We start from the raw sequence: 57,671 nt of genomic DNA, 5'->3' as shown, positions 1-57,671 counted from the left end.
AAATTCATAGTTTTCTAATTCGAAAATTGCTTGTTCAGATTCAGTAAGTTGCTGATTCAATTTTTTTAAAGTTTGAATTTTTATTTTTTCTTCAAAGCTCAAGCTTTCATCATACTTAAAAAAATCAGTTAGTGTTGATTCAATATGTTCTTTTGATTCGGGATTAAATGAAGTAATTAAATTAGTGGTTTTTTTATCAATTCCCGAGATTGTTTTTTTTAAATAACTAGTCAAAGCTTTATAGACTTTTACCTCTTCATTTAATATCTTTTTCTGTTTTTCTAAGCTTTTTGTTTCATTAAACTCTTTATGTGCTTTAAGAAACAATTTGTCAAAGTTTTCAACTCTGATAAAATTTAAATAAAACCCACTTGTTATTCCGTCTGGTAAGTCCAAAGTAAATTTGCTGTAGTCAAGATTTCTGATTATTTCTTCTAATTTCACTTTGGAAGGTAAATTATGGCTAACTCCCGGATAACAGGAATTTTTAATCGTTAGTATATAATAAATAGGGGGAAGTGCCTCAAAAATAAAAGAAGTTATAGTACAAACTACATTTGCTTGTAAGAAATTATTAACAGTTATGTAAATAACGGTTTTGTGTAAAAAAAGGTAGTTGCTACTATGCTTTAAACATATGTGTTATTATTTAGATAATATGTTTCCTGCTATTGGGGGTTTAAAAAGTACCTTGTAGAGGTAAAAATGTGAGGAATGGCTACTATATACAACATAGAAAAATACAAACTAAAAGCTTTAATATACGCTACAATTTATTTGGTTTTAATTGCAGTAGTAGGCTTGGTATAATTTTGTTGTATTCTACAATTTAACGCTTTCCTATTTCAATTACTTCTAAATCTTTTATTTGGTCCCCGGTAATTACAAACCTAAGCATGGTTCGCATTTGGTGAAAACCGTGTTTGCCACAAGCGCCAGGGTTCATGTGTAGTACTCCAAGATTTTTATCCATCATAACTTTTAAAATATGAGAGTGTCCAGAAATAAATAGTTTGGGTGGGTTTTGCTTAATAATATCGCGTGTTCTTATATTATATTTAGGAGGGTAGCCACCAATATGGGTCATGTAAACATCTACCCCTTCGCACATAAAACGGTTGTTTTCTGGAAATTCTTTTTGTAGTACGTGGTCATCTATATTACCATGAACAGCCCGTAAAGGCTTTATTTTCTGTAAAGCATCGGTAACTTCTAAAGAGCCAATATCTCCGGCATGCCAAATTTCATCGGCCTGTTTTGCGTATTTTAAAATGGTGTCATCTATATGAGAATGTGTATCGGAAAGAAGAAGGATTTTTGTCAAACTATATGCTAATTTTTAAATACTGCAAAAATGGGTTATAAAAAGTATCTTTGTAGCTTCACAAAATTAGCCTATTCTTTTGAGATTTTTTATTCAATTTTCATACTTCGGGAAACAATATCATGGATGGCAACGCCAACCCAATGCTATTACGGTACAAGAGGTGTTAGAAAAAGCAATGTCTACGATACTAAACCAAACCATAGTTTTAACAGGCGCTGGTAGAACAGATGCTGGGGTACATGCAAAGCAAATGTATGCGCATTTTGATATAGAATCTTTAGAGATTAAAAATTTAGAGTACAAATTAAATTCTTATTTACCAGACGATATTGCGGTGCAAAAAATAGTAGCCGTAAAAGAAGATGCACATGCTAGGTTTAATGCTACTGCGCGTACCTATGAATATTGGATTAGACAACAGAAAGACCCTTTTGCTACTGATGCGGCGCATTATGTAAAACAACCTCTAGATATTGCAGCAATGAATACTGCGGCTAAAATTTTACTTACCGAGGAAGATTTTGAGTGTTTTTCTAAAAGTAATACCGATGTGTATACCTATTTGTGCGCTATAACAAAGGCAGAATGGACACAGAATAACGAGAATTTAGTATTTACCATTACAGCAAATAGGTTTTTAAGAAACATGGTTAGAGCTATTGTAGGGACACTTTTAGAGGTAGGAAAAGGGAAACTAACGGTCAAAGATGTTAATACTATTATAAAAAGTAAGGATAGGGCTAATGCTGGTGTTTCTGTACCCGCAAAAGGGTTATATTTGACCCAAGTTTTATACCCAAAAGCAATTGTAGAGTAGTATGGATAAAGATTCCGGAAAAGCATTTGACAAAAGCCTTTTTAATCGATTAATGCAACATACCAAGCCATATAGGGCTACGTTTTATGGTGTTGCACTTGCCGCAATATTAGTATCTATTTTTGCGGTAATGACTCCTATGTTAGTAGGGCGTGTTATTAATGACGGAATAAAAGCAAAAGATGCAGATGTATTAGGAATTTACATACTTGCATTGGTAGGGGTGCTTATAGCGCAAGTTACTTGCCAATTATTGTTTAATTACTATGCTAACTGGCTGGGAGAATCTGTAATAAAAGATATTAGAGTAAACCTTTTTAAAAAAATGCTAGGCTTTAAAATGAAGTATTTTGATACTTCTTCTTTAGGGGTTTTAGTAACCCGTGCTGTGGCAGATATGCAGCGTATTGGAGAAATTTTTAGCCAAGGGTTTTTTGTTATTGTGGCCGATTTATTAAAGATGCTAGCAGCTGCAGTAGTTATGCTATATCTAAACTGGAAATTGGCACTTATTGTTTTTGCTTTAATGCCTATAATACTATATGCAACACGTGTTTTTCAGAAAGCAATGAAAGTGGCTTTTAATGAAGTAAGAACACAGGTTTCTAATTTGAATTCTTTTGTGCAAGAGCGAATTACAGGAATGAAAATTGTACAGCTTTTTACTCGCGAAAAAATAGAGAGCGCTAAGTTTAGAGACATTAATGAAAAGCATAAAAATGCATGGTTAAAAACGGTTTGGTATAACTCTATCTTTTTTCCTATTGCAGAAATTGTTTCTTCTATAGCAATTGGTCTTGTGGTTTGGTTTGGAATTTTACAAAATGTAGTAAACATAGGAGCAAATGAGGTTGGAGATGTTTTTGCTTTTTTCTTTCTGATTGATTTATTATTTAGACCATTACGCCAAATTGCCGATAAATTTAACACCCTACAAATGGGAATGGTTGCTGCAAATAGAGTATTTAAAATATTAGATACAGATAGTGCTATTACTAATACCGGTACTATTGAAAAGGAAGATGTAAAGGGCAATATTTCTTTTAAAAATGTGCATTTTAGTTATGTAGAAGACGAAGAGGTGTTACACGGTATTTCTTTTGATGTAAAAGCAGGAGAAACGGTTGCTATTGTAGGTGCTACAGGTGCAGGAAAATCTACCATAATTAATTTACTAAATAGATTTTATGAAATTAATTCTGGAGCAATTTTGATTGATGACATAAATATAAAGGACTTTAACTTACCTTCTTTAAGAGAAAAAATAGCAGTAGTATTACAAGACGTTTTCCTTTTTGCAGATACTATAGAGAATAATATTTCTTTAAAAGAAAAATTGGTTACCATAGACAAAATAGAAGCAGCTGCCAAAGAAATAGGAGTGCATGATTTTGTTACTAGTTTACCTGGTGGGTATAGTTATGATGTTAAGGAACGTGGCGCAATGCTATCTAGCGGACAAAGGCAATTAATTGCTTTTTTAAGGGCTTATGTGAGTAACCCTAGCATTTTAATTTTAGATGAAGCAACCTCTTCTGTAGATACTTATTCCGAGCAATTAATACAAAGTGCTACAGAGAAAATTACCCAAGGCAGAACCTCTATTATTATAGCACACCGTTTAGCAACTATAAAACAAGCCGATAAAATTATTGTTATGGAAGCTGGTAAAATTGTAGAAACTGGTACACATAAAGAGTTGCTAAATGCAAACGGCTATTATAGTAATTTGTACGAAGCGCAATTTTTATCGGAAGAAGTAGCGTAGCTATTACACTAAGTCTTCCTTAATCATTTCTATAAGTTCTTGGGTGTCTTTGTAAAGAATAAACTCTCCGTTTTTAATATAAGAAATAAGTCCGGTTTCTTCGCTAACAACAATAGCAAGAGCATCTGTCTTTTCGGTAATACCAACAGCAGCTCTGTGTCGTAATCCAAAACGCAAAGGAATACTACGTTCATTAGAAACAGGTAAAATTACACGAGTAGCAACAATATAATTGCCAGAAACAACAGCAGCACCATCGTGTAATGTGCTATTTTTATAAAATATACTTTCTACAATTGGCTGATTAATTTCTATATGCATGGTATCTCCAGACGATTTAATAAAATCTAAAGAGTTGTTGCGCTCTAAAACTATGATTGCTCCTGTTTTAGTGGTCGCCATTTTGTCGCAAGCACTTATAAGTTCGTCTACATTTACGCTTGTAGAAAGACTCTCTTGTTTTAGGAATTTAAAATGTTTTATAAAATTTCGTTTGTTAGAAAAATTGGTTGAACCAATCATTAAAAGAAATTTTCGTATTTCTTGCTGAAAAACTATAATAAGCGCAATTAAACCAACTTGCATAAAAGCACCAACCATGCTACTTATCATTTCCATGCCAAGAAGCTCGGTAAGTTTCCAGAAGCCCCAAACTATTACAATACCAATAAAAATATTTATGGCTACAGAACCGCGAATTAATTTATAAATATAATAGAGCAGAATAGCCACTAAGATAATATCTATAATGTCTGTTATTCTTAAGTCTAAAAAATTTAGAAAATCCAATGGTTAATCGTTTTTGTAAAATTAGGTAAAATAAAATCTATTAGTAGTGTAACGCTATTTTTTCTAAAATGCTATATTAAAAACTAAATTTCTGATAAAATAAGAAATGTGTTAGTATCCCCAAAGACCATTAGTTGGTCTAAAAGTTTTTGTAACGCAATTTGGTTCTTTAATACTACTTTTAAATGTATGTTCTGGCTACCAGTAATTCTATGTGCTTCTTTTACTTCAGGAAAATCCTTAATTATTTCTAAAATATGTTTTAGTTGGCCCGGAAAAATTTTAAGTAAAATAAAGGCTTCTAAGTCGTATCCTAGTTTTTTATTGTCTATTGTAATACCGTATTTCTGAATAATGCCTAAATCTTCCATTTTCTGAACACGATCTCGTACTGCGGAAGGAGATAGGTTTATCTTTCTTCCTAAATCTGCAAAAGACAATCTAGAATTATCTTTTAAAAAACGTATTAATTCTATATCAATAGCATCAACCATGGAATCTATCTTATTTTTTATAAAAATAAACTTTTTTCGGTTAAATATTATGTTCTAGCCAATGAATCTATTTTTGTAAATTCAAATTTCAATATACTTTTGGTGTAAATACAAATAGCATGAGTATACTCTTAATTTTTGAAAATAAGAACCCTGATCCTTGGCACAAACAATTAATAGAAAAATTGCCAGAAGAAACAATAGAAGTTTATCCAGAGGTAAAAGATGCCTCTTTGGTAGATTTTATACTATGTTGGAAACCTAAAAAAGACGTATTTAATACATTCCCTAACGTAAAGGTGGTACAGTCTGTAGGAGCATCTATAGACCATATAACTAATTCGCAAACGTTACCACCAAATACGGTAGTTACCAGAATTGTGGATACTAAGCTAACACAAGATATGTGGGAGTTTTTAGCAGCAGTAGTTTTAGGAGAACTTAAGAATACAAGTCTTTATTTGTCCCAACAAAAAGAAAAAAAATGGGAGCAACATGGGTATGCTTCTTTTAAAAATGTTACTGTAACAATACTTGGTTTGGGGAGTATAGGAGGGTACGTTGCTCAGAATTTTTCTAGCCTTGGTTTTAAAGTAAAAGGGTGGGGTAATTCTAAAAAACAACTTTCTGGGGTTACCAGTTTTCATGGAAAAGATGAATTTAAGAATTGCTTACAGGATACTAATTTTTTAATTAACCTTTTGCCGTTAACGAAAGAGACAAGAGATATTTTAAATGCAAATACATTAGAAAGCATAGCAACTAATGCATTTTTAATTAATGTAGGCAGGGGAGAACATCTGGTAGAGGAAGATTTATTACAACTAGTAAACTCTTCTAAACTATCTGGAGCTTTATTAGATGTTTTTAGAGAAGAGCCATTACCAGAAAAACATCCATTTTGGGAGCATAAAAAAATTAAAATAACGCCACACATAGCTAGTCTTACTTCTATTGAAAGTGCTGCAGAACAAGTTATAGAGAACTATCAGAATTTTCTAAACAAAAAGGCCTTAGTAAATGTAGTTTCATTAAAAAAAGGATATTAAGTATGCATACAGTTTTTCATTTTGCATTTAAAGTAAAAGATATAGAGAGTACTATTTTGTTTTATCAAGATATTTTGGGCTGTTCTTTAGGAAGACAAACAGATAGCTGGGTCGATTTTAATTTTTTTGGACACCAACTTTCGGCTCATGTTTCTAATGCTATTGCAGACTTAGATTATTGTGGTAAAGTAGAAAATCTTAAAGTTCCTATTCCTCATTTTGGTTGTGTTTTAGAAGAAGACGAGTTTAAAAAAATACAAGAAAAGTTAGAAAATAATGGCATTACTTTTTTAGTAAAACCACAAACTAGGTATAAAGGCAAAAAAGGAGAACAACAGACGATGTTTGTGCTAGATTATAGTAATAATGCACTAGAGTTTAAAAGCTTTAAAAGTAATGCTGCTATTTTTGAATAAGATGTTTATTAGTTTTTCTTTAAAGCATTAAATAATTGGACACATTCCATAGCTTCCTTAACATCATGAACTCGTAAAATAGCTGCTCCATGGTTTAAACATACCATGTTTAGTGCAGTAGTTCCATTTAGGGCATTATTAGCATCAGTCTTTAGTGTTTTATAAATCATAGACTTTCTACTTAGTCCCGCTAAAATTGGAGCATCTAGGTTTTGTAGTAAATCTAACTTATTTAAAAGTTCATAATTCTGCTCTAAGGTTTTTGCAAAACCAAAACCAGGATCAATAATAATATCATTAATACCAGCTTCTTTGGCTTTATAGACTTGTTCCGAAAAATAAAATATAATATCTTTTATTAGATTCTTATACGTTGTGTTTTGCTGCATATTTTGTGGAGTACCACGCATATGCATTAAAATATAAGGCACTTTTAATGCTGCAACGGTTGTAAACATTTTTGGATCTAAGTTTCCGCCAGAAATATCATTTATTATAGCAGCGCCAGCATCTACACATGCTTTAGCAACGGAACTTCTAAAAGTGTCTATAGATAAAATACAATTAGGAAAAGAGCTTTGTATTTGAGTCACAATAGGCAATATACGAGCTAACTCTTCTTCCTCAGAAACAGCATTTGCACCAGGTTTAGAACTATAAGCACCAACATCTATAAAAGTGGCGCCATCTTGGAGCATTTTATCTGTTTGTAAAAGGGCGTCATCTATATTTTTAAACTTACCACCATCAAAAAAAGAGTCGGGAGTAACATTTAAAATACCCATTATTTTGGGAGTAGATAAATCTATAAGGTTTTCGTTACAATTAATAGTCATTTTACTAAATAATAGCGTTGTAATTACTTGACAAAGAAAGATTAAATCGAGAACTTTGACGTTTACAATATTTTAAGCGAAATTTACGGAAATTAGATTTACATGCAACATACTTCGGAGCAATATAATGAGGTTATAAAAATTTGTAGAGATTTATTTCAGAAAAAGATGAAAGATTACGGCAGCGCATGGCGTATTCTTAGGCTTCCATCTTTAACAGACCAAATTTTTATAAAGGCACAAAGAATACGAAGTTTACAACAAAACTCGGTGCGTAAAGTAGATGAAGGGGAAACTTCAGAATTTATTGGCATTATTAATTATAGTATTATGGCATTAATTCAGTTAGAACTTGGTGTTGTAGAACAACCCGATTTGCAGTTAGAAAAAGCGGTTGCTCTTTATGATAAACATACTTCAGAGACGAAAACGTTGATGGAAAATAAAAATCATGATTATGGAGAAGCTTGGAGAGATATGCGTGTGAGCTCTTTAACCGATTTAATTTTGCAAAAACTTTTACGTGTAAAGCAAATAGAAGATAATAAAGGAAAAACTATAGTTAGTGAGGGTATAGATGCTAATTACCAAGACATGGTTAATTATGCAGTATTTGCTATGATTCATATTAACGAAAATAAGACTAAATAATATGAAGTATTTAGTTGGTTTTTGTAGGCTATTTGTTGGGGTTCTTTTTATAATTAGCGGATTTATAAAGTTAAATGACCCCGTGGGGTTTTCTTTTAAATTGCAAGAATACTTTAGCGAAGCAGTTTTAAACTTAACTTTTTTAGAGCCTTATGCTCTTTGGATTTCTATAGGTGTAGTTATTTTTGAAGTTCTTTTGGGTGTAATGCTCTTAGTTGGTTTTCGAGTAAAGTTTACCATGTGGAACCTTCTTTTAATGATTGTTTTCTTTACTTTTTTAACTTTCTATTCTGCTTATTTTAATAAAGTTACGGATTGTGGTTGTTTTGGAGATGCTATAAAACTAACCCCTTGGGAGTCTTTTTCTAAAGATATTGTCTTATTAATTTTAATAGTATTCCTTTTTATAAAGAAAAAGTTGATAACACCATTATTTAGACCTTACCCTAATAGAATTGCAGTTGCAATAGCTTTAATACTATGTGTTGGTTATGGATACTATGTTTTAAATCATTTACCTGTGATAGATTTTAGGCCTTATAAAATTGAAGCAAATATTAAAGATGGTATGACGGTTCCTAAAGATGCTCCAGAAGCTGTTTTTGATTATGCTTGGAAATTTAATGTAAATGGGAAAGAGGAAATACATCATACCAAAGGAGATTACCCAACTGTTGCTGGAGATTTTATAGATGTAGAAACTACAGAAATTCAAAAAGGGTATGAGCCGCCTATACACGATTTTACAATAGAACAAAATGGGGAGGATTTTGCAGATTCATTATTACAAGAACCTAAATTGGTAATGGTAGTTGCTTATGATTTAAGAAAAACAAATACAGATTTTTATGCAGAAATTCAAGAAATGTCTGTTGCTGCAGAGAAAAAAGGGTATAAAGTAATTGGAATGTCTGCCTCTGGGCCAGAGCAGACAGATGAAATTAGTAAAGCATACAATTTAGAATTTCCATTTTATTTTACAGATGAAACTGCTTTAAAAACAATTGTGCGTTCTAATCCAGGAGTTTTAGTTTTAGAAAAAGGAACCATAAAACAAAAAGTGCATTATAACGATTTGGAAGAATTACAATTTAATTAATAAGAATTTTAATAGATATAGAATAACTAAACAACTTTCAAAATAAAGAGATGAGAAGTAAAATAGTAGCCGGAAATTGGAAAATGAATAAAAATTTAGCAGAAACAGAGGCTTTGTTGACAGAGCTTGCAGCTAAATTACCAGATACTAATGCAGAAGTTATGGTGGCACCTACTTTTGTAAATTTAGCAGCAGCAGTACAAAGTTTAGAGTCTTCAACAATAAATGCTATTGCACAAAACATGCATTTTGCAGAAAGTGGTGCCTACACAGGAGAAATTTCTGGAGATATGTTGGTGAATATTGGTGTAGATACAGTTATTTTAGGACACTCAGAAAGAAGAGCTTATTTTGGGGAGACAGATGAAATTTTAGAGAAAAAAGTAAAAGCAGCCTTAGCTAAGAATTTACGTGTAATGTTTTGTTTTGGTGAAGAGTTAGCAGATAGAAAATCTGGAAACCATTTTAAAGTTGTAGAAAGTCAAATTAAAAATGCTCTTTTCTCTTTAGATGCAAATGTGTGGAGTTCTATTATATTAGCTTATGAGCCAGTATGGGCTATTGGTACAGGAGAAACAGCTTCTGCGGATCAAGCACAAGAAATGCATGCTTTTATACGTAAAACAATAACAGAAGCCTATAATGCTGAAATAGCAAATAACGTTTCTATTTTATATGGTGGAAGTGTAAAACCAGCTAACGCAGAAGAGATATTTTCTAAGCCAGATGTAGATGGCGGTTTAATTGGAGGTGCTGCTTTAGTTGCCGATAATTTTGTAGATATAATTAAAGCTATTTAGTTTTAGAATAAATATGTAAAAGCTGTTTAGGAGCTATCTTCTAAGCAGCTTTTTTTAATACACTTAAGTAAATAAGTATGGCAAATATCATATATATAGAATACGCTTTTACCGTTTTTCCTGTACAACCAACATCCGATATTTTAATTGCGGAACTTGGTGAAATAGGCTTTGAAAGTTTTGTGGAAAACGAAAATGGCGTTTTAGCATATATTCAAAAAACAGATTGGCAAGAATCTATAGTAGATGGTATTGCAATATTAGAGAACGAGAATTTTAAGATAGAATATAAAGTAAAAGAGATAGAGCAAGAAAATTGGAATGCTACATGGGAAGAGAATTTTAAGCCTATACAGGTTGGTGATGCCTGTGTGGTTAGAGCTCCTTTTCATGACGCTCCTAAAGTAGATTATGATATTGTAATAGAACCCAAGATGAGTTTTGGTACAGGGCATCATGAAACTACATTTATGATGTTAAAGCATATTTTAGAAAATGATTTTACAGGAAAATCTGTTTTAGATATGGGTAGTGGAACAGGCGTATTAGCCATTTTAGCAGCTATGAAAGGAGCTGCACCTGTAGAAGCGATAGATATTGATAATTGGTGCTATTTAAATGCCAAAGAGAATGTAGAAAGAAACGGTTTCCCTAATATTAAGGTTTTAGAAGGCGATGCAAGTCTTTTAAGAGGGAAAAAGTTTGATGTGATAATTGCCAACATAAACAGGAATATATTAGTAGCAGATATTCCTATTTATGCAAAATGTTTAAACGCTGGGGCTTCCCTTTTTCTAAGTGGTTTTTATCTAGAAGATTTAGATATGATTACTAGTAAGTGCGGAGAGTATTCGTTAAAATTTGAAAAAAACTTAGAAAAAAATAATTGGGTTGCCGCAAAATATGTATTTTAGTTTATATAAAACCCTTATAATATGAGCATCAGGGAAGAGATATCGGAAGAGTTATTATTAGAAGAAGAAACTGCAAACCAGAATGAGATTGTGCTATTTAATGATGAAGTTAATACTTTTGATCATGTAATAGATACGCTAGTAGCTGTTTGTGATCATACATCAGAGCAAGCTGAACAATGCTCTTTAATTGTTCACTATAATGGTAAATGTACTGTTAAAACTGGTGAGTTTAAAGATTTGAAACCACGTTGTACTAGGTTATTACAAGCGGGTTTAAATGCAGAAATTGTATAGGTATTTTCTCTTTTTATTCAGTTAAAAATTATATTTTTAAGAAAATATTCTTTTTTTGAAAAATAAGATTTTTATACTTCTTTGTTTTTTAGCTTGTAACTGTTTCTCTCAGGAGTTACCACCTATTCAGAATTTTTCCGCAGTTACTTATGGAGGGGCAAATCAAAATTGGTCCATAACACAATCCAAAGAAAAATATATTTATGTAGCCAATAATAGTGGTTTGTTGGCTTTTGATGGGGCTAATTGGAAACTCTATGCATCTCCAAATGGATCTGTAATACGTTCTGTAAAGGCCATTAATAATCGTATTTACACTGGTTGTTATATGGAGTTTGGGTTTTGGGAGAAAGAGGATACAGGAATACTAAAATATAATTCTATATCTTCTAATTCTGATCTTACTTTAGTAGAAGATGAGCAGTTTTGGAATATTACAGAATATAAAGACTGGATTTTATTTCAGTCCCTTCAGCAAATTTACATATACAATACCAAGGATTTTTCTTTAAATATAATTGAGTCCCCTTCTAAGCGAGCCCAAATATTTAGAATAGGAGAATCTATTTATTTTCAAAAAAGTGGGCTAGGTATTTTTAAAATTGAAAACGGTACCTCTGTATTGGTTACAGATAGTCCTATAATCAAAGAAAATTTAATCATAGGCATCTTCCTAAGGGATAATAAATTGATGTTTCTTTCGGAAAATGGAATATTTTATTCCTTAGAAGAAGACAATTTGAAGGTATGGCCTACAGCTTTGGATAGACTTTCAACAAAAGTAAATGTTTATAGTAGTTTACAATTACAGGATGAGAGTATAGTTGTTGGTACTATATCAAACGGTATATATCATATAGATAGAGAGGGGAACCTTGTGAATGCAATAAACCAACAAAAAGGATTAAACAATAATACTGTTCTTTCTATTTTTGAGGATGAGGAGAAAAATTTATGGCTAGCATTAGATAATGGACTTTCTGTAGTAAATCTTAGTTCGCCGTTTAAAGAATATATTGATAATATAGGTAGTCTAGGTCAGGTGTATTCAGCCATTGTAAAAGATGATTATTTGTACTTAGGAACAAATCAGGGAGTGTTTTATAAACATAAAAATTCGGATAATGATTTTGAATTTATGTCAAGTACTAAAGGACAAGTTTGGGCTTTACGTATGGTTAATGGAGATTTGTTTTGCGGCCACAACAATGGAACATATCAAATTAAGAATAAAAAGGCAAAATTAATTTCGAGTATACCTGGAACATGGGATATAAAGCCTTTTAAGGATAATCCAGATTTATTATTACAAGGGAATTATCAAGGAATTAGCGTTTTAAAAAGAAATGGTAATGCATGGGAATTAAGAAATAAAATTGAAGGTTTTGATATTGCTTCACGTTTTTTTGAATGGATAAGTGACACAAAATTGGTAGTGAACCATGAAAACAAAGGAGTATTTGTGCTAGAATTAGATGATGACATTACGAAGGTCGTTAAAATTACCAATCAAGAACCTTATGGTAGTGGAGCAAGTTTAGCGAGTTTTAATGGGCAAATTATTTATACCACCAGTGACGGTATGTTTTCTTTTAATAAAACAAAAGACAAATTTGAACTGGATAAAGCACTCAATGATAATTTTTTTGAGAGGGATGCTCCTCCATTTGGAGTTTTAGTTTCAGATTCTAAAAATAATCGATTATGGGGTTTCTCTAACAATAGTATTCTTAGTTTAACTCCTGCACAACTCAATGATAAGCATGAAGTAATTGAAATTCCAGTGCCCGGTTATTTCCGAAAAAATATGGGGGTTTATGGGTTTGAGTCCATAACACCTTTATCTAAGAATAACTATCTAATTGGTACTTCTAATGGTTTTGTTACTTTAAATCTTAATAAACTAAAAGAAAATGAATACAAGGTGGCTATAACTGGGGTTAAAAAAAATCCAGGAAATCTAGTTGCGCAGGCAATATCTCTAAATGCTAATAATGAGTTAGAGTTTAAAGAAAACAGTATTGCTTTTTCTTATAATGTTCCAGAATATGATAAGTATGCTGAAGTAAATTATCAATACCAATTATCAGATGAACATAACGAGTGGAGCGCATGGTCTAACAAAGCAGACGCCAGTTTTGAAAATTTACCTTTTGGAGAATATACATTTAGAGTTAGAGCAAGAGTAAATAGTTTAATTACTAATACAGTATCTAAGAGCTTTGTAATACATAGACCATGGTATTTTTCTTATCTAGCATACGCAATATATTTATTGCTTTTTAGTGCTGTAGTGTTTCTGGTACATAGGTATTCTAAATTTTATTATAAAAATCAGCAAGAGCTTTTGCTGAAAGAGAATAGAAAAAAAATCAAAAGAAAAGAACAAAAAACAAAACGGAAAATTATAGAAATAAAAAATGAAAAACTCAAAGACGAAATTGAATCTAAAAATAGAGAGTTAGCGAGTTCTACAATGAGTATAATAAAAAAGAATGAGTTCTTAAATGTTTTAAAATCACAACTCGTAAATGCCGAAACACCACAGCAAATAAAAATGGTTATAAAAACCATTGATCGTAATATTAATAATGCGGATGACTGGAGAACATTTGAACAGGCATTTAATAATGCAGATAAAGATTTTCTTAAGCGTATTAAAGAGATTCATCCTGAGTTAACTTCTAATGATTTACGTTTGTGCGCTTATTTAAGACTTAATTTATCTTCTAAGGAAATAGCACCATTATTAAACATATCTGGCCGCAGTGTAGAGGTAAAAAGATATCGTTTACGTAAAAAAATGGGTTTAGAGCATGAAAAAAGCCTATCTGATTATATTTTGAGTTTATAATTAACCTGTACAAAACTCATAATCACCACAACATTACCCATACAATAGCTTATAGTTGGCTGGTTTTGAGTTCAGCGTTTCTATATTTTGATATTGCGTAATTACTGTTATTTAGGCCTATTGTTATTATTTTGATAATTTTAAGCCTATTTATTTATGATTCGTATATTTTTTGTTGTGGTCTGTTTTTTTTAATAAAAAATTTATAGCTATATATTGTGACAACAAAATGAAACATAATGAAGCATACAGTATTATTTTATTTATTAGTGTTTAGTTCTTCTATTATATGGAGTCAAGATTTTACGATTACTGGGAATGTAAAGGATGCATCTTTAAAAGATCCTTTACCGGGAGTTAATGTTATTGTAAAAAGTACTATTAATGGAACCACAACAGATTTTGATGGGAATTTTAAGATTTCTGGGGTTAATAGTGGCGATACTTTAATTTTTTCTTACTTAGGGTTTGTAACCAAAGAACTTTATATTGAAGACAATTCTCCTCTCCAAATTATAATGCAAGATGATATTAGTGTATTAGATGAGGTTGTTGTTGTAGGGTATGGAACTTCTACTAAAAAGGAGCTTACCGGTGCAGTTACAGTGGTAGGGTCAGAAAGTATTGAGGATTTAAACCCAACCCAAATAGATCAAGCTTTACAAGGGCAAGTTGCCGGAGTGCAAATTACAACTGATTCTGGTTCCCCTGGAGCTGCATCGAATATTCGTATACGTGGAATCTCTACCAACGGGGATAATAGACCCTTAATTTTGGTAGATGGTAATGTTATAGAAGATTTAAGTGTAGTTAACCCTGGAGATATTGAGAGTATGAATATTCTTAAAGATGCCACCGCAGGTATTTATGGGGTAAGAGCAGCAAATGGGGTTATATTAATAACAACTAAAACGGGCAAAAAGAACACAGAGTTAAAGTTTAATTATGATGTTTATGGAGGTTTTCAGGAGGCTTCAAGAAAAATTCCAGTACTTAACGCTACGGAATATGGTTTATTAATAAATGAGGCTTATGCTGCAACTGGTAGCGAATTGCCGTATACAAATCTTTCGGTTTTAGGTGAAGGTACAGATTGGCAAGATCAAGTATTTCAAAAAGCAGCTGTGGTTAATCATAACCTTAGCGTTAGTGGAGGTACTGAAAAATCTACATATTCTTTTGGATCATCCTTACTTACACAAAATGGTATAGTTGGTGGACCAAAAGCTAATTTTAGAAGGTTTACTTCTAGAGTTAATTTTAACACAGAAATTTTAGACAATTTAAAGCTTACTACAAATGCAATATATATGGGGACCAATAGAAAAACTCTATCTGAGAATTCTTTAGGTTCCGTTTTATTTAATGCATTGAATAATGCTCCAACATTTGCAATAAGAGATGTTTCTGGAGCATATACACTTTCAGAAGGATTGGGTAATGAGGTTATAAATCCATTAGCGCAAGTAGAAAATACATATAACAAGAATGATGTAAGTAAAATTAGTGGTAAAATAGCCCTTAACTATTCTTTTTTAAATGATTTTACTTTAGAGTCTAGTTATCAATTTAATTATTCCGAAGTAAAAATAAAAGACTTTAAACCTACTGTTTTTTATGGGTCGGGAAAAGTATTTAATGTGGATCGTAATACTATAAAGGAAGAAAAAAATATTTATAAAGATTATACCTTCGATACCTTTTTAAATTATAATAAAGATATTGGAGAAAATAACAATGTTAAAGCCACTCTAGGTATGTCAGTCTTTAGAACAAGAGGGCAGTTGGCAAGTTTATCTGGGTTTGATATTGCTGGTAATGATTTTCAAAATGCAAATATTTCTAATGCATCCGATGTAGTAGATAATTTTAGAAATGGGGGGGATAAGTTTGATGCTCGTTTGTTATCATATTTTACAAGATTGCAATTTAACCATAAAGGAAAATATTTACTTTCTGGTATAATAAGAAGGGATGGTTCTACTGCTTTTGGTCCAAACAATAGATTTGGATATTTTCCTTCTGGCTCTCTAGGATGGATTATTTCTGATGAAAAGTTTTTAGAGAATAGCAAGTTAATCTCTTTCTTAAAACTTAGAGGTAGTTATGGTATTGTTGGTAATGACAGAATTGAGGCAAATGCCTATAGATCGGTTTTATCAGGAGAAGGAACTTATGTATTTAATAACATTCTAACTTTTGGTAGTGCAGTAGGAATATTATCTAACCCAGAAATAAAATGGGAAGAGCAAAAGACTTTAGATGTTGGTTTAGATATTAAACTTTTTAATAACTCAGTAGATATTACTGCGGATTATTTTAAAAAGCGCACTGAAGACTTATTGGTCCAACCTTCTGTTTCTGGAATTTTAGGGGCTTCCGCTCCAGGTTCTCAATCTCCTGTTGTAAATGCAGGGACTGTAGAAAATGAAGGAATAGAATTTGCTATAGGTTACCATAGTAATCCATCTGAAGATTTCTCTTTCAATATTAATTATAATGTAACTTTTTTAGAGAATAAAGTAGTTTCTGTAAATAATGGACTAGGCTTTATTTCAGGCGGTTCTTTTGGTGTAGGGCAAGAGCCTCCATCTAGAATGGAAGATGGTAAACCACTTGGGTATTTTTATGGATTGCAGACAGATGGAATCTTTCAAAACCAGGCAGAGGTAGACGCGCATGCAACACAAACTAATGCTGCTCCTGGAGATTTGAAATTTATTGACACTAATAATGATGGTGTTATTGATACGGATGATAGAACAGATATTGGAAGTCCAATTCCGGATGCGACTATGGGTGTTAACTTTTCTTTCAATTATAAACAATGGGATTTTAGTACCTATGCTTTTGCTTCAATAGGTAATGAAATTGTACGAGATTATGAACGAAACCAGCAACTAGTAAATAGGTCTATTTATACTTTAAATAGATGGACAGGGGAAGGGTCTACAAATACGTACCCAAGAGTTACAAGAGGAGCAACTTCCAATACCAATTTTTCTAATTTTTATGTAGAAGATGGGTCGTTTGTGAGACTGCAAAATATTCAATTAGGCTATTCCTTATCGACAAAAACATTAGAGCAAATAGGGATAGATAAATTACGATTTTATGTTTCGGCTAACAATGTGTTTACACTCACAAAATATAAGGGGTATGATCCAAGTGCTTCTTCTGGAGACCCTATTGGTGCAGGTATAGATAATGGTTTTTACCCTGTGCCTAGAACTTATTTATTAGGACTTAATCTTAAATTTTAAAGCGATGAAGATGAGATATAAAACAATAAAATTTTCAATTATCCTTTTTATTTCGGCTTTTGCAGTTATATCCTGTGGGGATGATTTTGTAGAAGTAGATTCTTTTGATGAAAACTCGGAAGATTACTTTAATAATGAAGAAGAGTATCAAGAAGCATTAACTGCTACATATGATTTGTTACAAGCTACTTATTTAAATGTTATGCTTGGAGAAATAGCATCAGATAATACTTTGGCAGGAGGTGAAAGTGCTACCGATGTTCCCGGAATACAAGAGGTAGATGACATGACGCATACACCAATTAATTCGCAACTCGGAGATATTTGGAGCTGGATGTTTGCTGGTGTAAATAGAGCAAATTATGTGTTAGAATTTAAGGATAAAACAGATTTTTCTGGTAAAGAAAGTGTAATTGCCGAAGCTACTTTTTTAAGAGCATATTACTATTTTGAACTTGTAAAATGGTTTGGGGATGTTCCTTTATCGATAGATGAACGATTACTTTTTGGAGATCAAGATGTTGTAGAAAGAACTCCTACTGCGGAGGTTTATACACAAATAGAAATAGATTTAATATTTGCATCAGAAAATTTACCAAGCTCTCAGACAGATGTAGGTAGAGCAACCAAAGGAGCAGCACAAGCTTTACTAGGTAAGGTATATTTATACCAAGACAAATTTACAGAAGCAGCAAATGTTTTAGATAATTTAATTGTTACAGGGCCATATGATTTGGTTACAGATTATAATTCTATGTTCGAGTTTGAGGGAGAAAATAATATAGAATCTGTTTTTGAAGTACAATATACAGATGAAGAAGGGGCAGGTTTTGATTGTCTACAATGTAGCGAAGGTAATGTTGCTGTAGGTTTTAATGGTATACGTAATTACACGGGGCCAGTATTTGAATCTGGTTTTAGTTTTAATATTCCAACGCAAGAAGTGGTAGATGCTTTTGAAGAAGGGGATATAAGAAAAGACGTAGCTATTTTAGATATAGAATCATGGGCAGCTCAAAATAGTGGAGTATCGTTTGTATCTGGTAATGAACATACCGGATATTATAATCGTAAATACATTTCTCGTCAAGGAGATTTAAATACTGGAGATGCTAATTTAACCAACCCAAATAACTATAGAGCAATTCGCTTTGCAGATGTTTTGTTAATGGCCGCTGAAGCGCATAATAGAAAAGCAGCTCCTGATGATATTAAAGCGTTGTCCTACTTAAATAGAGTTCGTACTAGAGCTATGTTAGCAAATGTTACCACTACAGGAAACAACTTAACCGCAGATATTTATAAAGAACGTAGAGTTGAATTAGTTGGTGAAGGTCATCGCTTTTTCGATTTAGTGCGTACACAAAGAGCCGCACAAGAAATTGACGGTTTTACCACAAGTAAAAACGAAGTATTCCCAATACCATCTATAGAGCTTGAATTGGTAGGTAATAGATGGACTCAAAACACTGGCTATTAACATATAAACTAAAAAAAATGAAATATATAAAACAATTACTAGCGCTTTTTATAGTAACTACGGTATTTAATGCATGTACAGAAGAAGAAACATCTTATGCGTTTCAAAATGTATCTGCACCAGAAAATGTGCAAGCAACTTTTAGTATTGCTCAGGATGATACAGGTAATGTAAGTGTTGCCCCAACAGCTAACGGTGTTACTGCTTTTGAAATCTATTTTGGAGATGCCGATGCAGAAACTGCTACAAAAGTAAACCCAGGAGAAGCAACTACACATACTTATGGAGAAGGGGTGTTTAATTTAAGAATAGTAGCAATAGGGGCTACAGGTTTAACAAGTGAGTTAAATAAAGAAGTTATTATTTCTTTTGCTGCACCAACAGATTTAGTTATTGGAACAGCAATAACAACAAATTCTTTAGAGGTAACTGTTTCTCCTGAGGCCACAAATGCAACTATGTTCGATGTGTATTTTGGAGATGTAATAGATGAAGAGCCTACAGCTATTTTAGTCGGAGAAAATGCAGTTCATGAATATGCTATAGCGGGAGAATACACTATAAGAGTGGTTGCAAAAGGAGCTGGAGCAGCTACTTTAGAAGGGACTAAAGAGGTTACTTTAGAGGCACCAAATACGGCAAGTGCAGCAGATTTTATTGGTACTTGGAAAATGGCGTCCGAGGCTGGGTCTTTAGGAGTTGGCCCAGGAATAGGAGATATAAGTTGGTTTGCAATAGATGACCAAGGAGTTATAGATCGTGCTTGTTATTTTGATGATGCTTATGTTTTTGGAGCAGATGGTTCTTTTATGAATATTTTAGGTGTTGATACATGGATTGAAGGTTGGCAAGGAGGTTCTGATGGATGTGGGGTGCCAGTTGCACCGCATAATGGAAGTATAGCAGCAACATACATTTATGATGAGTCTAACGGAACAGTAACATTAACAGGTGAGGGAGCTTATTTAGGAGTGCCAAAAGCTAATAATGAAGGAGAACTTCCTAATGTGGCAGTACCAGCTACAATAACATATAATGCATCTTTATCAGAAGATAAGAATACTATGAATGTTTATATAGAATCTGGTGCTGGTGTATTTTGGCAGTATAAATTGGTGAGAGATGAGCCTTCGCCAATTATAGGTACTTGGGTAATGGCTTCTGAAGCGGGTTCTTTAGGAGTTGGTCCGTCGGTAGGAGATACAAGTTGGTTCGCCATAGATGATCAAGGTGTTATAGATCGTGCTTGTTATTTTGATGATACTTATGTTTTTGGCGTAGATGGTTCTTTTATGAATATTTTAGGAGCAGACACATGGATTGAAGGTTGGCAAGGAGGTTCTGATGCTTGTGGAGCACCAGTTGCACCTCATGATGGAGCAACAAGTGCTACTTATATGTATGATTCCTCTGCTGGAACAGTAACAATAAGTGGATCGGGTGCGTATGTTGGTATTCCAAAGGCCAATAATGAAGGAGAACTTCCAAACGTTGCAGTGCCAGCATCAATAACGTATACGGTTTCTTTTTCAAATGAAAATAATACTATGAATATTTACATAGAGGCAGGTGCCGGTGTATTCTGGCAATACAAATTAGTTAGATATGTTGCACCTGCAGTTTCCCCAATTTCTGGAACATGGAAAATGGCTTCTGAAGCTGGTTCTTTGGGAGTTGGTCCGTCGGTAGGGGATACAAGTTGGTTTGCAATAGATGATCAAGGAGTTATTGATCGTGCTTGCTATTTTGATGACACTTTTGTATTCGGAACAGATGGATCTTTTATGAATGTTTTAGGGGCTGATACTTGGGTTGAAGGCTGGCAAGGTGGCTCCGATGCCTGTGGGGCACCTGTAATACCTCATGATGGAAGTAGTGCGGCAACTTATTTCTATGATGAAACTAATGAAACAATAACTATAACTGGAGCGGGTGCTTATATAGGGATCCCTAAGGCTAATAATGATGGCGAACTTCCAAATGTTGCGGTACCATCAACTATAACCTATAATGTAACCCTTACAGATAATAATAGTACTATGAATGTCTATGTAGAGGCAGGCGCTGGTGTATTCTGGCAATATAAACTTGTTAAAGAATAAAAAAAATAAGGCTTATGAAAACATTTATTAAAATTATGTATACGTTTATACTAGCAATTATACTTGTAGCTTGTCAAGAAGAAGAGCCTAATTTAGATGTATTAGCGCTGCCTACAGGATTAACCGTTATGGCTACGCCATCAGAAGATGGGTCAGGGGAAGTTAGTTTTAATGCAACTGCATCCAATGTGATTAATTACAAGTTTGTTTATGATGATGGAACAGATGCAGAAATTGATGCAGATGGGCAACTAACCAAAAGGTTTACGAAAACAGGATTAAATACTTATGTTGTAACTATAGTAGCTTACGGTATGGGAGGAGTAAGTTCTTCACAGACCATTGAAGTTGAGGTTAGGAGCGATTTTTCTGATCCAGAAGCCATACAAATCTTAACAGGAGGAACTTCTAAAACATGGTATTTAGCAGCTTCAGAACCAGGGCATTTAGGAGTAGGCCCTTCTAGAGAAGGAATTGATGGTGATTGGTGGTATGCTAAATGGTATTCGGCTTCTCCTTTTGAGAAATGTAGTTCAGAAGAATCAGATTGTTTATGTGATGATGAATTAACTTTTTCTGTCGATACAGAGGGTCAATTAACTTATGTGTTAGATAATAAAGGGCAAACTTATTTTAATGGAGCACATGAAGGAGTCGCTGGTGGATCAGAGGGTATGGATTTTTGCTATGATTTTGATACGTCTGGAATAAAAAATGTTTCTATAGGCCCTTCAGATGGTACTGTTCCAGAAGCGGAAACAAGAGGTACGCAAATGACTTTTTCCGATGGTGGCTTTATGGGTTACTATGTAGGCTCCTCATCTTATGAGATTTTAAAATTAACAGATGACTCACTACATGTTCGTACCTATGATGCTCTAAACCCAGATTTAGCTTGGTACCATATTTTCTCAACAAGCATTGCAACAGAAGAACCGGAAGTTTTTGAATCTGTTTTTACTACTTTAGTTTGGTCGGATGAATTTGATGTGGATGGAGCTCCTAATACTGCAAATTGGGGTTATGACCTAGGTGCAGGTGGTTGGGGTAATAATGAAGCACAGACATATACCAACAATGCCGAGAATGTAGTAGTAGATGGTGGAATGCTTAAAATTACAGCTAAAGCAGATGGTGTTGGTGGTTATACATCAGCTCGATTAAAATCAGAAAATCTTTATGAGTTTACATATGGTCGTGTTGAGGTAAGGGCAAAATTACCCGCTTCACAGGGTACTTGGCCTGCTATTTGGATGTTAGGAGCTAATTTTGACAGTGTAGGTTGGCCATCTTGTGGTGAAGTTGATATCATGGAGCAAACTGGACAAGATAAAACTAAAACGTCTGCTGCAGTCCATTTTCCAGATAATTCAGCTGGGGAAGCTCCCACGAATTCTATAGAAAATCCTACTTCTACAACAGAATTTCATAATTATGCGATTGAATGGACAGTAGATGAATTGACTATACTTCTCGATGGTGAAGTTTTCTTTAAACAAGCAAACTCTGATAGTGTGCCATTTAATCTAGATTTTTTCATGATTTTAAATGTAGCAATGGGAGGAACTTTAGGGGGTGATATAGACCCTGCTTTTATAGAGGACTCTATGGAGATAGATTATGTTAGAGTTTATCAATAAACAAAAGACTAAATAATGAAAAAAATAATCATAGCTATATGTTTTATCTTTTTTTTAGGACAAGTACAGGCTCAAAAAGTTTCAATAAATAGGGCAAAGGGTAAGGAGTTAATACAAGAAAAAGTAGAAACTCTTCTAAGTCAAATGACACTTCTTGAGAAAATTGGACAAATGAACCAATATAACGGTTTTTGGAATGTAACAGGGCCCAACCCAACAGAAGGAGATGCAGCAAAAAAATATAAGCATTTAAAGTCTGGGCAAGTAGGTTCTATGTTAAACGTGCGCGGTGTTGCAGAAGTAAAACGTGTGCAGAAAATAGCTGTAGAGGAAACAAGGCTGGGTATTCCTTTAATTATTGGTTTTGATGTTATTCATGGGTATAAAACTATTAGTCCTATTCCTTTAGCAGAAGCAGCTAGCTGGGATATGGATGCTATTAAAAAATCTGCGGAAGTAGCAGCAAGTGAAGCAGGTGCAAGTGGTATAAATTGGACTTTTGCGCCAATGGTAGATATTTCTAGAGATGCTCGTTGGGGACGTGTAATGGAAGGTGCAGGAGAAGATGCTTATTTGGGTAGTAAAATTGCTTATGCTAGAGTAAAAGGTTTTCAAGGAGAGGATTTAAGTGCTAATAATACTATTGCTGCTTGCGCTAAACATTTTGCAGGTTATGGTTTTGCAGAGTCTGGTAAAGATTATAATACGGTAGATATAGGAATGGCTACATTACAAAATATAGTATTTCCTCCTTTTAAAGCAGCTATTAAAGCAGATGTTAAGACTTTTATGAACTCTTTTAATGAACTAAATGGTATTCCTGCAACTGGAAATGCTTTTTTACAGCGTAAAATACTAAAAGAAGAATGGGGTTTTGATGGATTTATCGTATCCGATTGGGGTTCCATTAATGAGATGATATCTCATGGATATGCAAAAAATAAAAAACAGGCGAGTAAGATTGCTGCAAACGCTGGTTCTGATATGGATATGGAATCCTATGCATATATTAATCATTTAGAAAGACTGGTTAATGATGGTAAAGTAGATGTAACTATTATAGACGATGCAGTGAAGAGAATACTAACTGTTAAGTATGAATTAGGACTTTTTGACGATCCATATTTATATTGCGATGAGAAGCGTGAAAAAGAAGTGATAGGTAGTAAAAAAAATCAAGCTACGGTATTAGACATGGCTAAGAAGTCTATAGTTCTTTTAAAAAATGAAAAACAGCTACTTCCGCTACAAAAAAAAGGTTTAAATATAGCAGTAATTGGAGATTTAGCAAATGATAAAAATAGCCCATTAGGAAGTTGGCGAATTGCTGGTGAAGATAATACTGCTATTTCTGTATTAGAAGGTTTAAAAAGTTTTAAAGGAAATAAAATTACATATGAAAAAGGAGTAACTCTAGCAAAAGGCAAAACAGATTTTACATTAGAGACTAATATAAATAAAAAAAATACATCTGGAATAAAAGAAGCGGTTGCTTTAGCCTCTAAAAATGATATAGTTATTATGGTTTTAGGAGAAAATGGTTTCCAATCTGGGGAAGGAAGAAGTAGGGCTAGTTTAGATTTACCAGGATTGCAACAAGAACTTTTAGAAGCTGTTTATAAAGTAAATAAAAATGTAGTATTGGTTTTAATGAATGGTCGTCCTTTAACAATAAATTGGGCGAATGATAATGTACCTGTCATTTTAGAAACATGGCATTTGGGTACCCAAAGTGGTAATGCCATTGCTGAGGTATTGTATGGAGATTATAATCCAAGTGGAAAATTACCAATGACTTTTCCTAAGAGTGTGGGTCAAATCCCAATCTATTACAATTTTAAAAGTACTGGAAGGCCAAAAATTCCTGCACCAAATATGGTTTTTTGGTCGCATTATATAGACGAGAGTAATGAGCCTTTGTATGAGTTTGGGTATGGATTAAGCTATACTAGTTTTAAATATGAAGATTTAAAACTAAGCGAGAGTGCCTTTGCAAAAGGAGAAGAAATTAAAGTTTCTTTTACACTTACAAATACAGGAAAGTATGAAGGAAAAGAGGTTGTGCAATTATATATACAAGATAAATTTGCAAGTAGAACAAGACCTATTAAGGAATTAAAAGGATTTAAGATGGTATCCTTAAAACCAGGAGAATCTAAAGAGGTAACATTTAGTATAAATGAAGAAATGCTTCAATTTTATTCTGCAAATGAAAAATGGGAAGCAGAAGAAGGAGAATTTAATGTTTTTCTAGGCGGAAGCTCTAAAACAGTATTGGAAAGCAATTTTAAGTTGGTAGATTAATTTTTTTTTCAAAAAAGGTCATCTAATTAATTAGATGGCCTTTTTTAATTTAATGTGGCAATTTATTTTTTAATAAACCATATACAAAGGTTCCTAAAGTGGCAGAAGCAATAACAATTAGCATACTAAAAACTCCAGTTCCTAAAAGAATATACATTGGTCCAGGACAAGCACCTGCTAATGCCCAGCCTAGTCCAAAAATAATACCTCCTAGTAAATAATTTACAAAGCTTTTATTTTTTGATGGTATATGTATTTGGTTACCGTTAATACTCTTTAATTTAAGCTTTTTTATTAAGTATATAGAGACTACACCTAATACTACTGCAGAGCCTATAATGCCATACATGTGAAAGGATTGAAATTTAAACATTTCAAAAATTCTATACCATGAAACAGCTTCAGACTTTACGAGGATTATTCCAAAAAGAATACCTACAGCTAAAAATTTTAAAAATTTCATACTTTAAAAAATTAAGGGTAAAATAAAATGAGTCATTACTAATCCGCCAATGAAGAAGCCAATAACGGCAATTAAGGACGGTAATTGTAAATTACTTAGTCCACTTATAGCGTGTCCAGACGTACATCCTCCTGCATAACGAGCGCCAAAGCCAACTAAAAAACCTCCTATAATTATAACACTCATGCCTTTTACAGATAAAATAGCATCCCAACTATATATTTCTGGGGGTAATAAGTTTTCACCAGCATTAGAAAATCCTAAGGTATTTAAGTCTTTTATAGTCTCTACACTTAAATCTATTGGAGCTCCGTTAGATAAAAATTGAGTGGCAATAAAGCCACCAATGATGGCTCCTAAAACAACTACTAAATTCCAGCTGTAAGATTTCCAGTCTATTTTAAAAAAGTCTGCATATTTATCCGCTCCTCCAATGGTACATAATGTTCTTAGGTTAGATGACATTCCAAAATTCTTTCCAAAGAGAATCAGAATTACCATTATAAGAGTAATTAAAGGTCCAGAAATATACCATGGCCAGGGATTTAATATATACTCCATAATTTTACTAGGGTTTATGTTAAAATATAAGAGGTGTATAGTTTAAACTATACACCTCTTATATTTTACTTTTTAAGGTAAAAATAAAATGATTGTTTTAATGAGTTACACTAAAGGCGCACCTTTAAGGCGTTTCTCAATTTTCTTTTTCTTTTCAGTCAACCTTTTCATCATGTCCATTAGGTCAGAATCCTTAGTTTCTTTATAAATTTCGTTAATTTCTAATATTAATGCTTTTGCTTCTCTCGATGCTTCAACACGATCACTAGTAGACATGTTGCTCATTTTTCTGGTTTCAAACTCGAGAGCTCTTTCCGTTAAATCCATAAATTAAATTTTTGCTAAAGTTAATATAATATAGAACATTTCCAAATATCATTGCAATTGTTACTTCTTATAGGGCTATTAGGTTTTTAGATTTGTGATATTTTTAAGAATGTTATTCTGGTGTATATAACGTTTTAAATGTTTGTTTATTAGTGTGTTGTGTGTTTTTTTATTTCTTTTTTTGAGCTTTTTTGTTGTGAACAATAGGTGTTGATAAAAGAATTTTCTAATTCTTGTAAAAGAGTTTAGTATTAAGAAATGATTAAAAAATTAAGTATATAACTATAAATAAAGAGCTTGTATTTTATTTTTTATAACATTGAATTTCTTTTATGCCTAAAGACTACCAATATATTTTTCTAAATTTTCGGAACGTTGTAGGCCAATTTTTTTACGTATTCTAGACCTAGATACGTGAACACTATGCGCTTCAATATTTAATATTCTAGCCATTTCTTTAGTGCCTAAATTTAGTTTTATTAAAGCACAATGCTTTTGTTCTGTTGTGCTCAATTTAGGATGCAAAGTTTCTAGTTTATTGTAGAATGCAGAGTTTATACTCGTAAATTGTAAGTTAAAATCGTCCCATAAATCTTTGGATCCTTTTTTGTACTTATAATAAAGATTTTTATATTTTTGAGATGCTTCAGTTTTTAACACATCTAGGAGTTCATCAATAGCAGAATCTTTATCTACTAATTGTAATGCATAGGAGGTGAGTTCTTTACTTTTTAATTCTATTTCATTTTCACTTTTTTTCTTATTGCTTTCTGCTTTTATTTGTGCTTCTTTTTTATCTAATAAGGTTTTTTTTAGTTTTAAACGCATTTGTATAAAAGTGTACGAGATAATACCAAGGAGCAGTAATAACCCTAAAATTACTTTAAGCCTAAATTGTATTTGGTTGTTTTTTTCTATTATAATATTTTGTTTTTCTAATTCTTCATTTTTTTCTGAAATAGAATTTAAGTACGTATTTTTAATTTCAAATAACTCACTATTAGTGCGGTTTTTATCTTTTAGTGTTTCTGCTTCTATAGTTATAGATTCTGAAAGAGCCCGGTATGCTAGTTTAGTTTTTTTCTTTTTATCGTAGACTTTAGAAATTTTAAGAAGAACTTCTCCTTCTAAGTCATTATTGAAGCCTTTCCTACGAGTTAGATTTAAGCTCTCTTTATAATAATAATTAGCACTGTCTAATTGGTTTATACTATATTTTAAATCTCCTAAATACATAGAGATATTAGGTCTGTATGTTATTATTAAGTTTTGAGTTAAATCTCGAGCTTCATGTAAATACTTACCAGCTTCTTCATTTCTTCCAATTTTTTGCATGATTTTACCTTTTTCGGCATCCCAAAAAGGCATATCTATTCTTTGTTTTAAATTTATTTTATCATTTATGTAGCAGGAGTCTAAATAGGCGAGGGCGGTTTTATAATTTCCAGATTTTCTGTGCCTAACCGCCATATACATATAACTAGATATAAGATTTTCTGTTTTTTGATTATCTTCAAAATATATTTCTTTTGCAATAGAAGAGGCATCTTCTAAAAGAGTAACAGATTGTTCTGTTAAATTAAAATTATCATAAAGTCTAGCTAAGCTTATTCTAATTGTTACTTTTTGATCCTTTCGGTGATATAAGTCGCTTAAGTATTTTGCTTCCCATAAATGGTCAAAAGTTTTACTATAATTCCTTTTTTGTTTTTGAATTTGAGACATTTTTATTAGACCATTAATAGCCCGATTAGTGTCCTTTTTCTTTTTAAAATATAGAATGCTTTTTTTTAAAGATTTGTAAGATGCATAAGGAAAAAGGGCAGACTTATTTATTGCATTTTTCATTTTACTTGTATAGTATAAAGTAGAATCTTGTATACTTTTTTCTATATAAATGTTATCTGATTTTTCTAAATATTTTGAAGTGTAATTAATATTTATTGCTATTAATAAGCTGATTATTAGATTCATGTGTAAAAAATGTAAAATGTAATCTAATATATACATTATCTTAATTAAAAAATGACAAATAGAATAATTATTAACTATTGTATATTATTTGTAGAGTTGTTTTTTTAGATAAGATTACTCTAATTAGTTAAATTTGATTAAGACAAATCATGTTCTTATAATATGTTTTTGTTATTAATTTTGAATCAAAATATTATAAAAAAACCTTAATTATGATAAGAATACATCAAAAGAATTATTATGAAATAGTATGTGTAGTATTTGTATTTTTTTTATTGGGGAATATTACTTACTCTCAAAAACAACCTAATGTAATATTAGTTCTTACCGATGATCAAGGAATTGGGGATTTAGGATGTCATGGTAATCCATGGCTTAAGACACCCAATATTGATAAATTTTATAAGCAAGCTGTTCGCTTTACAGATTTTCATGTAAGTCCAGTATGTACACCAACAAGAAGTGCATTAATGACAGGTAAGTACCCAATAAATAATGGTGCTTGGGCTACGTATAAAGGTAGGGACGCTCTTTCTGAAGGAACAAATAGTATTGCTAAGTTGTTTAGTGAAAATGGATATACAACAGGTATTTTTGGCAAATGGCATTTAGGAGATAATTACCCTGTAAGGGCTACAGATTTTGGTTTTGATGTTGCAATACATCATAAAGCTGGTGGTGTAGGGGAATTGTCAGATTATTGGGGTAATAATTATTTTAATGATACATATTATGTAAATAATAAACCTAAGCCTTTTAAAGGGTATTGTACAGATGTTTGGTTTCAAGAAGCAATTCACTTTATTGAAAAAAATAAAGATAAACCCTTTTTTGTGTATTTACCTACCAATGCTCCACATACCCCACATTATGTAGAGGATAAATATGCACAACCATATAAAGCATTAGAAGGAATAGAGTTTCCTAATGCTAAGTATTTTGGTATGGTAGCTAACATTGATGAGAATTTTGGGAAGTTAGAGAAGTTTTTAAAGAAAAATAAATTGGCAGACAATACCATTTTAATTTTTATGACTGATAATGGTGCAACAGGTGGTATAAGTAGAGATGGTAAAATGGGCTATAATATGGGATTTAGAGGGAGAAAAGGCGATAGAATAGAAGGCGGACATAGAGTACCTTTTTTTATACGATGGAAAGATGGTAAAATAAAAGGCGGTTGGGACATAAGCGAAACTACGGCTCATGTAGATATTATGCCAACATTAGCTAAATTATGTAACATACAAATTCCTGAAACTAATGGTTTAGATGGTTTAGATGTTTCTCCTTTATTGTTTAATAAGGACGAAAAGTTAGAGGAGAGAACCATATTTGTTCATAATCGTCAGGATTGGAGACCGCCAACTGATGTTAATAATACTTGTATTATAAACGGTAAATGGAGGCTTGTAAACGGTAATGAATTATATAATATAGAGGCAGATAGAATGCAGGAAAATAATGTAGCAAGTAAATATCCAGATATGGTAAAACAAATGCTACAAGACAATGCTAAGTTTTTAAAAGTTTCTAAAACCAATCCGGAATATTTTGAATTTCCAACTGCAATAGTTGGCAACACTAATCAGAAAACAATTAAGCTTACGATACAACATGCAATAGGGGAAAATGAAGGATTTTGGAAAAGTGAACAAGTTGCAGCAGGTTTAAAAAGTAAAAATAATACCCATGCTATAAAAATAGAAAAGAAAGGGGTTTATAGAATTTCCTGTAGAAGATGGCCTGTAGAGTGCTCAGGCCCTATTTTAGGAGTCCCTGAGGTTAATCCTAAAAATTGGTTTACATATAAGGCAATCTCTCCAGAGAAAGTACAAATTCAAATAGCCAATCAAATTATAGAAAAAGAAATTTCTAATACAGATGAAGAAATAAACTTTGATGTTCACTTAGAAAAAGGTAAAACTTTTTTGGTAAATGATTTTATAGAAGGGAAAGAAAAATATGGGGTGTATTATACCTATGTAGAATATATAGGTGAGTATTAATTTTTTATAAAAAAAGATAAAAGTTTAATTTAATTAAAATATAGGATGAATAAAATTATAAGTGCGGTACTAATAACTTGTATGTTTTTTTCGTGTAAGAAAGAAGTTAAGGAAAAGAATAATGAAGTCTCGGAAGTGGAACAAGGTGGCTTTCCTTTTATTCTCCCAAAGGAAAAACCTAATAGGCAAATGAGTGCTGCTATGGAACGTATCTACACAGATTACGAAGCACCACAACCTCAAAATAACGAACTTTTCAGTCAGTTTAAATATACCGATTTAAAAGGTTTTGATTATAACGATTTTGATGGTACTATTTCTAGAAGAGACCCATCTAAAGTCTTACTTCATAACGGAAAATACTATATTTGGTATACGTATAGAAATACTCCTACGCCTCCTCAAGGAGCAGCAAAAAGTAATGATACTATTCCATCATCAGATTGGGATTTAGCAGATATTTGGTATGCGACCTCAAAAGATGGTTTTAACTGGGAAGAACAAGGTGTAGCTATTAAACGACCTGAAAAACCAACAGTGGGTTGGCGTTCTGTAACCACAACCGATATTTTAGAATGGAAAGGTAAATTCTACTTGTATTACCAAGGATTTATGGAAGCTAGTGGTAAAAGAGGAGATGATTGTCCAGTAGCAGTTTCTTATGCTGACTCCCCAGAAGGACCGTGGACCGCATACAATAAAATTGTTATTCCTAATGGAGCAGAAGGGGAGTGGGACCAATACTCTATTCATGATCCATACCCATTAGTTCATGACGGTAAAGTATATATTTATTATAAATCTGATTTTGGTGAAAGGCCAGACCTAGTTAGAATGCAAGGTTTAGCCATTGCAGACAATCCGCTGGGGCCTTTTGAAAAACACCCATTAAACCCTTTAATTACCTCTGGGCACGAAACATCTCTATTTCCTTTTAAAGAAGGTGTTGCGGCGTTAGTTTATAAAGATGGTCCTGAGCATAACACCATTCAGTATGCAAAAGATTGGGTTAATTTTGAAATCGCTTCAATTACTGAAATGATGCCTTATGCAGCTGCACCATATGTTCCAGATGCTTTTACGAACACTAAAGACGGACGAGGAATTACTTGGGGAACGGCTCATTTTATCAATGTAAATAGCAATTGGAATAAATTTTGCTCTAAATTAGTGCGTTTTGATTGTGATTTAAGTTTAGATTTACACGACCCAGAAATGAAAGAACATAGAGTAAAACATACTCCAGAAGTATATTATTCGCAAGGTTTAAGTGAAAAACAGCTTAAAAGGTTAGCTAAAAAATAATGCAATTAAATTTTACTCGATAATCAAAATTTGAATACTCCGAGGCTTGCCTCGATATCAAAATTTGTTTCCTTATAAATGCCTCGTGGGAATTACCCGAGCTAGTTTACTATATAAAGGCAGTTATTTAACTGCCTTTTATTTTTGATAGGAATGCATAAGCATATTTCATAAACTCATAGTTAATTAATCTATTTGTGTTTTTTTACTATATTTACGTTAACGTACACGTTTTTCGAAATAATAAAATATAATAAGAATGAGTAAAGTAGTTGTTTTAACGGGAGCTGGAGGAGTTTTATGTAGTACATTAGCAAAAGCCCTTGCAAAAGAAGGGCATAAAATTGCAGTATTAGATTTACGTAAAGAAGCTGCAGATGCCATTGCTAATGAAATTAATATATCTGGTGGGGTTGCTATTGGTATAGAGGCTAATGTTTTAGAAAAAGATTCTTTAGATATAGCAAAAGCAGAAGTAAATAGTAAATTAGGAACATGTGATATTTTAATAAACGGAGCAGGTGGGAATCATCCTTTAGGAACCACATCTAAGCCTTTTTTATTTAAAGAGGATTTAGAAGATACAACAGATGGATTTAAAACTTTTTTTGATTTAGATCCAACAGGAATAAAGTTTGTTTTTGATTTAAACTTAATAGGAACATTGTTGCCAACACAAGTTTTTGCAAAAGACATGGTAGGTAAACAAGGGTGTAGTGTTTTAAATATTTCCTCTATGAATGCATTTACACCATTAACAAAAATTCCAGCATATAGTGGAGCTAAAGCAGCCGTATCTAATTTTACCCAGTGGTTAGCGGTTCATTTTTCTAAAGTAGGAATTAGAGTAAATGCGTTAGCACCAGGATTTTTCTTAACAGACCAAAATAGAAGTTTACTTACACAAGATGATGGTAGTTTAACGCCAAGAGGAAATCAAATTATAGAGCAAACGCCAATGGGTAAATTTGGAAAACCGGAAGATTTAGTAGGAACAACGTTATGGTTATGTGGGGAAGGAGCTTCCTTTGTTACTGGTGTTGTAGTGCCAATAGATGGTGGTTTTAGTGCATATAGTGGAGTTTAAAAAAATACAAAATAGACAATGGAGCAAACATGGAGATGGTACGGACCTAAAGACCCAGTAACTTTAGAAGATATAAAACAAGCAGGAGCATCAGGTGTTGTTTCTGCATTGCATCATATTCCAAACGGTGAAGTTTGGACAATAAAAGAGATTCAAGAAAGAAAAAAAGTTATTGAAAGCTCTGGACTTAATTGGAGCGTTGTAGAAAGTATTCCAGTACATGAGAATATAAAAACACGTACAGGAAATTTTAAATTATATATAGAAAACTATAAAACAAGTATTAAAAATTTAGCAAGCTGTGGTGTATCTATTGTGTGTTACAATTTTATGCCTGTTTTAGATTGGACAAGAACAGATTTAAGTTTTCAAGTAGAAGATGGCTCTAAAGCCTTGCGCTTTGATGTTATTGCTTTTGCAGCTTTTGAACTATTTTTATTAAAAAGGCCTGGAGCAGAAAATAGTTATTCTAAAGCGCAAAAAAGTGCTGCAAAAAAATATATAAATACACTTTCGGACGATAGTAAAAAACAATTAATAAATAATATAATTGCTGGTTTGCCTGGAGCGGAAGAAGGATATACCTTAGAGCAATTTCAAGAAATTTTAGATACGTATAAAAATATAGATGCGCAGAATCTTAAAGAAAATTTAGTGTCTTTTTTAAAAGAAATTATTCCTGTAGCTTCTCAAAATAATGTTTTAATGTGTATTCACCCAGATGATCCACCTTATCCTATTTTAGGACTTCCAAGAGTTGTAAGTACAGAAGAAGATTATGCGTACTTGTTCAAAAATGTTCCAGATGTTTCTAATGGAATTACTTTTTGTACAGGTTCATTAGGAGTGCGGGCCGATAATAATTTGGTTCAAATATTTAAGCGTTTTGCAGATCGCACTCACTTTTTACATTTAAGAAGTACAAAGCGAGATGAGCATGGTAACTTTTATGAAGCTAATCATTTAGATGGTGATGTAGATATGTACAGTATTGTTAAAGAGGTTTTAGTAGAGGAGAAAAGACGCAAGGTAGAAGGAAGAAAAGATTTTGCAATTCCTGTAAGGCCGGATCACGGTCACCAAATGCTAGATGATTTAAAGAAGAAAACTAACCCAGGATATTCAGGAATTGGTAGATTAAGAGGATTAGCGGAATTACGAGGGTTAGAATATGGAATATCTAAAAGTATATTATAGATGGGAGTAATAAATTCAGAAGGTTTTATTACAGATAATTTTTTACTACAGTCTAAAGTAGCAGTGGAGTTATATCATAATTATGCTAAAGATTTACCAATAATAGATTATCATAATCATTTATCAGCAAAAAAAATTGCAGAAAAAAAACCTGTTAAAAATATTACTAAGGCTTGGTTAAAAGAGGACCATTATAAATGGCGTGGCATGCGTGCTAATGGGGTTGAAGAGGTATTTATAACAGGGTCTAAATCTTCTGATAAAGAAAAGTTTTTAAAGTGGGCGGAAACGGTTCCTTATACATTAAGGAATCCCTTATTTCATTGGACACATTTAGAATTAAAACGTTATTTTAATATAGATAAAATTTTACAACCTTCTACTGCAGAAGTAATTTATGAACAAGCAAATTCTATTTTAGAGCAAAAAACGCCTGCTCAATTGTTAGAGCAAATGAAAGTAGAAGTGGTTTGTACTACGGATGATCCATGCGATGATTTAAAATACCATAGACAAATAGCAGAATCGGGTAATTATTATACAAAAGTATTACCAACCTTTAGGTCCGATGAATTATTCTTTATACAAAAAGAGGAGTTTTTAGCATACTTAGATAAATTAGGAAAAAGTGCGGCTATAAAAATTAATACTCTGGATGATTTTTTAGAAGTTATTGATGCGCGTATTTTATTTTTTAATACTAATGGATGTAGATTATCCGATTTTGGAGTTGGGGAAGCGTTAAAAATTGAAGACCATACTACGAAAGAAATAATGTTAATTTTTGATAAAAGAGTAAATGGAGAACAACTTTCTGCTACCGAAATAGATAAATATCGGTCGTTTTTGTTTTTTTATTTAGGAAAAAAATATCATCAGTACAATTGGGTGCAACAGTATCATTTAGGACCCATTAGAAACAATAATAGCTATTTAGTTAAAGAAATAGGTTTAGATGCAGGTTGCGATTCTATAGGAGATTTTCCAATGGCAGAGTTTATGTCTAAGTTATTTAATACGCTTAATTCTCAAAATAAATTAGCAAAAACAATTACCTATAATTTAAACCCTGCACAGAATGAAGTTTTTGCAACCATGATGGGAAATTTTCAAAATGCAGATATACCAGGTAAAATGCAATGGGGTTCCGGATGGTGGTTTCTAGATCAAAAAGACGGAATGGAAAAACAATTAAATGCACTGTCAAATATGGGATTGCTTAGTCGTTTTGTGGGTATGTTAACTGATAGTAGAAGTTTTTTGTCCTTTCCAAGACATGAGTACTTTAGGCGTATATTATGTAATTTAATAGCACAAGACGTAAAAGAAGGACTTGTACCTAATGATGTAGAATTTCTTGGAAAAATGGTGCAAGATATTTGTTATACTAATGCAGTAAACTATTTTAACTTTAATGCGTAAACAACAATTAGGAACTATTTTAAAAACAAAAAGCTTTCAATTTCTTGAAAGCTTTTTTAATTAGTGGTGACCTCGACAGGATTCAAACCTGTAACCTCTTGAGCCGTAATCAAGTGCGCTATTCAGTTGCGCCACGAGGCCTAATTGTTCCCGTAAAACGGGCTGCAAATATATTTCTTTTTAAACTTATTACAAAAGAACCTGTCGTAAAATATTAGATTTTTTCTTTTTAGATAAGAACCTTATATTATGCTGTTTTGTTAATAAACAAAATAACTTGTATTTCTACGGTTTTATTAGAGACATTGTTAAACTAATATTACCTTAGTAGATTAATATTTAGTTATATAGTAATTACGAATTTGATAAACTATGAAGAACACTACACTTAAGGACCTTTCTAAGTTGTTAAATCTTTCGGTTTCAACAATTTCAAAAGCATTAAATGATAGTTTGGAAATTAGTGCAGCAACAAAGAATAGAGTAAAAGAAGCTGCAAAAAAAACTAATTATAGACCAAACCCTCTTGCGTTAAGTTTAAAAAAGGGTAAGAGTAAAACCATAGGTGTTGTTATACCTAGTGTATTAGACCGTTTCTCTGCCAAATTATTTATAGGGATAGAGAAAGTTGCTTATTCTAAAGGATATAATGCAATCTTATCTACATCTAATTATAATAAAGAACGTGAGGCTCATAATATAGATATTTTAATAGAAAAAGGAGTAGATGGTATTATTGTTTCTTTAACTGAAGATACTATAACATCAGAAAATTATAACCATATAGAACGTGCTCGTAATAGAGGAATTTCTGTGGTTCTTGCCAATAAAGTTCCAGATGATTTAGCTTTTAATAAAGTAAGTATAGACCACTATAAAGAGGCTTTTAGTGCTGTATCCGATTTAAAAATTGGAGAAAATGAAAATGTCTTGGTGGTAGAATCTTTTTCTAATGCTATGTATGTAGATAGGCGTAAAAAAGGAATATTAGAGGCTTTAGAAAAAGTTCATAAAATTAAAAAATATAATGTTATAAAAGCTAATGGCGAGGAGTCTTTTGCAGGAGATGTAATAAAGAAAGTTAAAGAAGAAAGTGTTTCTATATTGATTATTATGAATCAGTATTTGTTAGAAACAATCTTAATGAATAAAAACACTCAAAAATTATTAGGTAAAGGAGAGCTGTTTATTTATGCTTTTTCGATTAGAAAATCTGCTTTTGAAGCTATAAAAGGAGTAAAGCCAATTTCTCCAAGAGGAAAATTTTTAGGTGAAAAAACTGCAGAGCTTTTAATAGATCAACTTGAGAATTATAAAGAAGGGGTGCATGCAATATCTGTGGATAGTATTGGTAAAAGAATATATTAAAAGGGAATGGATTTATACAAGTATATAAAGGATGTTCCTGATTTTCCTAAACAAGGAGTAGTTTTTAAAGACATAACACCTTTGTTGAGTAATCCAGAAGCGTTAAATTTTGCAACAACTAGTTTGTTAAACTCTATAGAGAATAAAAAAATAGATAAAGTAATAGGTATAGAGAGCAGAGGATTCTTTTTTGCTCCATTATTAGCAAGAGAACTTAACGCAGGTTTTATCCCAGTTCGTAAGTCAGGTAAGTTACCATCAAAAGTTGCGCAAGAGACCTATGACTTAGAGTATGGAACCGATACTCTGGAAATTCATGAAGATGCAATCTCTAAAGGAGATAAAGTGTTAATTCATGATGATGTTTTAGCAACCGGAGGAACAGCAGAGGCTGTTTGTAAATTAATAGAGAAATTAGGAGGAGAAATAGTACAATGCAATTTTTTGTTAGAGTTAGATTTTTTGCAGGGAAGTAAAAAGCTATCTAACTATAAAGTAACTTCTTTATTACATTACTAATCTAAAGCATTTGTGGTAATCCAGTAGCGCCAACCAATAATTGCAAGTTGTAATTTAGATGCTTTGGAAAGGTCTAACTGTTTTTTAGAGTAGGAGGGAAGTAGTGCTTTATTAACTCTAGCTAATAGTTTAAAAAATACAAGTTTCATAGAAATACTTTTTTTAAAAGTACTACAAATTAATAAACCTCGTTAATTGCCAAGGCTTAATAATTTGTAGTAGTGGGCTTATTTTTGAGAAATCCAAGTATTAATTTTATCTTCTAATAATGCTAAAGGAACACATCCTGTTTCTAAAATTTGATTGTGAAATTCTTTTATATCAAATTTATTTCCCATAGTTTCTTTTGCTTTTTTTCTAAGCTCCTGAATTTTTAATTGCCCAATCTTATAAGATAGCGCTTGTCCAGGGTTTGCCATGTAGCGTTCAATTTCAGATGTTATGCCAGCTTCAGATTCAGCTTCATTATCTAAAGAGTATGTAATAGCTTGTTCTCTTGTCCAGCCTTTAGAATGTAAACCAGTGTCAACTACTAAACGAACAGCTCTATGCATTTCTGCACCTAACATACCAAAAAGTTGGTATGGGTCTGTGTATAAGCCTAGCTCTGTACCAAGAGATTCTGAATATAAGGCCCAACCTTCTCCATAACCACTATACCATAGTGTTTTTCTAAATTTTGGTAATACATCACTTTCTTGTGTTAAAGATATTTGGTAATGGTGTCCAGGAATAGCTTCATGTAAAAATAAAGACTCATCAGAATACACATTATATTTTGTAACATCAGGAATTGGTGTGTAGAAAATACCAGGTCTTGTACCGTCTAAAGAACCTGGATTATATTCTGCACTAGCAGAGTTTTCTCGAAATTCTTCGGTACGTTTTACTTCAAAGGGAGTTTTAGGCTTTACATCAAAAAGTTTTTCAATTTGTGGTTTCATTCTTTCATGAATGGAGTTAAAATTAGCAATAACTTCACTAGGTTCTTTAAAAGGCATAAGGTCTTTGTTGCTTCTAACAAAATTAAAAAAAGATTTAAGGTCTCCTTTAAAACCTACTTGTTCTTTAATTTTTTCCATTTCGGAACGGATTCTGGCAACCTCACTTAATCCTAATTCATGAATTTCTGCTGCAGTCATATTGGTAGTGGTGTATTTTTTTATTTGATGCGCATAAAAAGCATTCCCATTTGGTTCTCCTTGTATACCACTAGTTTTTCTGCCAGCTTCTAAATAATGGGTACTCATAAAAGTATGTAGTTTTTCATAAGCAGGTATAATCTTATTGCTTACCATATTTCTATATGCCTTTTTTAATTCTAGTTTGTCATTATTTGCAAAATCGTCTGGAATAGTTTTTATGGGTTGGTAAAATAAATGGTTGTCTACATCCTTATTCGTTAGTGATTTTAACTGCGGAATTACTTTTAAGATTAATGCTTTTGGTAGTACATGACCGTTTTGCATACCTTCTTTCATTCTTTTTTCGGCACTTGCCATCCAATCTAAATAGCCATCTACTCTTTTTAGCCATTTTTTATAGTCATTAACAGTGTTAAATGGTTGTGCGCTACTTCCACTAGCTAATTGCCCCATAAATAAGTTAGAAGACCACATTTGGTCAATAGGAGTAAGGTTGGCATTAAAATTAAATTCCGCTAAATTAATATCACATTCCCAAGTTAAAACGGCTTTACTTAGTTGTTCGCTTTCAGTAAGACTTTCATTAGGAAAGGAGTCTAGTTGTTTTTTGTAATTAGTATAATGAGTTTTAGATTTACTAATAAATTCATCCGAAAGGTTGTTTACAAAAATATCGTCATAGCGGTGGTCTCCTGCAGTAGTAGCATTAATAGGGTTTAACTTTAGTTCGTCCTCATAGTAATTGTCTATTAATTGGGAAAATTTTTCAGATACATTTACGTCTACTTTTTTTGTTTCTTCTTTACAGGAATAAATGATGGTAAGAAGAATTACTATTAGTTTTAAGCTTTTTTTCATTTTAAGTATTATTAGTCAGGTGTTCAAGATAATTAAAAAAATAAAGACTGCGCTTTGGCAGTCTTTTGTATATAGGCCTATATGATATTACTTAAGCAAAAAACATAATTATAGAAAGAAATAATACTAGTAAAAGTTTTGCAAATGTTATCATATTTTTTTGGTTTAAAAGGGTTAATAATTAAAGTTTAATAATCGATTATTCAATCAATATATAGAAATTAAATAGTCACTTGCAAGGAATTTTAGTTAAATCCATACAAGTAAATACACATATGTAATTAATATAATGATTTAAGTGTTAGTATTTTGTGTTATTCCTTTGTGTAAGTTATTAAATGTAATTAAATTTTTAAATTATGGTTTTATATTGTAATAAATGTAGAGCGTTTTTTGATGTAATTGTTTATTGCAAGGGCATTTTCGTTAATTTTTGACCTGTTTTTTGCAATTTCATTATTAGTAGTAGATAAATTAGTGGTGTTTTTGTAAAAATAAAAGGATTAAAAAGAGATGTTTTAAAGCCAAAATCTTCACTTATATTTGCACAAAATTTAAAGATGCAGAATATTTTATTTATAATTTTAGGATTAGCTTTATTAATAGCAGGAGGTGATTGGTTACTTAAATCTGCAGTTGCAATTTCTTATAGATTAAATATTCCTAAAATTGTAGTGGGGATGACAGTAGTATCTTTTGCTACCTCTGCACCAGAGTTAATAGTTAGTATTAAAGCTGCATTAAATGGCTCTCCGGATTTAGCTTTAGGAAATGTTGTAGGTTCTAATATTGCTAATCTTGGTTTAGTTTTAGGCGTAACAGTAATTTTGGGAGCAATAGATGTTAAAAAGACTTTTTACACTACAGATTGGCCGGTAATGATGTTAGCATCTTTATTATTTTTTGGTTTTATATATACAGATGGAGTTATAGAGCAGTATGAGGGTATTATTATGGTAGTCTTTCTTTTTGCTTTTTTAGTTTATTTGTTACGTTTCCAAAAGAAAGCTGTAGAAGAAGATATGGAAGATAAAGATGAAGCCCCTTTAGAGATGTATAAAGTAGTTCTATTTCTAGGTATTGGTGGTGTTGCCTTGTGGGGAGGTTCAGAATTATTAATAAATGGTGCAGTTGGTTTGGCAACATTATATGGTGTTAGTGAACGTGTAATAGGTGTAACAGTTGTTTCTGTAGGAACAAGCATTCCAGAGTTAGCAGCTTCTATTATTGCAATATTAAAAAAGGAGAAAGCAATTTCAGTAGGGAACTTAATAGGGTCTAACATTTTTAATTTATTAGCAGTATTAGGTATTACCTCTATTATAACACCAATTACAGTTATAGACCAAGGTTTGTTAGATTTTGATATCTTTTGGATGTTGGGTATTTCTTTCCTTATTCTCCCTTTAGTTTTTATTCCAAAAGGTTTACGCTTAGGTTGGAGAGATGGGATATTGCTTTTAGGGGTATATATAACCTTTGTTTATTTAACAGTCTCTTAAATAACTTCAGAGTATTTAAATCTTCGTTCTTAATTATGGTTTCCAAAACTTATTAAGGAAACCTAATAGTGTTAATTACGTAATATTGGGATATAAATTCATTAATATGGGTTTTGTTTTTTTATACTAATCTAAAACTATGATTATTATGAAAAACCTAAAATTAGTATCTGTAACAATTGTAACCCTTATGCTGGGTTTAAATTCATGTCACAAAATAGACGATTTTGTTGGGGGAGGACCTTCTGAAGAAAAGCAAGATAAGCCTTTAGTAATTGCACACAGGGGAGCACAATCTATTTACCCAGAACACACTTTAGAGGCTTATGCTAAAGCTATTGAATTGGAGGCAGATTTTATTGAGCCAGATTTAGTAATGACTAAAGATGGTGCTTTAGTAGCACGTCATGAGCCTTTTATTTCAGGAACTACAAACGTTGCAGATTTACCAGAATATGCGCATTTAAAAACAACTAAAAATTTAGATGGTAAAGAAATTACAGATTGGTTTGTTTCTGATTTTACTTTGGAAGAAATAAAAACTCTAAAAGCTAAACAGGCTAGGTCAGACAGATCTAATCAGTTTGATAATTTATATTCCATACCAACAATACAAGAGATAATAGCTTTGGCTAAATCTAGAAAAACAACATCTGGGAAAGTTGTAGGTATTTACCCAGAAATGAAACATCCTTATTTTCATAGCCAATTAGGGTATAATTTTGAAGATGCATTATTAGAAGTGTTGGAAAAAGCAGGGTGGAATTCTTATGACGCACCGGTTTTTGTTCAGTGCTTTGAAGTGGCTCCTTTACAGTACATAAATACAAAATCTACGGTAAAACTAGTACAGTTAATATCTACCTATAATGTGAATACAGATGGCTCATTAGATTTTAATGTTCCAGAAGGAGATTTTATTTCTTATGCAGCTCCTTTTGATTTTTATGTTAACGGAGATTTAAGAACGTATGAATTTTTTACAACAGAAGAGGGTATGCGTTATACTGCTAATTATGCAGATGGTATTGGTCCATGGAAGCCATTTATTATTTCTTTTGCAAAAGATACCGAAGGAAATATTACTGTTTTACCAGAAACAGATTTTATTAGTTTAGCGCATAAGTATGATTTAAAAGTGCACCCTTATACTTTTAGAAATGAAGATGTAAAATGGAGTAATGGAAATCATGAAAGCGAGTATCATATGTTCTTTGATGCTGGTGTAGATGGTGTTTTTACAGATTATACAGATGAAGCTGTGAAAGCTGTTGCTACTTGGAAATAAGTTAGTTGCCTATTAGAACAAGGTGTAAAAAAAGCTCCTTTGCATTAGCAGAGGAGCTTTTGATGTTATAAAATAGAGAAGATTATTTAACTGGTTTAACAGTTTTAATAATTCTTGCAGCAATTTTGTATGGATCTCCGTTTGAAGATGGACGACGGTCTTCTAACCAACCTTTGTATCCTTTTTCTACAGCGATAATTGGAATACGGATTGATGCTCCTCTATCAGAAACTCCCCAAGAGAAATCGTTAATAGATGCAGTTTCGTGTAAACCAGTTAAACGTTGGTCATTAAATTCACCATAAACTTCAATGTGTTCTTTTGTAACAGGACGGAAAGCTTCACATATTTCAGCATATTTCTCTTTAGATCCACAAGTTCTTAAAATTGTGTTAGAGAAGTTAGCGTGCATTCCAGAACCGTTCCAGTCTCCTTTAATTGGTTTTGGGTGGTATTCTATGTACCATCCGTACTTTTCAGTTAAACGGTCTAATAAGTATCTAGCAACCCAAATTTCATCACCAGCTTTCTTAGCACCTTTAGCAAATAATTGGAATTCCCATTGTCCAGAAGCAACCTCTTGGTTAATTCCTTCAAAATTAAGACCAGCATCAATACATAAATTTGCATGCTCTTCTACGAAATCTCTTCCGAAAGTGTTTTTTCCACCAACAGAACAGTAGTACATACCTTGAGGTCCTGGGTAACCACCAATAGGGAATCCTAATGGTAATTGAGTCTCTCTATCCATGATAAAGTATTCTTGCTCAAAACCAAACCAGAAATCGTTATCATCATCTTCAATAGTAGCTCTACCGTTAGATTCGTGGGCAGTACCGTCTGCATTTAAAACTTCAGTCATTACTAAGTAACCATTGATACGTGCTGGATCCGGATAAATTGCAACTGGCTTTAAAATACAATCAGACGCTCCTCCAGAAGCTTGTTTTGTAGAAGAACCATCAAAAGACCAGTTTCCTAATTCTTCAATTGTTCCTTGAAAATTTTCATGTTCTTCAACTTTAGTTTTGCTTCTTAAGTTTTGTGTTGGGAAATACCCATCTAACCATAGGTATTCTAATTTAATTTTAGCCATAATATTTTTTATTAATATTCTTTTAAATTCAAACAAAAATATGTTTTTTGTGTTTACATTCTAAATTTCAAGGGGGTAAATAAGTAAAAACTGTGAATTTTTTTATTTAGCCCTAATTTTTATAGGGGAAATTGTTAAATATTTAATTAATGATAGTAATTTTGATATATTTTTAATCAGAATTATTTATTAGAACAAGAAATTATGTCCAAATTACGATTTAAAGCAATTTCAGAAAGTGCAAAAAGAGAGAGAGGAGTTATAGAGGAAAAGGGAAGACGTTCTGAGTTATTTTGTGCAAATGTTTTTAATACAGAAAGAATGTTGCAGTATCTAACAAAGGATGCCTATGAAAGTGTGCAAGGAGCAATTTTTTCTGGAACAAAAATAGATAGAAAAATTGCAGATCAAGTTGCAGAAGCCATAAAGGCTTGGGCAATATCTATGGGAGCAACGCATTATACGCACTGGTTTCAGCCTTTAACAGGAAGCACAGCAGAAAAGCATGATGCTTTTTTTGATTTATTGCCAGATGGTACTGCATTAGAAAAATTTGGAGGAAGACAACTAGTACAGCAAGAACCAGATGCATCTAGTTTTCCTAGTGGAGGTATAAGGAATACTTTTGAGGCTCGTGGCTATACAGCATGGGATCCAACTTCACCAGCATTTATTTATGGAACTACATTGTGTGTTCCTACAGTTTTTGTTTCCTATACAGGAGAAGCGTTGGATAATAAAGCTCCTTTATTAAGGGCTTTACATGCGGTAGATGAGGCCGCAACTGCAGTAGCAAAATATTTTGATAAAACAGTAGCTAAAGTAAATGCTACTTTAGGATGGGAACAAGAATATTTTTTAATTGATAAAGCTTTAGCACATTCTAGACCAGATATTATTTTAACAGGAAGAACTTTAGTAGGGCATACTGCAGCAAAAGGTCAGCAGTTAGATGATCATTATTTTGGAGTAATACCAAGTAGGGTTCTTAGTTTTATGAGCGATTTAGAAAAAGAATGCACAAAATTAGGAATTCCAGTAAAAACAAGGCATAATGAGGTTGCTCCTAATCAATTTGAATTAGCACCTGTTTTTGAGGAGGCAAATCTTGCGGTAGATCACAATCTTCTTTTAATGGATATTATGGATAAAGTAGCGGATAAACATAATTTTAAAGTGCTTTTTCATGAAAAACCATTTGCCGAAATAAATGGATCGGGGAAGCATAATAATTGGTCGTTAGCTACAGATACTGGTGTAAATTTACTTAGTCCGGGTTCTACACCAATGAAAAACTTACAGTTTTTAACCTTTTTTGTAAACACAATCAAAGCGGTTAACACCTATGAAGAGTTGCTTAGGTCATCAATAGCCTCAGCAAGTAATGACCATAGATTGGGTTCAAATGAGGCGCCACCAGCAATCTTCTCTATTTTTGTTGGCTCCCAGTTGAGTAGAGTTTTAGATGAGTTAGAAGGGGTTTCGCAAGGGAAACTTTCTCCAGAAGAAAAAACGGAACTTAAGCTTAATGTGGTTGGTAAGATACCAGAGATTTTATTAGATAATACGGATCGTAATAGAACATCTCCTTTTGCATTTACGGGTAATAAATTTGAAATGAGAGGAGTTGGTTCCAAAACTAATTGTGCTAAACCAATGACCATTTTAAATACTATTGTAGCAAAACAATTAACAGATTTTAAAAAAGAAGTGGATGCTTTGGTAGATAAAAAGAGTCTTAAGAAAGATGAAGCAATTTTTAATGTTTTAAGAGAATACATTAAGACTTCTAAAAGAATTCGTTTTGATGGAGATGGGTATAGTGCAGAATGGGAAAAAGAGGCTGTAAGAAGAAAGTTGAGTAATAATAAAACTACCCCGCAAGCATTAAAAGTGCTAACCACAAAAGAAAGTCTAGAACTTTTTAAAGCAACTAAGGTTTTAAGTGAGGTAGAGGTAAGAGCAAGGCAAGAGGTAGAATTAGACTCCTACATTCTTCACTTACAAATAGAAGGTCGTGTTTTAAAGGAGTTAGTATATAATCATATACTGCCAGCATCTATAGAATATCAAAATAAACTTATAAAAAATGTTATGGGTATTAAAGATATTTATGGAGCAGCTCATAAAAAGCTTACAGATGGGCAATTATCTATTATTGAACAAATAGCAGAGCATTTGGTAGAGGTTAAAAAGTTAGTAGACCATATGACAGATACTAGAAAAAAAGCGAATAAATTATTAGATAGTGGTAAAAAAGCAAATGCTTATTGCGAAAATGTTAAACCATATTTTAGTCAAATAAGATACCATTGTGATAAGTTAGAGCAAGTTGTAGAGGATCAAACTTGGCCGTTAACAAAGTATAGAGAATTGTTGTTCATTAAATAGTGGATATAAACTTTTAATTATAGTTACCATCTTTATGGTTTCTATTATTTTTGCTTCAAATATTTTAGAATGAGTTCGTCAAATAGTGAAAGATATAATCAAAGAGGAGTTTCTGCATCAAAAGAAGATGTGCATAACGCCATAAAGAATATAGATAAAGGCTTGTTTCCAAAGGCTTTTTGTAAAATAGTGCCAGATTATTTAACCAATGATGAGGAATATTGTTTGGTAATGCATGCAGATGGTGCTGGGACAAAATCGTCACTTGCATACATGTATTGGAAAGAAACTGGAGATGTTTCTGTTTGGAAAGGTATTGCGCAAGATGCATTAATAATGAATATAGATGATTTAATTTGTGTTGGTGCTACAGATAATATTATGCTTTCTTCAACTATTGGAAGGAATAAAAATTTAATTCCTGGAGAAGTGCTTTCTGCTATAATAAATGGTACAGAGGAGTTAATTTCCGATTTAAAAGAACACGGAATTGTAATACATTCTACAGGAGGGGAAACTGCAGATGTAGGAGATTTGGTACGAACAATTATTGTAGATTCTACCGTTACAGCAAGACTTAAAAGAAGTAATGTTATAGATAATGCAAATATACAAGCAGGGGATGTTATAGTTGGTTTTGCTTCTTATGGTAAAGCTACCTATGAGAGTGAATATAATGGAGGAATGGGTAGTAATGGACTTACCTCTGCAAGACATGATGTTTTTTCTAAATATTTGGCAGATAAGTATCCAGAAAGTTTTGATGCTTCTGTGCCAGAAGATTTAGTGTATTCTGGAGAAGTAAAATTAACCGATGAGGTTAAGAATTCACCAATAAATGCTGGTAAACTTGTTTTGTCGCCAACAAGAACTTATGCACCAGTTGTAAAACAAATTTTTAAAAAATATACTTCAAAGGAGGTACATGGAATGATACATTGTAGTGGAGGGGCACAAACTAAAATTTTACATTTTGTAGATAACTTACATATCATAAAAGACAATATGTTGCCGGTGCCACCACTTTTTAAATTAATTCAAGAGCAGTCTAATACAGATTGGAAAGAAATGTATCAGGTTTTTAATTGCGGTCATAGATTAGAGGCTTATGTTTCTCCCGCCATTGCAGAAGATTTAATTGCAATTGGTAAAGAATTTGGAATTGAAGCTCAAATAATAGGCCGTGTAGAAGCATCTTCTTCAAAAAAACTCACAATTAAAAGTGAGTATGGAACCTTTAACTATTAAGGCATACGATAACTAATATTCTTCCGTTTTTATTTATAAAGTATACCATTATGAAACGCAAAGAGTTTTTAAGAAGTGTAGGGGCAAGTGCTGCTTTTGCAGTATTATACCCGTGTTTAGGTAGTTGTTCTAAAGACGATGCTACAGATGGTACTATTGTTAAAGAACCAGAAGAGGTGAATTTTACGGTAGACTTAAACTCTGATGAAGGCAAAAAGTTAGAAAAAAATGGTGGTTTTCTTCTTAAGAATTTAGTAGTTGTAGCGAAAAATTTAGAAGGAGAGTTTGTTGCTGCTTCTCAAGTTTGTAGTCATCAACAGTATGACCAAGTGCGTTTTGTACCAATAGAAGGTGGTATATTTCATTGTGATGTACATGGCTCTAAATTTTCACAAAATGGCTCTCCTTTAAATCAAGTGCAAGGAGACCCAGCAAGGCCAATAAAAATTTACAATATTCAAAGAGAAGGCGATATATTAACTATTACCGAATAAGAAGCTAAACAATCTATTTACCCAATTTTCTTATAACCTATTTAAACTCAAACAAGTTGAAAACCTTAATTTCTTTACTATTTGGTTTTCTTGTTCTTTTAGGGTATTCTCAAGAAAGAAAATATGTTACTGTAAAGAAAAAAGTGCCTTTAATGGGGGAAACTTTTGATATAACTGTTGTTGCAGTGAATGAAGAACTTGGGTATATTAATATAGATGAAGCATCTGCAGAAATAAAAAGAATAGAAAAACTTATTTCCTCTTGGGATAAAGATTCTGAAACAAGTAAAATAAATTTAAATGCTGGAGTAAAGTCAGTAAAGGTAAGTTTAGAGTTGTTTGGTTTAATAGAAAGAGCAAAACAAATTTCGGAATTAACAGATGGCGCTTTTGATATTACCTATGCATCCGTAGATAAAGTCTGGGATTTTAATGGGAGTATGCAATATTTACCAACCGAAAAAGAGATTAAAAAATCTGTTAGTAATGTTGGTTATAAAAACATTCTTTTAGATAAAGAAAAGCAAACCGTTTTTTTAAAAACAAAAGGAACACAAATTTCTTTTGATGCTATAGGGAAAGGCTATGCGGTAGATAAAGCTAAATCTTTGTTGGTTTCTAAACAAGTGGTAGCGGGTGTAATTAATGCAGATGGCGATATAACAACCTGGGGAACTAAAGTTAGTGGAGAAAAATGGCTTTTAGGAGTAGCTAATCCATTAAGTAATTATAAAATAATTTCTTGGTTGCCTATTGTAGAATCTTCTGTAGCAACCTCAGATGTTTATGAAAAATATGTAAACTTTAAAAAGCAGAAGTTTGGGCATATTATAAATCCTAAATCTGGAAAACCAGTTAAAGCTCTTAAGAAAGCTACTATTTTTGCAAAAAGTGCAGAGTTATGTGATGCTTTAGCTACTGCTGTTTTAGTGCTAGGCTTAGAAAAAGGTATTGCCTTAATAAATCAGTTAGGAGGTACAGAAGTAATTTTGGTTGATGCTAATAGTAAACTTCATAAGAGTAATGGCGTAATTTTAGATAAATCACCTTAACTAAATTATATTGCAATATATTCGTAATGCAACTTATTTCTTTTTATAACTAAAAGAGGTTTCTTCTTAATAAGAACAATAGCATTAAATGTGTAAAATTATTGTAAATTCGCAACCCAAGTGATGTAAGATTATGATAGACAAATTAAATATTGTAAAGCAACGTTTTGATGAGATTTCTGATCTTATCATACAGCCAGATGTAATATCTGATCAAAAGCGTTATGTACAATTAACTAAAGAATATAAGGATTTAAAAGACCTTATGGACAAACGTGAAGAGTATATAACGTATACAAGTAATATAGAGGAAGCTGAAGAAATAATTGCAGATGGTAGTGATGCCGAAATGGTAGAAATGGCCAAAATGCAGTTAGATGAAGCAAAAGAATCTTTGCCTCAATTAGAAGAAGATATTAAGCTAATGCTTATTCCAAAAGATCCCGAAGATGCTAAAGATGTAGTTGTAGAAATACGAGCAGGAACAGGTGGAGATGAGGCTAGTATATTTGCAGGAGATTTATTTAGAATGTACACTAAATATTGTGAAGGAAGAGGTTGGAAAACTAATGTTATAGATTTAAGTGAAGGTACAAGTGGCGGTTATAAAGAAATTCAGTTTGAAGTTAATGGTGCCGATGTTTATGGTACTTTAAAATTTGAAGCCGGTGTACACCGTGTGCAACGTGTACCACAAACCGAGACTCAAGGTAGGGTACATACAAGTGCAGCTACCGTAATGGTGCTTCCAGAAGCAGAAGATTTTGATGTACAAATAGAGGCTAAAGATGTTCGTATAGATTTCTTTTGTTCTTCAGGACCTGGTGGGCAGTCTGTGAACACTACCTATTCTGCGGTACGTTTAACACACGTGCCAACAGGTTTAGTTGCACAATGTCAAGATCAAAAATCACAGCATAAGAATAAGGAAAAAGCTTTTAAAGTACTTCGTTCTCGTTTATATGATTTAGAACTTGCAAAAAAGCAGGAAGAAGATGCAGCAAAAAGAAATTCGCAAGTAAGTAGTGGAGACCGTTCTGCAAAAATTAGAACCTATAACTATGCACAAGGTAGAGTTACAGATCATAGAATAGGATTAACACTTTATGACTTGCAGAATATTATAAATGGGGATATTCAAAAAATAATTGATGAACTTAGCTTGGTAGAAAACACGGAAAAATTAAAAGAAGCTTCCGGAATTTTTTAAATACAAATGACTACAGAAGAATTAGTTGCACAAATACGGTTAAAAAAATCTTTTCTCTGCATAGGCTTAGATACCGATTTAGAAAAAATACCTTCTCATTTATTAAAAGAGGAAGATCCTATTTTTGAATTTAATAAGGCAATTATAGATGCTACCCACCATTTATGTGTTGCCTATAAGCCTAATATAGCTTTTTATGAAGCCTATGGTATAAAAGGGTGGATTGCTTTAGATAAAACTATTAAATACTTAAATACAAACTACCCAGAGCTGTTTACTATTGCGGATGCTAAACGTGGTGATATAGGAAATACATCAACAAGATATGCTAAAGCATTTTTTGAAGATATGGAGTTCGATTCTGTAACTATTGCTCCTTATATGGGAAAAGACTCTGTAGAGCCTTTTTTAGCATTTAAAAACAAACATACTATTTTGTTGGCGCTTACTTCTAATAAAGGTGCGTACGATTTTCAAATCAAATTAATTAGTGGTAAGGAATTGTATAAGGAGGTTTTAGAAACTTCAATAACTTATGAAAATTCTGAAAATTTAATGTATGTAGTAGGTGCTACAAAGGCAACTTTTTTATCAGAAATACGTAAAATTATTCCAAATAGTTTTTTATTGGTTCCTGGTGTAGGTGCGCAAGGAGGGAGTCTAGAAGATGTATATAAATATGGTGCAAACAAGCAAATAGGATTACTTGTAAACTCTTCTAGAGGTATTATATATGCTTCTAAAGATGAAGATTTTGCACAAAAAGCAGCCAAAAGTGCATTGCAACTTCAAAAGCAAATGAAAAAATTAATGCATTAATCTATTGCATTAATTTTTCTAAATCTTTTTTTATTTTTTGAGCCTTTAAATTAAAGAATTCACCAAGCTTAGAGTCTGTGTTGTTTAGGTTAGCTTTTTCAATAAAATTCTGGTATTGGTACTCTAAAAGACTTATAGTTTTACTTCCATTTCCTAAAGGTGTGCTAGATCCAACTTTGCAATATTGTTTGTTCATAATAGTAGTTAATGTGTGTTTACAAATATACGTTCAGATAATGTTTTTAGACGTTTGTTACTAGTGAAGTACATCTAATTTATAGGTAATTCGTCTTTATTTTACCAGTTATGCTTTTCTTATTTTATTGTTGATAGAATAAGTGTTAAAAAAAAGTGTATTTCGTCGAATATTTAAAAAGTTTTAATACATTGTGCTTCACTTAAAAAATGAGGGACTTTGCTTAGTTATACAAAATACATACACGAAAATTCTGATATCTGGGTAACTTTTGTACACGGTGCAGGTGGAAGTTCTACTATATGGCATAAACAAGTAAAGGAGTTTAGAAAGCGTTTTAATGTTCTTTTATTAGATTTAAGAGGTCATGGAGACTCTGTAACATCAAATTTTTTAGAAAATTTTAGTGACACATATACTTTTGATTCTTTGTCTGAAGATATTATAGAGGTTATTAATTATGAAAAAATTAAACAATCTCATTTTATAGGAATATCATTAGGTACTATTATTATTAGAACTTTAGCAGAAAAGTATCCTGAAAGAGTTCTTAGTATGGTTATGGGAGGAGCAATAATGAAACTTGGTTTTAAATCGCGTTTAGTCTTAGGCTTAGGAATGAAGCTAAAGAAAATAATGCCTTATGATAAATTATATAATGTACTTACTTTCTTTATAATGCCGTATAAGAATCATAAAGAATCTAGGTTACTTTATATAAAAGAATCAAAGAAAATATATAAAGAAGAGTTTCTTAAGTGGTTTAGTTTAGCAGTAGAAATTAATCCCTTACTCAGATTTTTTAGGTCTGTAGAAATAAAAATACCTACCTTATATATTATGGGAGAAGAAGATTATCTTTTCTTACCAAGTATTCGTAAAGTTGTAGAAAAGCATACTGCTTCTAATTTGTTTGTAGTGGAAGACTGTGGTCATGTTGTTAATGTAGAACAACCAAAGTTGTACAATAATATGGTGTTAGGTTATCTTGCCGGTTTTTAAAAATAATTCTTCTAGAATTAATTATTTGAAAGAAAATAATAATTGGGAGTAGTAAAATGCAGCCCTGATTTTTTCTTGATAGCTAATTCAAATATGTACCTTCTAAAATTGAAAACTGTATTTTTTCCTTAAAAGTTGGTGATCAAGGCTGCTACATAATTTACTAATGTAAATAAAACACTTATTAGTAAAAAAAAAGGTAAGCCTTATAAAACTTTACTCTTTAAATAGTAAGTTTAGCCTTTTGTGAGTAAGGTAAGTGTTTGATTTATAGATTTTTTGAATGTAGTTGGTGGAATTAACTATTTGGAGCTATTTTTTTTTGATATTGACTAGGAGTAAGAAGTGTTTCCTTTTTAAATGCTTTGTTAAAGGTTACTTTGTTGTTGTAACCTACTTCATATGCAATGTCAATCATGTTCATTTTTTTTGCAATATTGTTGTCAAGTATTTCTTTTGCTTCTCTTATGCGATACCAATTAATGAGCTCGTTAAAGTTCATGTTAAAATGTTCATTAATAACTTGAGAAGCATTATGTCTTGTAGTTTGCAAATTAGTTGCGACCATTTCTAAATTTATATGGTTCTCTTTATATATTTTATCAATATCAAATAAGCGAATAAGATTGTTTTTAAGTTCTTTGGATAAGCTATCTGTTAATCCAGATTTTTGATATTTAAAAAATAATGCATTTTTAGCATTTAAAACACCACTAAAAACGTCTGGTTGAGCATTTGCAGAGTATCCTAAGTACAGAATCATCATAGCCATTGCAAATATTTGCATATTAAAGAAGAATCCAACAGAGATGTTATTTAGCGATAAAAATCCGTAAATACAGTAACATATTAAATACAAGAAGTGTATTCTGTAGATGTTTTTTTTCCATATTTTGTTTTCGTCTGATAAATTAGAGTCTAATTGACTTTTTAAATATATTTTTCTTATAAAAACACCATAAGTAAGTAAGGATATTACTTTTAAAACTACAATGGTTATAAATTCTGTGGAATTTTCAGAGGTATATCCAGAAGCTTCATTAATAAGAATTTCTAATTTTTCACTTATAGGAAGTAAGTATTTGGGTATTAAATAGATAAAAATTAGTAGAGTAGGTATTAAATGTATTAAGTCTTTAACCTTGAAAGTATATTGTTGTGTTATTCTTTTAAAATAAAAGTATAATAAAGGGCCGTATAGAAATGAAAAACCTGTTGAAATTAAATAGGAATTTGGAAAATTAAATTGATAATTAGTTAAGAATAAGAAAATGTGAATTATAAATATGGAATGGGTAAAAATAAAAGCGCTAATAAGTATTTTGGCAACAGAATCAATTTTCTTATTAAAGTGTATAATTACTGTTAAGTAAAAACCTATAAGTGCCACATATAAATAAATAAAAGTCCAAATATTAATTTGAGGTATGTATCTTTTTTCAATAATATCAAAAGCTTCCGTTTCTCTAATAGTATCAAAACCGCTATCTGCTAATATGTTAGGGTTGTATTCTTTATGTAAATACTCTTCAATATATTTTAAGCTTTCTTGTGTTTTGTGTAATGCAGAATAGCTAAGTGCAATTTTTTTTAAAACAGGAGCTTTATTTGGAATTTCCTTTTCTAATGCTAATTGATATGTTTCTATGGCATCATTGTAATTCTGCTCCATAAACAAATCGTCAGCTTTGTTGCGAAAGTTGATGGGAGGTAGTTCTCTAGTAGTTTTTTTTTCTGTGCTACTACCTTCTTTTGCTATAGAAGAATATAGATTTACGAACAGAAATAAGAACGTGATTAAGATTCTTAGTCTCCTCATTTGGTGTTTTATCTGTTTTTATGTTAAAAAAGTAAATAAAGATAATAAAATGAAGGACTTAATGATAATATTATCGTTTTAATTAAAGTAAAAACCGATAATAATTTACATTTATGGGAATTATAGTGCTATACCAAATTAGGTGCTCTTAAGATTAAGTTTTGAAACAAAAAAAACCGGTGCTCCCACCGGTTTAAACTAACTAACTCAAAAAATTACTAACTTAAAATAACTTATACAAATGTCTTTAATTTAAATCTAATAATAGTTAATTAAAGATTAAATTTTTTATAAATATTCTCTTTATTAAAAACAACGTTATAATGTTAAGAAAATTGTGTATAATCCATATTTATTTCGTTAGTCTTGAAGAATAAACACTTTTTTAAGTAAATCTGTAGTTCTTGAAGATACTTTATTTCTAATTTCTTTTTCTTCTATAGCTATCATTTTGTAAACTCCATGTAAAGCTTCTTGCGTTACATAATTGGTTAAATCTGGATTTACATTGTTTGTAAGTGGAATGTTGTTATACTTAGTAATTAAATTTTTCCAGATTTTATCTGCGCCTACCTTTTGGAAAGAGTTATTTATCACAGGAGAAAATTTATTATATAAATTGGTTTGTGTTTCTTTAGTTAAATATTTTGTAGCAGCATCATCAGCACCTAATAAAATACTTTTTGCATCTGTAAAGGAAATACCTTTTACAGCATCAATAAATATGGGTGTTGCTTCACTAACGGCATCTTCAGCTGCTCTATTTAGTACTTTTAGGCCTTCGTCTGCTAATTTTCCTAAGCCAATACTTCTTAGTGTTTTGTCTACTTTTTGTAATTCTTCAGGTAATACTATTTTTACTAATTCATTTTTGTAAAAACCGTTTGTAGCGGTAAGTTTGGTTACCTGTTTGTCTATTCCTAATTGTAATGCTTCTTGGAGACCTTTAGCAATATCTAAATTGCCAACAGTGGTAGTTTCTTGTGGTAGTTGGTTTACAATTTGTTGTAATTCACCACATGAGAAAAATGAAAAGAATGTAAATACTAAAATAATTTTTTTAAGCATTGTTTTGTGTTTTATGAAAATATAACGGTTTTGTTGTTGTATACCATTGTTTTGCTTGCAATGTGTAATTTTACAGCTCTAGATAATACTATTTTTTCTAGATCTCTTCCTTTTGTAATAAAATCGCTAATACTATGGGAGTGCGTTACTGCTGTTACATCCTGCTCAATGATTGGACCAGCATCCAATTCTTCGGTTACATAGTGACTAGTGGCTCCTATTATTTTAACACCTCTGGCAAAAGCAGCATGGTAAGGTTTTGCTCCTGCAAATGCAGGTAAAAAAGAATGGTGTATGTTAATAATTTTGTTCGGAAATTCCTCTATAACTGTACTACTAACTATTTGCATATATCTGGCTAAAACTATAAAGTCTACATTGTTTTCCTTTAATAATTTAAGTTGTTTTTGCTCGGCCTCTTCTTTTGTGTCTTTTGTAATAGGTATATGGTAAAAAGGAATATTAAATTGGTTCGCAATATATTCTAGGTCTTTATGATTGCTTAGAATAAAAGGAATATCAACATTTAATTCTCCAGAATTAAACCTACTTAATAAATCGTATAAGCAATGGTTGTATTTAGATACGAAAACTGCCATTTTTAATTTTTCGGTATCTTTTTTTAATGCCCATTTCATTTTGTATGGCAGTGCTAATTTTTTCTCAAACTCAGAAGAAAAAGTGGTGATGTTAAAACTTTTTTCATCAAAATCACTTTCTAGCCTCATAAAAAATATATTAGCGGCCTTATCTACATGTTGGTCAAGGTATATAATGTTTCCACCTTTAGAATGTATAAAGCCTGTAACAATACTTATTATGCCAGCCTGGTCGGGGCAATTTATTAAAATAGAAGTTTTCAAGATGTATGTTTTAACTTTCAAAATTAGAACATTATCTAAATCAAACTAAATAAAAATAGTTGTTTTTTTAGGTTTAATAGACAAATAGGAGTCTTTTAGACTTTAGAGGATAGAATTTCTCCAGTTTTTGAAAGATTCTTTAAAGGTAAAAACCTCTTTTCTTAATAAATTAATATATTCTTTTTCTTTTAAACCATCTTTTTCTAAACCCGTGCAGTAAGATGTCATGTTTCTTAGCATAATATTTATATGCAAAGCATTTTTAAGACGTTCCGTTTTGCATTTTGTATATTCTGCCTGAGCTATTTTTTGAGGTATAAGGATGGCATCTGTAAGTAATGAATTGGCAATAGTGTCTCTTAAACTATTAGATTGGTATAATTTTAATAAATCTTTGTTTAGGGAAACATAACTAGCTATCTCTCTGCTCATAACGCAAAGTTCTAATGCTTTTTTGTAGACAGGGTTTTTTCCTAAACTTTTGTGGGACACAGTTTATATATTTACTAATTATACTATAAAGTTACGTAGCATTTTAAATAAATTTATTTAAATAAATTAGTAAATTAGCTATTTTACTTTAGAATATTAATTATTGCAAAACAATAGTAATGATAACAAAGATTGATGAGTTAAATTGGAAAATACTTCATTTTTTACAAGAAAATGCAAGAGAATCTTATACTGCGATTGGTAAAAAAATTGGTCTTACAGCTCCAGCCGTTGCAGAGAGGGTTAAGAAAATGGAAGATTTAGGAATTATAGAGGGTTACAAAACAAAAGTTTCCCATTCTTTAACTGGGCATCAATTAAAAGCAATCATTACATTAAGAGCTTTTATGGGGAAATTAAAGCCTTTTTTGGTAATTGTAAAAGAGTATAAAGAGGTAATTAATTGTTATAGAATTACGGGTAATGAAAATATTGTAATGGAAGTTGTTTTAAAAGATCAATTTCATCTAGAACAATTTATAGATAAATTAATACAGTATGGTGAAACTAGAACCCATATTATACTTTCCAACGTGGTTACTAATGCTCCTGTGGGTAAGCTAAATTTTTAACTTTAGAATTTCATCGTATATTATTTGCACTTAATTGCGATTATCTCTTATTTTTATGGTTATGGATTTAGATAAATTGAATGAATATTTTTTAGTAGCACAAGAAAAAATAGTTTTTTTTCTTCCTAAAATTATTCTAGCAGGATTAATTTTTTGGATTGGGTTTAAGGTAGTTAAGAAATTGGTAAGTTGGATTGGTGTGGTTTTAGAAAAAGCAGGTTTTTCTGCTACATTAAGACCATTTTTATCTTCTACTGTAAGTGTGCTATTAAAAGGTGCTGTATTATTTACTATTGCATCTGTTATTGGAGCAGACTTAACAGGATTAGTAGCAATACTTGCCGCAGCAGGATTTGCTGTTGGAATGGCATTGCAGGGAAGTTTAGGAAATTTTGCTTCTGGAATATTGATTTTAACCTTAAAACCATATAAAATAGGAGATTGGATACAGTTAGATGATAAATTTGGTAGGGTAGAAGAGATTGGAATTTTTAGTACAGATGTTCTTACTCCAGGAAATAAAATTTTAATAATACCAAACTCTAAAGTAACGGATAATGTAGTTACAAATTATTCTGAAAAAGGGATGATACGTTTAGAAGTTACTGTTACTATGCCGTATGCAGAAAGTTTTCCTAAAGTTCAGAATATTATAGAAAGCGCCTTATTAACCGTTCCTAAAGTTTTAAAGGAGCCCAAACCAGAAATTGGTATTAGTAATTTTGATTCTCATAATATAGAGTTACTAGTGCGGCCTTATGTTGTTCCAGATGATTATTGGGAAGTTACTTTTAATACGAATAAGGCTATAAAGAAAGCTTTTAGCGCACATGGCATTAATGTTGCTTATTCCGAGGGGATAGAAATAGGAGCAATAGGAGAATAGTATTTAAAAATTATTTTAAATTAATAGTTATGGCGAGGTTTTTGATACATTTTGAACTATGAAATATATAGCAGCATTTTTTTTTATTATATTTTTTTGGTCAATTAATGCACAAGAAATAACATTAAAAAAAGGAATTGTATTAGATGGGTTAAAAGTGAATGATACCTTAACAGAGAATTTTTCACTTTATTTGCCAACTTCTTTTAAAATAGATAAAGCTTGGCCAGTAATATTTGTTTTTGATTTAAAAGGGAAAGGGAAACAGGCGTTGAGTATGTATACTACTGCAGCAGAGGAATATGGCTATATTATTGCGGCTTCTAATAATGTTCAAGACTCTCTTTCTATAACAGAGAATGTATTAATTACGAATAGAATGTTTAATAGAGTTTTTTCTTTACTCCCAATAAAGAAAAATAGAATATATGCCTCTGGTTACTCAGAAGGTGGGCGTTTTGCAACATTGGTTCCTACTTTTATTAAGGGGATTACGGGTGTCTTGTCTTTTAGTTCTACAATAGCTAATGAAGAAATT

The 57,671-nt window shown here is 31.8% G+C and carries 51 protein-coding genes and 1 tRNA gene (2 of these 52 only partly in view); 34 read left to right on the top strand and 18 right to left on the bottom strand.

Translation table 11 applies throughout. From position 1 onward, the window contains the following. Positions 1 to 444, bottom strand: partial view of a hypothetical protein gene (locus CLV91_RS12415; protein ID WP_121068434.1) — the start only. Its footprint begins 999 nt before the window's first position; 444 of the gene's 1,443 nt are visible here — the first part of the coding sequence; its start codon is at positions 442 to 444; its stop codon lies beyond the left edge, outside the window. A 385-nt stretch (positions 445 to 829) separates the two neighbouring features. Continuing rightward, a complete protein-coding gene (locus CLV91_RS12410; RefSeq protein WP_121068433.1) occupies positions 830 to 1,324 on the bottom strand; it encodes a metallophosphoesterase family protein in 495 nt (164 codons plus the stop codon). Between the two features lie 79 nt (positions 1,325 to 1,403). Between CLV91_RS12410 and truA the strand changes: the two genes are divergently transcribed. Together truA and CLV91_RS12400 are read left to right on the top strand one after the other, a co-directional pair. Beyond that, positions 1,404 to 2,144 carry a tRNA pseudouridine(38-40) synthase TruA gene (gene truA, locus CLV91_RS12405; protein WP_121068431.1) on the top strand — a complete coding sequence of 247 codons (741 nt, stop codon included), beginning with the start codon at positions 1,404 to 1,406 and terminating at the stop codon, positions 2,142 to 2,144. Position 2,145: 1 nt separating this feature from the next. After that, positions 2,146 to 3,912 carry an ABC transporter ATP-binding protein gene (locus tag CLV91_RS12400; RefSeq protein ID WP_121068429.1) on the top strand — a complete coding sequence of 589 codons (1,767 nt, stop codon included), beginning with the start codon at positions 2,146 to 2,148 and terminating at the stop codon, positions 3,910 to 3,912. Between the two features lie 3 nt (positions 3,913 to 3,915). On the opposite strand, the gene CLV91_RS12395 is transcribed toward CLV91_RS12400, so the two are convergent. Both CLV91_RS12395 and CLV91_RS12390 read right to left on the bottom strand, forming a co-directional pair. After that, a complete protein-coding gene (locus CLV91_RS12395) occupies positions 3,916 to 4,701 on the bottom strand; it encodes a diadenylate cyclase (RefSeq protein WP_121068427.1) in 786 nt (261 codons plus the stop codon). An 83-nt stretch (positions 4,702 to 4,784) separates the two neighbouring features. After that, on the bottom strand, positions 4,785 to 5,195 hold the full coding sequence (locus tag CLV91_RS12390; protein WP_121068425.1) for an Lrp/AsnC family transcriptional regulator: 411 nt from the start codon (positions 5,193 to 5,195) through the stop codon (positions 4,785 to 4,787). A 119-nt stretch (positions 5,196 to 5,314) separates the two neighbouring features. Between CLV91_RS12390 and CLV91_RS12385 the strand changes: the two genes are divergently transcribed. Then, the gene (locus CLV91_RS12385) at positions 5,315 to 6,244 is read left to right on the top strand and encodes a 2-hydroxyacid dehydrogenase (RefSeq protein ID WP_121068423.1); all 930 of its coding nucleotides are present in this window, start codon (positions 5,315 to 5,317) and stop codon (positions 6,242 to 6,244) included. A 2-nt stretch (positions 6,245 to 6,246) separates the two neighbouring features. Next, positions 6,247 to 6,660, top strand: coding sequence for a VOC family protein (locus CLV91_RS12380; protein ID WP_121068421.1), 414 nt, complete (start codon positions 6,247 to 6,249; stop codon positions 6,658 to 6,660). A gap of 8 nt (positions 6,661 to 6,668) precedes the next feature. Here the strand turns inward: CLV91_RS12380 and folP are convergent, their stop codons facing one another. Then, on the bottom strand, positions 6,669 to 7,496 hold the full coding sequence (gene folP, locus CLV91_RS12375) for a dihydropteroate synthase (RefSeq protein WP_121068419.1): 828 nt from the start codon (positions 7,494 to 7,496) through the stop codon (positions 6,669 to 6,671). 102 nt (positions 7,497 to 7,598) lie between these two features. Between folP and CLV91_RS12370 the strand changes: the two genes are divergently transcribed. From CLV91_RS12370 to bglX, 11 genes are all read left to right on the top strand, one after another. Continuing rightward, the gene (locus CLV91_RS12370) at positions 7,599 to 8,147 is read left to right on the top strand and encodes a DUF1599 domain-containing protein (RefSeq protein ID WP_121068417.1); all 549 of its coding nucleotides are present in this window, start codon (positions 7,599 to 7,601) and stop codon (positions 8,145 to 8,147) included. 1 nt (position 8,148) lies between these two features. Continuing rightward, complete coding sequence (locus CLV91_RS12365; protein ID WP_121068414.1) at positions 8,149 to 9,246, top strand: BT_3928 family protein; 1,098 nt, start codon at positions 8,149 to 8,151, stop codon at positions 9,244 to 9,246. A gap of 50 nt (positions 9,247 to 9,296) precedes the next feature. Further along, entirely contained in the window at positions 9,297 to 10,046 is a 750-nt protein-coding gene (gene tpiA, locus CLV91_RS12360; RefSeq protein ID WP_121068412.1) for a triose-phosphate isomerase, read from the top strand. A gap of 77 nt (positions 10,047 to 10,123) precedes the next feature. Further along, positions 10,124 to 10,960 (top strand): 50S ribosomal protein L11 methyltransferase, encoded by an 837-nt coding sequence (prmA, locus tag CLV91_RS12355; RefSeq protein WP_121068410.1) that lies wholly within the window; start codon positions 10,124 to 10,126, stop codon positions 10,958 to 10,960. A gap of 21 nt (positions 10,961 to 10,981) precedes the next feature. Continuing rightward, positions 10,982 to 11,257, top strand: coding sequence for an ATP-dependent Clp protease adaptor ClpS (locus CLV91_RS12350; protein ID WP_121068408.1), 276 nt, complete (start codon positions 10,982 to 10,984; stop codon positions 11,255 to 11,257). Positions 11,258 to 11,312: 55 nt separating this feature from the next. Next, positions 11,313 to 14,111: a helix-turn-helix and ligand-binding sensor domain-containing protein gene (locus CLV91_RS12345; RefSeq protein ID WP_121068406.1), complete on the top strand. Its 2,799-nt coding sequence runs from the start codon at positions 11,313 to 11,315 to the stop codon at positions 14,109 to 14,111. Between the two features lie 239 nt (positions 14,112 to 14,350). After that, positions 14,351 to 17,374 carry a SusC/RagA family TonB-linked outer membrane protein gene (locus CLV91_RS12340; protein WP_121068404.1) on the top strand — a complete coding sequence of 1,008 codons (3,024 nt, stop codon included), beginning with the start codon at positions 14,351 to 14,353 and terminating at the stop codon, positions 17,372 to 17,374. Between the two features lie 10 nt (positions 17,375 to 17,384). Further along, positions 17,385 to 18,854 (top strand): RagB/SusD family nutrient uptake outer membrane protein, encoded by a 1,470-nt coding sequence (locus tag CLV91_RS12335; protein ID WP_121068402.1) that lies wholly within the window; start codon positions 17,385 to 17,387, stop codon positions 18,852 to 18,854. 17 nt (positions 18,855 to 18,871) lie between these two features. Then, a complete protein-coding gene (locus tag CLV91_RS12330) occupies positions 18,872 to 20,956 on the top strand; it encodes a hypothetical protein (RefSeq protein ID WP_147406419.1) in 2,085 nt (694 codons plus the stop codon). 14 nt (positions 20,957 to 20,970) lie between these two features. Next, positions 20,971 to 22,596 carry a glycoside hydrolase family 16 protein gene (locus tag CLV91_RS12325; RefSeq protein WP_121068399.1) on the top strand — a complete coding sequence of 542 codons (1,626 nt, stop codon included), beginning with the start codon at positions 20,971 to 20,973 and terminating at the stop codon, positions 22,594 to 22,596. Between the two features lie 15 nt (positions 22,597 to 22,611). Beyond that, positions 22,612 to 24,900, top strand: a complete 2,289-nt coding sequence (gene bglX, locus CLV91_RS12320; protein ID WP_121068397.1) for a beta-glucosidase BglX — start codon at positions 22,612 to 22,614, stop codon at positions 24,898 to 24,900. A 49-nt stretch (positions 24,901 to 24,949) separates the two neighbouring features. On the opposite strand, the gene CLV91_RS12315 is transcribed toward bglX, so the two are convergent. The 4 genes from CLV91_RS12315 to CLV91_RS12300 form a co-directional block, all read right to left on the bottom strand. Then, entirely contained in the window at positions 24,950 to 25,363 is a 414-nt protein-coding gene (locus CLV91_RS12315; RefSeq protein WP_121068395.1) for a DUF6691 family protein, read from the bottom strand. Positions 25,364 to 25,366: 3 nt separating this feature from the next. Beyond that, the gene (locus CLV91_RS12310) at positions 25,367 to 25,924 is read right to left on the bottom strand and encodes a YeeE/YedE family protein (RefSeq protein ID WP_121068393.1); all 558 of its coding nucleotides are present in this window, start codon (positions 25,922 to 25,924) and stop codon (positions 25,367 to 25,369) included. Positions 25,925 to 26,029: 105 nt separating this feature from the next. Then, the gene (locus tag CLV91_RS12305) at positions 26,030 to 26,251 is read right to left on the bottom strand and encodes a hypothetical protein (protein WP_121068391.1); all 222 of its coding nucleotides are present in this window, start codon (positions 26,249 to 26,251) and stop codon (positions 26,030 to 26,032) included. 336 nt (positions 26,252 to 26,587) lie between these two features. Beyond that, entirely contained in the window at positions 26,588 to 28,225 is a 1,638-nt protein-coding gene (locus CLV91_RS12300) for a tetratricopeptide repeat protein (protein WP_147406418.1), read from the bottom strand. A gap of 212 nt (positions 28,226 to 28,437) precedes the next feature. On the opposite strand from CLV91_RS12300, the gene CLV91_RS12295 reads away from it, so the two are divergent. From CLV91_RS12295 to uxaC, 5 genes are all read left to right on the top strand, one after another. After that, the gene (locus CLV91_RS12295; protein WP_121068387.1) at positions 28,438 to 30,234 is read left to right on the top strand and encodes an arylsulfatase; all 1,797 of its coding nucleotides are present in this window, start codon (positions 28,438 to 28,440) and stop codon (positions 30,232 to 30,234) included. A gap of 45 nt (positions 30,235 to 30,279) precedes the next feature. Continuing rightward, on the top strand, positions 30,280 to 31,539 hold the full coding sequence (locus CLV91_RS12290) for a glycoside hydrolase family 117 protein (protein ID WP_170146753.1): 1,260 nt from the start codon (positions 30,280 to 30,282) through the stop codon (positions 31,537 to 31,539). A 259-nt stretch (positions 31,540 to 31,798) separates the two neighbouring features. Further along, positions 31,799 to 32,626 carry an SDR family oxidoreductase gene (locus CLV91_RS12285; RefSeq protein WP_121068385.1) on the top strand — a complete coding sequence of 276 codons (828 nt, stop codon included), beginning with the start codon at positions 31,799 to 31,801 and terminating at the stop codon, positions 32,624 to 32,626. A gap of 18 nt (positions 32,627 to 32,644) precedes the next feature. Beyond that, positions 32,645 to 33,823 carry a mannonate dehydratase gene (gene uxuA / locus CLV91_RS12280; protein ID WP_121068383.1) on the top strand — a complete coding sequence of 393 codons (1,179 nt, stop codon included), beginning with the start codon at positions 32,645 to 32,647 and terminating at the stop codon, positions 33,821 to 33,823. Continuing rightward, positions 33,824 to 35,245 (top strand): glucuronate isomerase, encoded by a 1,422-nt coding sequence (uxaC, locus tag CLV91_RS12275; protein ID WP_121068381.1) that lies wholly within the window; start codon positions 33,824 to 33,826, stop codon positions 35,243 to 35,245. Positions 35,246 to 35,309: 64 nt separating this feature from the next. Here uxaC and CLV91_RS12270 read toward each other — a convergent pair. Then, positions 35,310 to 35,386: transfer RNA gene (locus CLV91_RS12270), tRNA-Arg, on the bottom strand. Positions 35,387 to 35,617: 231 nt separating this feature from the next. Between CLV91_RS12270 and CLV91_RS12265 the strand changes: the two genes are divergently transcribed. Together CLV91_RS12265 and CLV91_RS12260 are read left to right on the top strand one after the other, a co-directional pair. Next, positions 35,618 to 36,613: a LacI family DNA-binding transcriptional regulator gene (locus tag CLV91_RS12265; RefSeq protein WP_121068380.1), complete on the top strand. Its 996-nt coding sequence runs from the start codon at positions 35,618 to 35,620 to the stop codon at positions 36,611 to 36,613. Positions 36,614 to 36,619: 6 nt separating this feature from the next. Next, complete coding sequence (locus CLV91_RS12260; protein ID WP_121068378.1) at positions 36,620 to 37,132, top strand: adenine phosphoribosyltransferase; 513 nt, start codon at positions 36,620 to 36,622, stop codon at positions 37,130 to 37,132. Here CLV91_RS12260 and CLV91_RS12255 read toward each other — a convergent pair. Then, positions 37,129 to 37,281, bottom strand: a complete 153-nt coding sequence (locus CLV91_RS12255) for an SsrA-binding protein (protein ID WP_121068376.1) — start codon at positions 37,279 to 37,281, stop codon at positions 37,129 to 37,131. The genes CLV91_RS12260 and CLV91_RS12255 overlap by 4 nt on opposite strands. 78 nt (positions 37,282 to 37,359) lie before the next feature. Next, positions 37,360 to 39,135, bottom strand: a complete 1,776-nt coding sequence (locus CLV91_RS12250) for a DUF885 domain-containing protein (protein WP_121068374.1) — start codon at positions 39,133 to 39,135, stop codon at positions 37,360 to 37,362. Positions 39,136 to 39,695: 560 nt separating this feature from the next. On the opposite strand from CLV91_RS12250, the gene CLV91_RS12245 reads away from it, so the two are divergent. Both CLV91_RS12245 and CLV91_RS12240 read left to right on the top strand, forming a co-directional pair. Beyond that, positions 39,696 to 40,637, top strand: coding sequence for a calcium/sodium antiporter (locus tag CLV91_RS12245; protein ID WP_121068372.1), 942 nt, complete (start codon positions 39,696 to 39,698; stop codon positions 40,635 to 40,637). Positions 40,638 to 40,785: 148 nt separating this feature from the next. Further along, the gene (locus CLV91_RS12240) at positions 40,786 to 41,925 is read left to right on the top strand and encodes a glycerophosphodiester phosphodiesterase (protein ID WP_121068370.1); all 1,140 of its coding nucleotides are present in this window, start codon (positions 40,786 to 40,788) and stop codon (positions 41,923 to 41,925) included. A gap of 82 nt (positions 41,926 to 42,007) precedes the next feature. Here CLV91_RS12240 and CLV91_RS12235 read toward each other — a convergent pair whose 3' ends face one another. Then, on the bottom strand, positions 42,008 to 43,021 hold the full coding sequence (locus CLV91_RS12235) for a glutamine synthetase beta-grasp domain-containing protein (protein WP_121068368.1): 1,014 nt from the start codon (positions 43,019 to 43,021) through the stop codon (positions 42,008 to 42,010). A gap of 204 nt (positions 43,022 to 43,225) precedes the next feature. On the opposite strand from CLV91_RS12235, the gene CLV91_RS12230 reads away from it, so the two are divergent. The 6 genes from CLV91_RS12230 to pyrF all read left to right on the top strand — a co-directional run bounded on the left by CLV91_RS12230 (position 43,226) and on the right by pyrF (position 50,235). Next, positions 43,226 to 45,412 (top strand): glutamine synthetase III family protein, encoded by a 2,187-nt coding sequence (locus CLV91_RS12230; RefSeq protein WP_121068366.1) that lies wholly within the window; start codon positions 43,226 to 43,228, stop codon positions 45,410 to 45,412. Positions 45,413 to 45,481: 69 nt separating this feature from the next. Continuing rightward, positions 45,482 to 46,660, top strand: a complete 1,179-nt coding sequence (locus CLV91_RS12225) for an AIR synthase related protein (RefSeq protein ID WP_121068364.1) — start codon at positions 45,482 to 45,484, stop codon at positions 46,658 to 46,660. 50 nt (positions 46,661 to 46,710) lie between these two features. Continuing rightward, entirely contained in the window at positions 46,711 to 47,154 is a 444-nt protein-coding gene (locus CLV91_RS12220) for a QcrA and Rieske domain-containing protein (protein ID WP_121068362.1), read from the top strand. A 56-nt stretch (positions 47,155 to 47,210) separates the two neighbouring features. After that, complete coding sequence (locus CLV91_RS12215) at positions 47,211 to 48,206, top strand: FAD:protein FMN transferase (RefSeq protein WP_121068359.1); 996 nt, start codon at positions 47,211 to 47,213, stop codon at positions 48,204 to 48,206. A gap of 133 nt (positions 48,207 to 48,339) precedes the next feature. Next, positions 48,340 to 49,416 (top strand): peptide chain release factor 1, encoded by a 1,077-nt coding sequence (gene prfA, locus CLV91_RS12210; RefSeq protein ID WP_121068357.1) that lies wholly within the window; start codon positions 48,340 to 48,342, stop codon positions 49,414 to 49,416. A 6-nt stretch (positions 49,417 to 49,422) separates the two neighbouring features. Further along, positions 49,423 to 50,235: an orotidine-5'-phosphate decarboxylase gene (gene pyrF / locus CLV91_RS12205; RefSeq protein WP_121068355.1), complete on the top strand. Its 813-nt coding sequence runs from the start codon at positions 49,423 to 49,425 to the stop codon at positions 50,233 to 50,235. A 1-nt stretch (position 50,236) separates the two neighbouring features. Here pyrF and CLV91_RS12200 read toward each other — a convergent pair whose 3' ends face one another. Further along, positions 50,237 to 50,431 (bottom strand): hypothetical protein, encoded by a 195-nt coding sequence (locus CLV91_RS12200; RefSeq protein ID WP_121068353.1) that lies wholly within the window; start codon positions 50,429 to 50,431, stop codon positions 50,237 to 50,239. Positions 50,432 to 50,650: 219 nt separating this feature from the next. On the opposite strand from CLV91_RS12200, the gene CLV91_RS12195 reads away from it, so the two are divergent. Beyond that, on the top strand, positions 50,651 to 51,433 hold the full coding sequence (locus tag CLV91_RS12195; RefSeq protein ID WP_121068351.1) for an alpha/beta fold hydrolase: 783 nt from the start codon (positions 50,651 to 50,653) through the stop codon (positions 51,431 to 51,433). Positions 51,434 to 51,731: 298 nt separating this feature from the next. Here CLV91_RS12195 and CLV91_RS12190 read toward each other — a convergent pair whose 3' ends face one another. The 4 genes from CLV91_RS12190 to CLV91_RS12175 form a co-directional block, all read right to left on the bottom strand. Next, positions 51,732 to 53,105 (bottom strand): helix-turn-helix domain-containing protein, encoded by a 1,374-nt coding sequence (locus CLV91_RS12190; RefSeq protein WP_170146752.1) that lies wholly within the window; start codon positions 53,103 to 53,105, stop codon positions 51,732 to 51,734. A gap of 507 nt (positions 53,106 to 53,612) precedes the next feature. Continuing rightward, positions 53,613 to 54,320: a DUF4197 domain-containing protein gene (locus tag CLV91_RS12185; protein WP_121068347.1), complete on the bottom strand. Its 708-nt coding sequence runs from the start codon at positions 54,318 to 54,320 to the stop codon at positions 53,613 to 53,615. Positions 54,321 to 54,331: 11 nt separating this feature from the next. Then, the gene (gene purU, locus CLV91_RS12180) at positions 54,332 to 55,183 is read right to left on the bottom strand and encodes a formyltetrahydrofolate deformylase (RefSeq protein ID WP_121068345.1); all 852 of its coding nucleotides are present in this window, start codon (positions 55,181 to 55,183) and stop codon (positions 54,332 to 54,334) included. Positions 55,184 to 55,285: 102 nt separating this feature from the next. Then, complete coding sequence (locus CLV91_RS12175; protein ID WP_245987186.1) at positions 55,286 to 55,615, bottom strand: hypothetical protein; 330 nt, start codon at positions 55,613 to 55,615, stop codon at positions 55,286 to 55,288. Positions 55,616 to 55,794: 179 nt separating this feature from the next. On the opposite strand from CLV91_RS12175, the gene CLV91_RS12170 reads away from it, so the two are divergent. From CLV91_RS12170 to CLV91_RS12160, 3 genes are all read left to right on the top strand, one after another. Next, positions 55,795 to 56,247, top strand: coding sequence for an Lrp/AsnC family transcriptional regulator (locus CLV91_RS12170; RefSeq protein ID WP_121068341.1), 453 nt, complete (start codon positions 55,795 to 55,797; stop codon positions 56,245 to 56,247). 61 nt (positions 56,248 to 56,308) lie between these two features. Next, the gene (locus tag CLV91_RS12165) at positions 56,309 to 57,133 is read left to right on the top strand and encodes a mechanosensitive ion channel family protein (RefSeq protein WP_121068619.1); all 825 of its coding nucleotides are present in this window, start codon (positions 56,309 to 56,311) and stop codon (positions 57,131 to 57,133) included. A gap of 58 nt (positions 57,134 to 57,191) precedes the next feature. Further along, positions 57,192 to 57,671 carry the beginning of an alpha/beta hydrolase gene (locus CLV91_RS12160; protein ID WP_121068339.1) on the top strand. 933 nt of this gene lie beyond the right edge of the window, so the window shows 480 of its 1,413 coding nt (coding positions 1–480); its start codon is at positions 57,192 to 57,194; its stop codon lies beyond the right edge, outside the window.

Origin of the sequence: Maribacter vaceletii (assembly GCF_003634105.1) — a bacterium.
In the GTDB taxonomy this organism is placed as follows: domain Bacteria; phylum Bacteroidota; class Bacteroidia; order Flavobacteriales; family Flavobacteriaceae; genus Maribacter_B; species Maribacter_B vaceletii.
Note: the sequence above shows the minus strand (reverse complement) of the source record. Positions and strands in the feature narration are given on the sequence as shown.

Excerpts from the sequence above, each read along its gene's own strand:
- CLV91_RS12400 (WP_121068429.1), top strand. The coding sequence starts at position 2,146 with ATGGATAAAGATTCCGGAAAAGCATTTGACAAAAGCCTTTTTAATCGA.
- CLV91_RS12390 (WP_121068425.1), bottom strand. The coding sequence starts at position 5,195 with ATGGTTGATGCTATTGATATAGAATTAATACGTTTTTTAAAAGATAAT.
- CLV91_RS12385 (WP_121068423.1), top strand. The coding sequence starts at position 5,315 with ATGAGTATACTCTTAATTTTTGAAAATAAGAACCCTGATCCTTGGCAC.
- CLV91_RS12380 (WP_121068421.1), top strand. The coding sequence starts at position 6,247 with ATGCATACAGTTTTTCATTTTGCATTTAAAGTAAAAGATATAGAGAGT.
- folP (WP_121068419.1), bottom strand. The coding sequence starts at position 7,496 with ATGACTATTAATTGTAACGAAAACCTTATAGATTTATCTACTCCCAAA.
- CLV91_RS12370 (WP_121068417.1), top strand. The coding sequence starts at position 7,599 with ATGCAACATACTTCGGAGCAATATAATGAGGTTATAAAAATTTGTAGA.
- CLV91_RS12365 (WP_121068414.1), top strand. The coding sequence starts at position 8,149 with ATGAAGTATTTAGTTGGTTTTTGTAGGCTATTTGTTGGGGTTCTTTTT.
- tpiA (WP_121068412.1), top strand. The coding sequence starts at position 9,297 with ATGAGAAGTAAAATAGTAGCCGGAAATTGGAAAATGAATAAAAATTTA.
- prmA (WP_121068410.1), top strand. The coding sequence starts at position 10,124 with ATGGCAAATATCATATATATAGAATACGCTTTTACCGTTTTTCCTGTA.
- CLV91_RS12350 (WP_121068408.1), top strand. The coding sequence starts at position 10,982 with ATGAGCATCAGGGAAGAGATATCGGAAGAGTTATTATTAGAAGAAGAA.
- CLV91_RS12340 (WP_121068404.1), top strand. The coding sequence starts at position 14,351 with ATGAAGCATACAGTATTATTTTATTTATTAGTGTTTAGTTCTTCTATT.
- CLV91_RS12335 (WP_121068402.1), top strand. The coding sequence starts at position 17,385 with ATGAGATATAAAACAATAAAATTTTCAATTATCCTTTTTATTTCGGCT.
- CLV91_RS12330 (WP_147406419.1), top strand. The coding sequence starts at position 18,872 with ATGAAATATATAAAACAATTACTAGCGCTTTTTATAGTAACTACGGTA.
- CLV91_RS12325 (WP_121068399.1), top strand. The coding sequence starts at position 20,971 with ATGAAAACATTTATTAAAATTATGTATACGTTTATACTAGCAATTATA.
- bglX (WP_121068397.1), top strand. The coding sequence starts at position 22,612 with ATGAAAAAAATAATCATAGCTATATGTTTTATCTTTTTTTTAGGACAA.
- CLV91_RS12315 (WP_121068395.1), bottom strand. The coding sequence starts at position 25,363 with ATGAAATTTTTAAAATTTTTAGCTGTAGGTATTCTTTTTGGAATAATC.
- CLV91_RS12310 (WP_121068393.1), bottom strand. The coding sequence starts at position 25,924 with ATGGAGTATATATTAAATCCCTGGCCATGGTATATTTCTGGACCTTTA.
- CLV91_RS12305 (WP_121068391.1), bottom strand. The coding sequence starts at position 26,251 with ATGGATTTAACGGAAAGAGCTCTCGAGTTTGAAACCAGAAAAATGAGC.
- CLV91_RS12300 (WP_147406418.1), bottom strand. The coding sequence starts at position 28,225 with ATGAATCTAATAATCAGCTTATTAATAGCAATAAATATTAATTACACT.
- CLV91_RS12295 (WP_121068387.1), top strand. The coding sequence starts at position 28,438 with ATGATAAGAATACATCAAAAGAATTATTATGAAATAGTATGTGTAGTA.
- CLV91_RS12290 (WP_170146753.1), top strand. The coding sequence starts at position 30,280 with ATGAATAAAATTATAAGTGCGGTACTAATAACTTGTATGTTTTTTTCG.
- CLV91_RS12285 (WP_121068385.1), top strand. The coding sequence starts at position 31,799 with ATGAGTAAAGTAGTTGTTTTAACGGGAGCTGGAGGAGTTTTATGTAGT.
- uxuA (WP_121068383.1), top strand. The coding sequence starts at position 32,645 with ATGGAGCAAACATGGAGATGGTACGGACCTAAAGACCCAGTAACTTTA.
- uxaC (WP_121068381.1), top strand. The coding sequence starts at position 33,824 with ATGGGAGTAATAAATTCAGAAGGTTTTATTACAGATAATTTTTTACTA.
- CLV91_RS12265 (WP_121068380.1), top strand. The coding sequence starts at position 35,618 with ATGAAGAACACTACACTTAAGGACCTTTCTAAGTTGTTAAATCTTTCG.
- CLV91_RS12260 (WP_121068378.1), top strand. The coding sequence starts at position 36,620 with ATGGATTTATACAAGTATATAAAGGATGTTCCTGATTTTCCTAAACAA.
- CLV91_RS12255 (WP_121068376.1), bottom strand. The coding sequence starts at position 37,281 with ATGAAACTTGTATTTTTTAAACTATTAGCTAGAGTTAATAAAGCACTA.
- CLV91_RS12250 (WP_121068374.1), bottom strand. The coding sequence starts at position 39,135 with ATGAAAAAAAGCTTAAAACTAATAGTAATTCTTCTTACCATCATTTAT.
- CLV91_RS12245 (WP_121068372.1), top strand. The coding sequence starts at position 39,696 with ATGCAGAATATTTTATTTATAATTTTAGGATTAGCTTTATTAATAGCA.
- CLV91_RS12240 (WP_121068370.1), top strand. The coding sequence starts at position 40,786 with ATGAAAAACCTAAAATTAGTATCTGTAACAATTGTAACCCTTATGCTG.
- CLV91_RS12235 (WP_121068368.1), bottom strand. The coding sequence starts at position 43,021 with ATGGCTAAAATTAAATTAGAATACCTATGGTTAGATGGGTATTTCCCA.
- CLV91_RS12230 (WP_121068366.1), top strand. The coding sequence starts at position 43,226 with ATGTCCAAATTACGATTTAAAGCAATTTCAGAAAGTGCAAAAAGAGAG.
- CLV91_RS12225 (WP_121068364.1), top strand. The coding sequence starts at position 45,482 with ATGAGTTCGTCAAATAGTGAAAGATATAATCAAAGAGGAGTTTCTGCA.
- CLV91_RS12220 (WP_121068362.1), top strand. The coding sequence starts at position 46,711 with ATGAAACGCAAAGAGTTTTTAAGAAGTGTAGGGGCAAGTGCTGCTTTT.
- prfA (WP_121068357.1), top strand. The coding sequence starts at position 48,340 with ATGATAGACAAATTAAATATTGTAAAGCAACGTTTTGATGAGATTTCT.
- pyrF (WP_121068355.1), top strand. The coding sequence starts at position 49,423 with ATGACTACAGAAGAATTAGTTGCACAAATACGGTTAAAAAAATCTTTT.
- CLV91_RS12200 (WP_121068353.1), bottom strand. The coding sequence starts at position 50,431 with ATGAACAAACAATATTGCAAAGTTGGATCTAGCACACCTTTAGGAAAT.
- CLV91_RS12190 (WP_170146752.1), bottom strand. The coding sequence starts at position 53,105 with ATGGAGCAGAATTACAATGATGCCATAGAAACATATCAATTAGCATTA.
- CLV91_RS12185 (WP_121068347.1), bottom strand. The coding sequence starts at position 54,320 with ATGCTTAAAAAAATTATTTTAGTATTTACATTCTTTTCATTTTTCTCA.
- CLV91_RS12175 (WP_245987186.1), bottom strand. The coding sequence starts at position 55,615 with ATGAGCAGAGAGATAGCTAGTTATGTTTCCCTAAACAAAGATTTATTA.
- CLV91_RS12170 (WP_121068341.1), top strand. The coding sequence starts at position 55,795 with ATGATAACAAAGATTGATGAGTTAAATTGGAAAATACTTCATTTTTTA.
- CLV91_RS12165 (WP_121068619.1), top strand. The coding sequence starts at position 56,309 with ATGGATTTAGATAAATTGAATGAATATTTTTTAGTAGCACAAGAAAAA.